Origin of the sequence: Micromonospora sp. LOL_024 (assembly GCF_048060415.1) — a bacterium.
Lineage (GTDB): Bacteria > Actinomycetota > Actinomycetes > Mycobacteriales > Micromonosporaceae > Micromonospora.
In genome coordinates this window covers 56281-113951 of the sequence record NZ_JBHMIS010000017.1, presented here as the reverse complement: position 1 = coordinate 113951, position 57671 = coordinate 56281, and the positions used below count along the sequence as shown (strand labels likewise).

Below are 57671 nucleotides of genomic sequence, written 5' to 3'. Positions count from 1 at the left end.
GGCGGTCGTTCCCACTCACCGCTGCGGGGCAGTTCCGGTGTCGCACCGGATTCCCTCTTGCCTCGGCCGCCCTGGATGGACGCCCGAACCAGCTACTAGTGACACCATATATGGGCCACCCGATAGCGCAAGACACCAGATGTCGTGTCGGCGTGTCCCTGCAACGGAGATCACATGCCCCACCTGGACACAGCTGACCCCGCCGCGTCGATCTAGGGCAGTTCGTCGTTGCCGGCGATCGACCAGTAACGATCAGCCCTAGATCGACGCGGCGGGTGTGGCCACGGTGATCCTGACGGTTGTTCGCAAGCAGAGGTCGCCGTTGGGGGTGCGGGCATCGTCGAGCGCCCGCGCGGCGTCGGCCGTCGCGGCGTCCAACCGGGTGGCCGGCACGCGCCCCAGCAGCGCCCGACCGGCGTGCGACCACAACCATTCCATCCAGTGGTCGACGTCGCGGAACCGGCTCTCGATCCGATGCTCCCCGACCTCGGTCACGGTGAGCCCCGCCGCGGCCATCGTCGCGCCGGTCCTCGTCTCGTCGGCGAAGAGGTGGTCCGGGGAAGTCGGTCGCGGTTGGTCGGCCGGCAGATGCGCCGCCAGTGCGGCCATGGCGGCGACGAACGCCGGATCCTGGGCCGCGAAGGTGCTGACCGCCAGGCGGCCGGAGGGCCGCAGTAGCCGCGCGTAGGATCGCAGCGCCTGTTGCGGGTCGGGCAACAGGAAGACGACCAGGCCCGCCAGGACGGCGTCGAGGCTACGGGGCGGGAAGTCGGGCCGCTGGGCGTCGTCCACCAGCACGGCGACCTGACTCAGGCCCGCCCGGGCGGCGTCCCCGGCAGTGAGGGTGACCATGGCGGGGGCGAGGTCGATGCCCGTCACGTGCCCGGTCGGTCCGGTCGCCTCGGCCGCCGGAAAGAGGACCGCACCCCGGCCGCAGCCGACGTCGAGGACCTGGTCACCCGGCCGGATGCCGGCACGCCGGACAAGTTCGGCACCGAGCGGGCCGAAGAACGAAACCCCGGTGCGGTCGTAGGTCGGGGCCGCCCACTCGAACACCTCGGCGACCGAGCCCTGCGCAGCAGCGTTCGTCATCGAAGACCTCCTCGTCGTGGTGCCGGCCGGAGCGGGGTCACGGTTCGGGTGGTGGTGCGGCCGGCCGCACCACCAATGAATATGAAAATCCTAACCGATAGTTTGGCTCACCGCTCCCGAACGTGGACGGACCACCGATGGCGACCCGTCCACGCCGCAGGTACCAGCCGGAGGACCGGCGGAAGGTCGCCTCAGCAGGTGTTGAGCATGGTGCTCAACGCCGACTTCTCGGCGCTCTGCACGGAGAGACCGTAGTACCACTTGACCTGGATCCAGGCCCGCGCGTAGGTGCAGTGGAAGGCGGCAACTGGAGGCTTCCAGGCAGCCGGGTCCTTGTCACCCTTGGAGGAGTTGACACTGCCGGTGACCGCCCACAACTCCGGGCCACCGAGGTCGTTGGCGTAGGTCTGCCGCCGCGAGGTGGTCCAGGACCACGCCCCGGACCGCCACGCCTCGGCCAACGGCACCACGTGATCGATGGAGATCTCCGCCGGGTTCGTGCGGGTGACCCCGTCGTACGGGCTGTACCAGGATCCAGCGGTCGGATAGCAGCTGGAGTCGACCGTGACGTTGCTGCCGTCACGCTTGAGCACCTGCTCCCGGGTGTTGCAGGTGCCGGTGATGGTGATCCAGTGCGGGAACAGGTCGCGGTTGTAGCTGGACTGCTGGGACTCGGCCGCGACGGTGAGCGAGTTCAGCCGGCTCACCGCCGTGCTGTGCGAGGGAATGTTCGGCGGGGTGGCCTGGGCCGGCGGCGGGGCCAGCATGACGGACAGGACGACGGCGGCCACCGATGCGAAGGCGGCCTTGCGTACGCGAGCCACTGGTCGACTCCTGACTGTCTCCTGCCACGGCGGGTGGGGATCCCGACGAGGGGCATGGCAGGGACGGTCTGAAGTGTCACAGACATCGCGATCGATAGATCCCCGTCCGGCGAACTTCGCCGTGAACGCCGTGTGAAGACACTCGACTCAGACGGTGATGGCGACCTTGGCACGGGCGTGCTCGCCCTCCACGTACCGGATCGCCTGGGCTACGTCGTCGAGCGGGTAGGTGCGATCGATGACCGGGGTCACCCTGCCGGACTCCGCCAGCTCACGCAGCCCCGCCAGCAGCTCTCGGCTCGGCGGCGTGCCGAGCACGACGATCCGCTCACGGACGAGGCGGGCCACCGCCTGCCCGGTGATGATCAGGGCCATCGGCCCGACGATCCCGGGGCGGCCCCGGAAGCTCCCCCCGCCGGAGAGCACCAACGTCCCGCCGGGCGCCAGCGCCCGCCGCAGCTCGCCGAGCCGCCGATTGCCCACCAGGTCGAACACCACGTCGTGCCGCCGGCCGAGGCGGGTAAAATCCTCCACTGTGTAATCCACAACGACGTCGGCGCCGAGGGACCGCACCAGACCCACGTTTCTGCTGCTACACACCGCCGTCACCTCGACCCCCAACGCCTTGGCGATCTGGACGGCGAACGTACCCACCCCACCCGAGGCACCGTTGATCAGGACGTGCTGGCCGGCCCGCAGGCGTCCCAGGTCCCGCAGACCCATCAGGGCGGTGCTGCCGGCCAACGGCATCGTGGCCGCCTGCGCGAAGCTGAGGTTGGCGGGCTTGAACTCGATCCCGTCGGCGGGAGCGCAGACGTACTCGGCGAACGCCCCATGTGCGTCGCCCAGGTCGCCGTACACCTCGTCGCCGGGGCGGAACCGGTCCACGTCGGAGCCGACCGCCGCGACCCGCCCGGCGAAGTCGGTACCACGTATCCGCTGCCTGGGTCCGCGCGGGCCGAACACCGTCGGCAGGGCCAGTCGCGCCAGGTACGGGTCACCCCGCAACACGTGCCAGTCCCGCGCGTTGACCGAGGCCGCGTGCACCCGCACCAGCACCTCGTGCCGGGCCGGCACCGGCTGGTCGACCTCTTCCAGTCGCAACACGTCCGGTGGGCCGTACCGTTGCTGCACCATCGCCTTCATGCCGGTCATGGTGGCACTCGCGGTCGACGCCTGTCGTCGGCGTGCGGGCCGTGTCCACACCGGTCGACAGCACGAGCCGCGCCGACCGAAAGTACGGCGTCCGGCTGCTACATCTGCCGGCCCAGGCCCTTGCGGACGCGATCGGTCTCGTACGCCCACATGGCGATCTCGACCCGGTTCCGGACGCCGATCTTGCCCATCAGGCTGGCGATGTGGGTCTTCACGGTGCTGAGGCTGATGTACAGCTCGTGGGCGATCTCAGTGTTGGTACGCCCACGCGCGACGGCGACGAGCACCTCCTCCTCCCGGGCGGTGAGCGTGTCCACCGGCTGCCTCGGCGGCGCGGCCGGGCCCGCGTCGGCGAACGCCCTGAGCAGCCGGGTGGTGACGCTCGGCGCGATCAGCGCGTCACCCGCGGCGGCGGCCCGCACGGCCTGGGCGAGCAGGGCGGTGCCGGCGTCCTTGAGCAAGAACCCGCGCGCTCCCGCGCGGAGCGCGGCGTAGACGTACTCGTCGAGGTCGAACGTGGTGATGACGACGACGGCGAGGGGTTCGGCGACCGCCGGGCCGGCGAGCCGGCGGGTCGCCTCGATGCCGTCCACACCGGGCATCCGGATGTCGAGCAGACACACGTCCGGGCGCAGGCGCTGTGCCACCTCGACGGCCCGGCGACCGTCGGCCGCCTCGCCCACGACCTCGATGTCGGGCTGGGCGTCGAGGATCATCGTCAAACCGGTACGCACGATTTCCTGGTCGTCGGCGACGACCACGCGGATGGCCATACCCGCGATTATGCGGCCGTCAACGCGCGGGGCAACGCCACGGACACCGTCCAACCCCGATCGGCGTCGGGTCCGGCCTCGCAGGTGCCACCGAGCAGTCCGGCACGTTCCGCCATGCCGACGATGCCGAACCCGCCGGGCCAGATCGAACTGGCGTCGCCGTCGTCGCTGACCCGCAGGCGTACCGACCGGGCGTCAGCGGCGACCCGGACCTCGATCAGGGTCGCGTGCCGGGCATGCCGCCGCGCGTTGGTGATCGACTCCTGCGCGAGGCGGTAGATCGCGGTCCCGATGGTCGACGGGATGCCGTCGAGATCGCCGTGCAGTTGCACGTCGACCACGGGGCCGGGCGACGACCGGCTCGCCAGCCGGGCGAGATCCGGGATGCCTGGGCTCGGCGCCAGCTCCGCCGGCTCGGCACGGCGCAGCACCCGCACCATCGTGCGCATCTCGGCCAGCGCCCGGCTCGCCTCGGCCTCGATCACGCGCAGCGCGTCGACCGCGGCGTCCGGCCGGGCCTGCGCCACCGCGATGCCGGCCTGCGCGCGGATCGCCATCGCCGAGACGTGATGGGCCACCGTGTCGTGCAGGTCGCGGGCGAGTCGCTCCCGTTCCAGCAGCTTGGCCCGGTCGAGCCCGCGAGCCCAGAGCCGCGCCCGGTACCGGTACGCGATCGCCAGGGCGAACGCCGCGAACATCACCACGCAGCCGGCGAGCGCGTCCGCCGGGCTGACATGACCAAAGGGCACCGACAGGCCGATCTTGGCCAGGATGAGCGCCGCGCCGACCACCACCTGCCGGCCGGACCCCCAGCGGAACAGCGCATACGGCAGGAACAGCACGTACACCATGGTGGCCAGCTCCGGCTCGTGGCCGATGAACAGCGGCACGACCCCGGTGGCGATGAAGACGATCGCCACCATCAGCAGCGGCCTGGTCCGGCGCCACAACAGGGTGGGTGCCAGCGCCAACGCGGTGACCATGGAAGCGGTCGGGGTGAGCAGGTCGGTGCGCAGCAGACCTTCCAGGGTCGCGAGCGCCATGACCACAGCCACGAGCACCCGGTCCCGCCAACGCGGCGCCGGCGGGTCCGGGGCACCGGGCTCGGCCCAGACGGAGCGGAGAAGCTCGCGCACGCCCCGATGGTACGCAGCGCGGGCGGCGAGCGGACCGGCCCAAAGTACGGCCGGTGCCACCGACCATCGGCTGAGGAGGTTCTGGCCCGCGCTGCGATGAGTCCCGGCGCAGCCGGCGCGAGGATCGGTGCCGCACGAACAACACGAAGGGACGTGACCGCCATGAGGTCCTCCGCCAGGTCGAACTACCTCATCCCCACCGGCCTGCTGGTGCTCAGCGCCGTCCCGGTGATCGCCGGCAGCCTCCGGCTCGCCGAGCTGGCCGGTGGCGCCCCGGTGCTGCCCGACGGCGACCGGATCGCGTCGGCACCCGTACCCGTGGTGGTGCACATCGTCAGCGTCACCGTGTTCAGCTTCCTCGGCGCCTTCCAGTTCGCGCCCGGCTTCCGCCGCCGACGTCCGGGCTGGCACCGGGCCGCGGGACGACTGCTGATCCCCTTCGGACTGCTGACCGCGCTGACCGGCCTGTGGCTGACTCTGTTCATGCCGCGCGCCGAACTCGACGGTGATGCGTTGGCCGCCATCCGGGTGGTGGTCAGCGTGGTCATGGCCATGTCGATCGTGGTGGGCTTCGTGGCGGTCCGGCAACGCGACTTCGCCCGGCACCGCGCCTGGATGATCCGCGGTTACGCGATCGGCGTGGGCGCGGGCACCCAGTTCCTCACGCAGGTGGCCTGGATGGGTGCGGTCGGTCCGTTGACGATGTCGAGCAAGACCGGCACGATGGCCGCCGCCTGGTTGATCAACATCACCCTCGCGGAATGGATCATCCGGCGCCTGCCGGTCCGCACCGGACAACCGGTGCGGGTGACGGTCGCCCCGGTCGGCTGAGAGGTCGGCCTCGGTCGAGCAGGCGAGCGTCCGGTCGCCACCGCCGATGAGCAGTCAGCCACGCTGCCGCGAGTCGATCCGGATCCTGTCCAGGACCACCCCGGGAGCCTGCTCGATGACCACGGGCGAACGCGGACGTAGCGGATCGGCGGACCCGGACCCGGCGAGCGGCAGCGGCACCAGGGTGCACTCCTCCACCAGCACGTCCCGGTACTCCAGCACCCGGATCGCGTGGTCGATCTCGCTGCGCCCCCAGCCCGCGATGCGAACCGCGTACAGCGGACCGTTCCAGGACACCCAGGCGTCTGACACCCGGATCCGCTGGCCGACCTGGTTGCCAGCCGAGGAGTGGAAGCGGTCGGTGTTGTCCCCGGGCAGCAGCCGGAAGCCGATCTCGACGTCCGACAGCCGGACCCGGTCCACCTCGACGTCATGCACGGAGCTGAGGTAGAACCCCTCGAAGGCGTCAGAGACGCGCAGGTCGGAGATGGTGAGGTGGTGCGGGTGGTAGGAGGGGCCGACAATCGAGTCGACGCCCGCACCGACCGCACCCCAGTGCACGGCGACGCCGGTGCAACCACCCGCGATCGACACGTCGGAGATGGCCACGTCGCGTACCGCCCCGACCACCGCGATGCAGTTCGCGGCCCGGGTGTCACGGCGCTCGACCTGGACCTGCCGAACCTGGATGCCCTCGATCCACTGTGCCTCGGCCGGGTAGAGGTAGCTGCCGATGGTGATGGCGGTGCCCCGGTCACCGCCGTGCTCGCCGGGTGAGCACGGCGGCGGGCGGAAGCCGAGCCTCTCGACCACCACCTGTGAGCCGAGCACCTGGACGATGGGCTGGCCGTCCGGCGTGGCCGAGGTCAGCCAGGTCGTCACGGACCCGTCGCCGGGCTCCGCACCGGCCAGCGTCCAACCGGAGCCGAGAACGATTCCCCGGGCGAGCGGGTAGGTGCCCGCCGGCAGCCGGACGGTCCCGCCGGGCTCGGCGGCCAGCAGCCGCTCGATCTTCTCCTGGTTAACCGCCGCGTCCTGGGTGAGCACCAGGTCGTGCGATCCATGGTCGGTACCGGTCACCACTGCACCTCGACGACTTGGCAGACGATTTCGGACACCCGTCGCCGCAACGCGGTGGCCTCGGCGTCGACCAGCCCGATCAGCACAGGTCCGGGGGCCGTCCGCTCGACCACCACGTCCAGCGCGTCCGACGCCCGCGCCGCCACGCTCACCGGAACCTCGGTACCGCCGAGCAGGTTGACCGCCCGCACCGCCAGGTGGTCCGGGTGGGGCGCCCGGGTGAACGGCGACGCCTCGTACAGGGCCTGGCCCGCTCCGCGCCGCGCCACCCGGAATGCCTTCAGCACGGTCTGTCCCTGTCGACGACGCAGCCAGCCCTGGCTGGGCTGACGAAACGCCGCCGGCGGCGCCGACGCGCTCGCGGTCCACAGGCCGCAGCGGACGGACCTGGCGTCGGCGTTGACCACGACGAACCGGGTCCGGGCATGGCCCTGGCCACGGCCCCGTGCCCCCACCAGTCCACCGGCGCTGACGAGGCCGGCCCACTGCGCGGGCGCGCCGGCCAGGCGCACCGAGCCCGCCTCGTCGCCGTCGGAGATCGCGGTGACCTCGACCTGGTTGAGGCGTACGCCGACCGCCGCCAATGGGCTGAGCGACGCCACCGCCCAGTCCGGGAGCGAGGCGTCCGCCAGCTCGATGATCAGCAGCCCGTCCTCGCCCACCTCGTCGGCGCGCAGGTCAAACTCCACCCAGGCGTGGGCCTCCACGATCCGCAGCCGCCCTCGCTGGCGGCTGATCAGGGCCGCGGCCCGGGCCGTGCCCTGTGCCCTCACCATGACCAGGCGCGGCAGCTCACGGTCGCCCCGGGTCGGTGCCGCGACCCGGGACCAGGCCGACTGCGAGGCCCCGTCGACATGGAGATCGACCCGCACGCGGACCGGCCGGCCACCGGTGCGCAGCTTCAGCACGACCGCCCCGGACGCGCCCTGGACGCGCCCCACGATCGAGATCCCCCGGGCCATCTGGTCGGCGACCAGCACCTCGGGATCACCGCCCGAGGCGAACACCGCGGGAAGCTCACGTGTCGGAACTGGATCGTCGAACTCCGTGGCGAACCAGGCACCGATCGCCACTACCGGACACCTCCGGGTCCGGGCGTGGCATCCAGCGCTTCGAAGCCGGGCACCCGCAGGTCGGTCCGGGTCAGCACCGGCTCCTGACGGTTCCACATCCGTTCGACGGCCTCGAAGAGCGGATCCGCGTCGCTCTCGATGTGCCGGAACGCCGTCCGCACCGATCTGAGCAGGTAGTCGGCGGGCCAGACCTCCCAGTGCGGCACCTGCGGCGTGAACAGGTCCGTGGCGCTGCGGTAGAACCACAGCCAGAGCCGCGCCCGCTCGACCTGCTCAGCCGAGATGATGTCCTCGCCGTTGAGCATCGCGGATATCGCGCCGTCCAGCGCCTTCCAGTAGGTCTCCGGATCGTTCACCACCGTGGACAGCCCGCACTCGCTCCACTCGGACCACCCGGCCTGGAGCACCGGGATGCCGTACGCGGGAAGCTCGTTGCTCACGCTGCCGCGGACCGTCACGCCGAAGTCGACGAGGCTCCACAGGCCGTTCTTGCTGAGATCCTTGCTGGGCTGGAACACCATGTGCCGATGTCGGGCGTACCGCTGGGCGACGGAGGCGAAGAAGTCGGTGCTGTCGTACCGGAACTGGCTCGGATGGTCCTGGAAGAGCCACTGCACCTCGGTTGAGGTACTGGCGAACTGCGCCGTCTCCTCGAACCAGTCGGCCAGGGTGGGGAAGGACTGGTGGTTCGTGCCGGGGGCGTCGGACACGGCGTGGTTGAAAACGGCCACGACCGGCCGCGACGGGTCGAACCCCAGGCGCGCCGCGAAGTGGGTACGCAAACGGGCCCGCTCGTCGCTGTTGTTGATGTCGACGGAGGCGCTGGCACCACCCCGCCACCAGCTCGGCCGGCCCAGGTTGACCTTCGACCGCCAGGCGACCAACTCCGCGTTGCGCCGCACCTCGTCACGACGCGACCAGACCCGCTGCTCGAAGAAGTCGCCGATCTGGTGGGTCAGTTCACCGCGGAAGGTGTGCGCACCGGTGTCGGTCTCGGGAAACAGCGCGTACGCCTTGAGACATCCCGTCTGCTGGGTGTGCACGACAGGTACGCCGGCACGCCGGGCGGAGTCGACCGCCAGCCCCCAGTGGTCGTAGTCGACGTGGCTGGTCACCAGCGCCACCGCCGACCCGCCAGCCAGCAGCGCGTCGTAGACCGACGAGATCGACCGGGCCAGTGCCTGTCGCCGTCGGTACCGGGGGTCGACGGTGGGATCCTCGGGCGCGCGGGGCCGCTTCGTCACCCGGCAGTAGGTGGCGCTGACGAACTCCTCCAGTGTCTCCTCGCTGATCGCCGCGCCCGGGGGCATCGGCCGCCCGAACAGCTCCACCGGCACGACGCCGGCCGTAGCGGAGCGGGCCGGCCCCTCGACGAGGCGGTAAAGGTCGATGACCTCGCTGGCGCCGTACGCCTGCGCGACCCGCTCCACCAGCCTCACGTCGAACTCGGTCCACAGCGCCTCGTGCCACATCTGCTCCACGCCGGTGACGACCACGAGTTGGGCAGGCACGATCCGCCGAATCGCGTTGGCGACCGCCAGGTTACGCATCGCCACCCTGATGTCCTGGTGGAACACCTCGACGAGGAGGTAGTTCTGGGACTGCGTGGCCCCCAGGTTCTTACGCCAGTAAACAGAAGCAGAGTCGAGGAACGCCTCGAACTCCTTCTTGTCAGCCCCGAGCCACACCCGCAGAACCGTCCCTCTCCCGTTGGACCGCGCCGTCTGACGACACACGGAGGACCGCACGCTATCGGCGCCGAGCGGAATCCTGGTTGACGGCGGGTGGACGGCAGGTTGCCGGATGCCCGACAGGGGGGATCGATCGAAGCCGCGGCGCGGCCGGGCGTTCGACCGGATCAGTGGCCCGCGCGGCGGCGCATCCCCTCGGCCAGCGGCGCCCGGTCGAGGTCTCCGGCGGCGATGCGCCCGGCGATGGTGCGGCGTACGAGCGCGTCCGCGACCGACGGCAGGTGCCGGGCCAGGAAGAGTTCGATGCGGCCACGGCCGGTGGTGGCCACGTCGCGCGGGGCCCGGCGGGCGGTCGTCGCCCGCAGGATCGTGTCGACCACACCCTCGGCGGGCTCGTAGCGGGCGACGCCCTCCAGGGAGAGGCCGGCCGCCGCCGAGGCGTCGTGGATCGGCGACGCGACCATGCTCGGGTAGACCACACTGACCCCGACGTGGGAGCCGACCTCCAGGCGCAGCGCGTCGGCGTATGCGACCAGCGCGCGCTTGCTGACCCCGTACCCGGCGGCCAGTGGGAGCGGGAGCAGGGCCATCCGGCTGGCGACGAAGACGATCCGGCCTCGGCTGCGTTCCAGGGCCGGGACGGCTGCGGCGGTGGTGTGCCACGCCGCCATCAGGTTCACCTCCACCTGCCGGCGGGCCGGCCCGCCGGGTGGCAGTTCGGCCGGGGCGGGCCCGCCGACACCGGCGTTGTTGACCAGCAGGTCGAGGCCGCCGAGGCTCTCGATCGCCTGCCCGACCGCGGTGGGTACGGCGGCGGCGTCGGTGAGGTCGCAGGCGATCACCGGGGTCTGGCCGGCGTCACCGGCGCGCAGGTCGAGACCGACGACCCTCGCGCCGGCCAGCGCCAGCCGCGCGCACAGCAGCCGGCCCAGGGTGCCGTTGGCGCCGGTGACGATGACCCGCCTGCCGTCGAGGGTGGTCATCGTCAGCTCTCCCGGACGTCTTCGCTGCGGTGCCAGCGAACGCCCCGGCCGCGGCGGGCCCGGGCCGCCCCGTCGGACAACTCCTTCGCCGCGCGGGCGAGGTAGGCGTCGAAGTCGATGCGCATGGCGGGGCGGCGGTCGCCCCAGCGGGCGCGGGCGGCCCGCAGCTCCGCGACGATGTCGGCAACCTGCTCGGCGGGGGTGGGCAGCGCGTACTCCCCGGCCAGGTACGCGGCCACGAGCCGGGCCTGCGCCTCGACCACCGGCAGCGCCGAGCCGGTGGACTGCATCAGTCCGACGAACATCAGGCCCGGCGCCTGCTGGTGGAACACGTGCCGGTACAGGGGCAGCCGGTCGGCGCCGTCGCCGAGCAGCGCCGGTTCGAGGAACGGCAGGTCGATGTCGTACCCGGTGCACCAGACGACCAGGTCGACCGCGTCGGTGGCGCCGTCGGCGAAGTGGACGCGGTCGCCGTCGAAGCGTGCGATGGCGGGGCGTACGCCGATCTCGCCATGGCTGATCCGGGACAGCAGCGAGTCTGACAGGGTGGGATGGTCCTGGAGGAGGCCGTGTCGCGGCGCGGGCAGGCCGTACCTCTCCGGACGGCCGACGGACAGCCGCAGCATGCGCTGGCTGAGGCGCTGGCGCAGCCGCCACGGCAGACGCGTGGCCAGCGCGCCGTTGAGGGTGTCCGACGGCCGGCCGAGCAGGTGTTTGGGCACGATCCACACCCCGCGACGCAGCGACAGCAGGGTGCCCGACGCGACGTGGGAGGCGTCGACGGCGATGTCCATGGCCGAGTTGCCGCCACCGACGACCAGTACCCGCCGCCCGGTGAGCTGCTCGGGGTCACGGTAGTCGTGGCTGTGCAGTTGGTCGGCGGTGAGCCGACCCGGGTAGGCGGGCGCGGGGTGTCTGGGTCGGCTGTTGTGGCCGTTGGCGACGACGACCGCCTCGACGTGTGCGGTGGTCACGCCGTCCGGGCCGGCCGCGTCGACGCGCCAGCGCGTGCCGTCGCGGGCGACCCGGGTGACGGTGTGCCCCAGCCGGATCGCGTCCAGCAGGCCGAAGTGCTGGGCGTAGTCGTGCAGGTAGCCGGCGACGCGGGTGTGGTCGGGATAGTCCGGCCAGTCGGTCGGCATGGGCAGGTCCGCGAATTCGGTGCGGGTCCGCGAGGTGTTCAGGTGCAGGGTGCGGTACGCCGGGGAGTGCGGCGCGTCGTACACCCACAGACCGCCGACCTGTGGCGCGGCGTCGAAGCCGACGGCGGGCACCCCCCGGTCGGCCAGGGCCTTGAGCGTGGCCAGCCCGGCCGGGCCGGCGCCGATCACCGCGACGCGTGGCTGCATGCACCCCTCCAGAAAATCCAACGTCTGGTGGATATTGCGCCCGACCCGGGCCCACGTCAAGGGCGGGCGTACATGCGGTCGAGCCATCGGTGGGCGAAGTCACGGAACTCCCGGCGGCGTCGCGCGCCGTCGGAGCCGGCGAGCAGGTCGACCACGTGCGCGTGGACGGACCAGACCAGGCTGCGGACGGCCAGGTGTGGCTGGGGCTCGGTGAGCACGCCGGCCGCGTCGGCCTCGGTCAGCACCTGCTCGACGGCCCGGTAGAGCGGAGTTGAGTAGCGCTCGTCGAGATCGGCATGCCGGTCCGGTTCGAGCCAGCGGCGCAGCCACAGGCCGGTGGTCTCCGGGTGATCCTCCAGAAAGTCGACGAACACGTCGACCAGGCCGTGCAGCGCGGTCAGAGCCGCCTCGGGCCCGGCGCCGAGGCCCTGCCGGGCGGCGGCCACGGCCCGGGCCAACGCCTCGCTCTCCGCGGCGAACACCCGCGCGAAACAGGACTCGTACAGCGCCGCCTTGGTACCCACGTGGTGGTGCACGGTGGCGACATCCACGCCGCAGGCCGCAGCGATCCCACGCATGCCGACCGCGTCGAAGCCGCGCCGCGCGAACAGGCCCGCCGCGGTCTCGACGATCAGGTCGGCGGTGTGGCGCTGCTCGGCACGCCGGGGGCGACCCGGGCCCCGTCGGGGTGTGGTCATGCGCCCCATCGTGCCCTACTATCCAGCGCACGTTGGATAACGGTCCGGGCGGCGTGGCGAGGAGACGGCATGGACGAGACGGCGCGGCTCCCCCGCGGCGGCATGCTGGCCTTCGCCGGCGGCTCCCTGGGCATGGGCACCTGGGTCACCGTGCCGGGCCTGCTGCTGCTCTTCTTCCTCACCGACGTGCTGGCCGTGACGCCGCTGGTGGCCGGCCTCGTCCTGTTGGTACCGAAGATCGCCGACGTGCTGCTGCACCCCTGGATCGGGCACCTGTCCGACACCGACCTGTCCCGGCACGGCCACCGCCGGACGCTCATGACGGCCGGCTGCGCGCTGCCGCTCGCGTTCGCCGCGCTGTTCCTGGTGCCGGGCCGGCTCACCGGCGGCCCGGCGGCGGCCTGGGTGGCCGTCGCGTTCGTCGCGGGCAACCTGCTGTTCGCGGCGTACCAGGTGCCATACCTGGCCACCCCCGCCGACCTCGCCATCGGCTACCACGAGCGCACCCGGCTGATGGGCTTCCGGATGGTGCTGCTCACCGTCGGCATCCTGCTCAGCGGCGTACTCGCGCCCATCCTGACCGGCCGGGAGGAACCAACCCGCGGCGGCTACGCCCTGATGGGGCTCCTGCTCGGCGTCTCGATGCTGGCCGCCATGCTGGTCGGCGTCGGCGGCACCCGGCGCCTGACCATCGCCGCACCGACCCCGGTCACCTCCGCCGGCCGAGGCCCGGCCGGCCTGCGTACCCTGCTCGTCGCACTGCGCGACCCGCAGTTCCGCTGGCTGGTCGGCTCCTACCTGACCATGTCGACCACCACCCACCTGGTGCTGGCGGCGGTGCCCTACTTCACCACGTACGAACTCGGGCGGCCCGGCCTGACCACCGTGCTGGTCGCCGCGTTCGTCGCACCGGCGCTGGTCGCCACCCCGATCTGGGTCGTCGTCGCCCGCCGCATCGGCAAGCAGCCCGGGCTGCTGGTCGCGCAGGGTGCCTTCATACTCGGTTCGCTCGTGCTGGCCCTCGGCGACGCCGCCGGCCTGCCCGTGCTGATCGGCGCGGTCGCGGTGCTCGGGATCGCGTTCGCCGCCATGCAGCTGCTGCCGTTCTCGATGGTCCCGGACGTCATCCGCGTCGGCGGCGTCGGCGGCACCACCAGGGCCGGCACGTACACCGGCGTGTGGACCGCGGCCGAGGCGACCGGGGGTGCGCTCGGCCCCTACGTGTACTCCGCCTGCCTGGCCATCGGCGGATTCCTGGCCAGCACCGCGGACACCCAGGTCGTGCAGCCCGAGTCCGCGCACACGATGATCCGGCTCGGGTTCGGGCTGGTGCCGGCGGCCCTGATGGTCGTGGCGATGCTGCTGCAACGCAAATACACACTGGACCGCACACTGCGGTGAGCCGATCCGGCCACCGGAGCGGGGCACCGGAATCTCGGCCGAGCACGACCGGGCAGGTGAAGCGGGGAAAGCTGCTTGGTATGAGGCAAACAGTATAGATTTTCTTCTATCACGTCGGGTTAGGTTGGCAGTGGTCCACCTGGTTTGGCCGGCGCCCGAACCCGAGACGACGAGCGGTTGCGGCACCAGCCAGGCCAGTGGGCACCGGCACCCGCAGCGCCGCCGCCAAACCCCGAGCCACGAGGCACGGCGCAGCGGGACGCCACCGCTCCGCCTGCGGCGCAACCCCGTTTCCGCGCCGCCGCCAACGCTCAGGAGGCAGTAAATGAGACGAAGTCTCACCCTCGCGGCAGCAGCTATCCTGCTGCCGGTCGGTGCCATCGCCGTCGCGGCAACCCCCGCCGCCGCGGCCCCGCCAGCCACCCCGGCCGCCGCCACCGCGGCAGCCGCGTCGCCGGAGATGCTCACCGCGATGCGGCGCGACCTCGGCCTGGACCCCACCCAGGCCCGAAACCGGATCGCCCGGGACGACAAGGGCACCCGGACGGACGCCAGCCTGCGCCGTTCGCTGGGCTCGTCGTACGCCGGCGGCTGGATGACCGCCGACGGCCTGGTCGTCGCCGTCACCGCGAAGGCCGCGGCCAACCGGGTCAAGGCCGCCGGCGCGCGAGCGACCATCGTCGCTCGTAGCGGCGCCGAACTCGACCGGGTCAAGGCCACCCTGGACCGCCACGCCGCCAAGGCACCGGCCGGCAAGGTCCCCGGCTGGTACGTGGACGTCACCACCAACACCGTCGTGGTGCTCGCCACCGGCGACACGGCCGCCGCCTCGGCGTTCGTCCGCGCGAGCCGAGTCGACACCGCCGCCGTCCGGGTGGTCACCACCACCGAGTCCCCGCAGCCGCTCTACGACGTCCGCGGCGGCGACGCCTACTACATGGGCGGGCGCTGCTCGGTCGGCTTCTCCGTGACCGGCGGCTTCGTCACCGCCGGGCACTGCGGCCGCACCGGCACCGCCACCCAGGGCTACAACCAGGTGGCCCAGGGCACCTTCCGCGGCTCGTCGTTCCCCGGCAACGACTACGCCTGGGTGCAGACCAACTCCAACTGGACCCCGCAGCCGTGGGTGAACAACTACTCCGGCGGCAACGTCACCGTGGCCGGCTCCACCGAGGCCGCCATCGGCGCGGCCGTCTGCCGCTCCGGCTCGACCACCGGCTGGCGGTGCGGCACCATCCAGGCCAAAAACCAGACCGTCAACTACGCCGAAGGTTCGGTCAGCGGACTGACCCGTACCAACGCCTGCGCCGAGCCGGGCGACTCGGGCGGATCGTGGCTGGCCGGCCAGCAGGCGCAGGGCGTGACCTCCGGCGGCTCCGGCAACTGCTCGTCCGGCGGGACCACCTACTTCCAGCCGGTCAACGAGATCCTCTCGGCGTACGGCCTGACGCTGCGCACCAGTGGTGGTGGCGAGCCGCCGCCGCCCACCGGGTGCAGCGGCTACGAGTCGACCTACACCGGCAGCATCTCCTCCGGCCAGAGCCGGTACCAGCCGAACGGCAGCTACTACTACTCGTCCTCCTCGGGTACCCACCGCGGCTGCCTCGACGGGCCGACGGGGGTCGACTTCGACCTGTACCTGCAGAAGTGGAGCGGGTCCACGTGGGTCGACGTGGCCGGCTCGTACAGCGCCGGACCCGACGAGTCGCTGACCTACAACGGCACCGCGGGCTACTACCGCTTCGAGGTGCACGCGTACAGCGGCTCCGGCAGCTACACGCTGGGCATCACCAACCCCTGAGCCGACCGTGACGACGGCGGCGGGGTGCGGATCACCAGACCCGCACCCCGCCGCCGTGTCGGCGTGGCGACGGCTCCGGTAGCCCAGCGGGGCGCTCGCCCCGCCCGGTGACAGCATCCCGCCACCGATCGGGGGATCATACGCGGGTGAGTTCGTCGCAGCTTCTCGTCGTACTCGACCGCGCCAGTCCGGTGTCGCTGCAACAGCAGCTCTGCGAGCAGATCAGCGGGTCCGTGCGGTCCGGCCGGCTGCGACCCGGCGACCCGGTGCCACCCAGCCGGGAACTGGCATACCAGCTCGGGGTCTCCCGCACCGTGGTGACCCGGGCATACGAGCTGCTGCGCGCGAAGGGGGTACTGGCCTCCCGACGCGGGTCCGGCACCCGGGTCAGTGGCCATCTGCCCGAGGCGCGGCGCGAGGCGGGACCGGCCGTCCGGGCGCCGCTGCGACCGGAGCCACCGCTACCCACCGACGCAGGCAGCCCGCTGTGGAAGCCGTGGGAGCCGGCACCGATGCAGCGACCCCAACCGGCGTACGACTTCCGGCACGGCACCCCGGCGTTGGCCAGCTTCCCGGTCACCCGCTGGCGGCAGGCGCTGGCGGAGGCGGTCAGCCGCGCCGACACCGCCGCACTGGGCTACGGCCCGGCCGAGGGCGCGCCGGAACTGCGCGCCCAGATCGCCGCGCTGCTACGGCGCAGCCGGGCGTTCGGCGCGGCACCGGAACAGACCGTGGTGACCAGCGGCGCCACTCAGGCGATGGACATCCTGGTCCGGCTGCTCGTCGGCCCGGACGAGGTGGTGGTCATCGAGGATCCCAGCCACACCGTGCTGCGGCAGATCTTCGGCTACTCCCGGGCGGCGGTGGTGCCGGTGCCGGTGGACGAGGAGGGCCTGCTGGTCGACGAGATCAGCGACCGGGTACGCGCGCAGGGCCACCATCCGGCGCGGGTCCGTCTGGTCTACGTCACGCCGTCGCACCAGTTCCCCACCGGGTTCGTCATGTCGCAGCGGCGGCGGCGGGCGCTGCTGCGCTGGGCCCACGCGCACGGCGCCACGGTGCTGGAGGACGACTACCACAACGAGTTCAGCTTCGGCCCGGAGCGGCTGTCGGCGGTGGCCGCCGACCCGCAGGACGCGGATGTGGTCTACGTGGGCAGCTTCAGCAAGACACTCTTCCCGTCGCTGCGCATCGGATACGCGGTGCTGCCGCCGCACCTGGTACGGCCGTTCCTCGGCGTGAAGTGGATCACCGATCGGCTGACGCCGACGGTGACCCAGTTGGCACTGGCCGAGTTCGTCGACTCCGGCGCCTACGCCCGGCACATCGGCCGGATGGACCGCCTGTACCGGCAGCGTCGGGCCCGACTGCTGGAGGCGCTCTACCGGCACTTCGGCGCGGGCGTGCGGATCTCCGGCGCGGCGGCCGGGCTGCACGTACTGGTGTCCCTGAGCGACCTGCCCGTCCCGGACGAGGCACAGATCGTGCGTGCCGCGGCAGCGCGCGGCCTGCAGATCTACCCCGCCTCGGGATACTTCGCCATCCGGCCGCCGGTGGAGCCGACCTTCCTGATCGGGTACGCGGCGCTGTCCACCACCCGGATCACCGAGGGAGTGGCGCTGCTGGCCGCCGCGGTGCGGGAGGTGACAGCTCGGTGAACCGGGGCCGCCGGAACCGGGCACGCTGCGCGTACGGGACGGTGCAGTCGAAGACCGCCTTGGCGGTCCGCCCGTCGGCGGAGACGGCTCGGGAGTAGCCGGTGTGCTGGCTCGGGTCGAGGGCGAAGCCCTCCCGGTCGGGCAGTACGACCATGTCCAGGTCGGCCTGGAACCGGGTGACCATCGCCCACCACAGGTCCTGGTCGGACTCGACGTCGACGTCCTCGTCGACGCAGAGCACCAGCTTGGCCATCCGGAACTGCGTCAGCACCGCCTCGGCGGCGGCACGTACCGTGCCGTCGTCCTCTGGGCCACACTTCGCCGGCCACTGGAGCACCACCATCAGCTGACCGCCGCCGGCCGTGTGGCAGTGCGCCGCCCGCACCGGCGTACCCCGGCGCGCCAGCAGATCCAGCACGGCCGCCTCCATGCCGAAGCCCAGCAGCACCGACTGCTCGTGCCCGGGGCCGGAGACGGCCTGCAGGATGGGCCGATCCCGGGCGGTGATCGCGGTGACCCGCACCAGCGGCAACGACGGATGTGCCCGCCCCTGGTAGCCGAGAAACTCCGGGGTGGCCACGACGCCGTGCGGGCTTTCCGGCGCCGTCTCGGCCAGCAGCTCACCCTCGATGACGTACTCGGCGTTGGCGATGAACTCGGCGTCCACCGTCCGGCACCGCAGCAGCTCCACCGGCTGTCCGGCCAGGGCACCCGCCACCGCCAGCTCGTCGATGCCGGGCGGCACCAGCGCGGTCGGGCAGCAGGAGGAGAGCAGCACCGCCGGGCCCAGCCCGAGATGGATCGCCACCGGCAGCGGAGCGCCCCGGCGCAGGGCGGCCCGGTAGGCGAGTTCGAGGTCCCGCCCGGGCACCATCCAGATGGTGAGGGTGTCCGGTCCCTGCACGCACATCCGGTGCACGGAGAGGTTCCGTACCCCCGTCTCCGGATCGGTGGCGAGCACCGCGCCGAGGGTCAGGTACGGTCCCGCGTCCTCGTCGGTGAGCACCGGCACCGGCAGGGCGGTGAGATCGAGTGGCAGCTCCTCGCGCGGCCAGCCGGCCGGGTCGACGGCGGGCACCGGCGGGTGCGGCGACCGGACCGCCGCAAGCAGCCGGTGCGGCAGCTCGGCCGGGGTGCAGCCGAGCAGACCGGCGGCCCGGCGGCGGGTGCCGTAGAGGCCCATCAGCACGGCCCGGGTCGGGCCGTGCTCCGGGCGTACCCGGTCGAAGAGCACCGCCGGGCCGGGGCCGGTCGGTGGGGCGGCGGGCGCCCCGGCCCAGCGGGCGTAGCGGGCGGAGACACCGAACCGGGCCGGCAGCTCCTCGGTGACCCGGACCAACTCGCCGGGGAGCGGGTCGAGGCAGGCCAGGGCGTGTCGCAGGTCGGTGGGCGCGCGGCCGGCCATCACTGCCCCTGCGGCCCGGCTGCGGCACCGCGGTCGGCCAGCATGTGCAGCTGCATCCGGGTCAGCTCGTCGATCAGCGCACGGTAGGCGGCGACCGCCACCTCGGGCGGCATGTCGTGCCCCACGGCGAGGTCGTGCACCCGACCCAGGACCTGCCGCACCCGGTCCGGGGACCGGACGGTCGGCTCGTCGGTCTTGTGCACGGTCAACTCGCGGACCACCCGGGTACGCTCCGCCAGCAAACCGACGATCCGCCGGTCGAGATCGTCGATGGTGGTGCGCAGTTCGGCGATCCGGGCCGGACCGTCGGCGCTGGCCGGGGTGACGCCGGCCGGAGTCGCGCCCCCCTTCTGCTGGCTCATGGCTGGGCTACCTCGTCGATCACGAACACGACGGTGGGCTCGGCGTTGCTGCCCTGGGAACGGTGCTCCTCGTCGTCGGGGATGACGAACCCCATGCCGGGCCGGCAGGGCACCGAGCGGTCCCGGAAGTGGATGGTGAACTCGCCCCGGAGCACGTAGCCGGTGTGTCCCCGCAGGCACCAGTGGTGCTCGTCGAAGCCGGCGGGCAGTTCCAGCAGGCGCAGCCGCTGACCGCCGACGTACGCGATTTTCACTCGCCCCTCGGCGCCCGGCTTCTCCCACTTCTCCCACTTCGCCGCCGGAAAGTCGATGCCGACCGGTGCGGTGGCCTGTTCAGTGGACATTCTCGATATCTCCTCTGGTCGAGGCGAATCCGCCCGGGCGTTGGCGCGGAACGCGTTCGTTGCGGTCCAACCGCGGCAGTACGCTGCCGCCGGTGGCCCGCTGGTGCCGCCTGAGCAGGTGCACCATGTCGAGCATCCGGTTGACCATCCGTTCCAGCGCGTCCACACCCTCGGCGTCGGCGAGGCCGGGCTTGCCGGTGGTGTTGCGCAGCAGCACGGGAAAGCCGCTGCCGACCAGGATCATCCGGTTGAGCAACAAGTTGTTGACGATCTGGTTGTGCACCGAGGAGTCGCTGTACCGGCGGCCGGTGACGATGACGCCGCCGACCTTGTCGGCCAGCGGCCGGTTGAAGCGCAGGTACCCCACCCCCACCCGCTCGATGAAGACCTGCATGAGATGCGCCAGGCCGAAGGCGTGCACGGGCGCGGCGTAGATCAGCCCGTCGGCGTGGATCATCTGCTCCACCAGGGCGGGCACGTCGTCGTCGAGCTGGCAGAGCGTGGTACGGCTGTTGCAGTCGCCGCACGGGCTGCACGGCGAGATCCGGTGGTCGCGCAGCCGGACGGCGCGCAGGACGGCACCGCGTGCGGAGATCAGGCGTCCTGCGTACTCGATCGCGAGGTCGGTGTTGCCGCCGGGCCGTTCGGAGCCGTTGATGGCCAGTATGGTTGCTTCTTCGCTGTGCACTCGTACCCCCGAACACTCATCGGGCGGCCGGGCCGCCACACCGCGGCCCGGCCGCCCGGGTTCAGTCCGTCAGCTTCCCGGCGAAGTAGTCGATGTACGCCTGCATATCGAAGTGGCCGTGCCCGGAGAGCGAGAAGACGATCGCCTTCGACTCGCCGGTCTCCCGGCAACGCAACGCCTCGTCCACCGCCACCCGGACGGCGTGCGTGGACTCCGGCGCGGGCACGATCCCCTCGCTGCGGGCGAAGAGCACGCCGGCCTCGAAGCAGGCCGTCTGGGTCACCGCCCGCGCCTCGACCAGGTCGAGCTCCCGCAGCGCGCTGACGATCGGCGCCATACCGTGATAGCGCAGCCCGCCCGCGTGGATCGCGGGCGGCCGGAAGGTGTGCCCCAGGGTGTGCATTTTGGCCAGCGGGGTCAGGCCGGCGGTGTCCCCGAAGTCGTAGTCGTAGGCGCCCCCGGTCAGCGACGGGCAGGACGCCGGTTCCACCGCGACGAACCGCACGGTCGGCCCGCCCTCGAACTGCCGGCGCAGCAGCGGCAGAGCCAGACCGGCGAAGTTGGAGCCGCCACCGGCCGCGCCGATCACCACATCCGGGTAGTCGTCGGCCATCCCCATCTGGAGCAGCGCCTCCTGGCCGATGATCGTCTGGTGCATCAGCACCAGGTTGAGCACCGACCCGAGCGAGTACCGGGCCTCGCCGCCGCTGTGCAGCGCCGCCTCCACCGCCTCGGAGATGGCCAGCCCGAGACTGCCGGTGGAGTGCGGGTCGGCGGCGAGGGCCTCCCGGCCGGCCGCCGTACGCTCGCTGGGGCTGGCGGTCACCGACGCGCCGAACGTCTCCATCAGCCCCCGCCGGTACGGCTTCTGGTCGTAGCTGACCCGCACCATGAAGACCTCGCAGTCGAGGTCGAAGTACGCACACGCCATCGACAGCGAACTGCCCCACTGACCGGCGCCGGTCTCGGTGGTCAGCCGGCGGACGCCGTCCTGCTTGCTGTAGTACGCCTGCGGGACGGCGGTGTTCGGCTTGTGGCTACCGGCCGGGCTCACCCCCTCGTACTTGAAGTAGATGCGGGCCGGGGTGTCCAGGCTGCGTTCGAGGCGGTGGGCCCGGACGAGCGGGCTGGGTCGCCACTGCCGGTAGATGTCCAGCACCGGGCCGGGGATCTCCACGTCCCGCTCGGTGGAGAACTCCTGCTCGATCAGGCCGGCGGCAAAGAGCGGTGCGAGATCAGCCGGGGTGATCGGCTCGCGGGTGCCCGGATGGAGCATCGGGGGCAGCCCTTTGGGCAGGTCTGGCACCACGTTGTACCAGGTCGTCGGGATGTCACTCTCCGGCAGGACGAACTTTGTGACGGTCATGGACGCTCCGGTTCGAAGGGTGGTCAGGGACGGGTGGTGGCCAGCTCGGTAGGGGTGGGCCGGGTCGGGCTGGGTGGCCGCACCCGCAGCACCGCGAACGCGGCGACGCCGAGGGCCGGGGTCAGCAACAGCAGGTAGAGCACGGGCTGGTGGCCCTGGGTCTGCCACACCAGGCCCAGGCCCAGCGGCACGACCAGGCGGGCCGCGCTGAGCACGAAGCCGTTGAGGGCCATGAAGGCGCTGACCCGGTCCGGCTCGACGTGGTCGGCGATGTAGGTGGGCACCACCACCGAGGCGATGATCTCCCCCAACGTCCAGACCACGGTGGAGAGCAGCACGGCCGGCAACGAGAAGGCGAAGACCAGGATGGCCGTTCCGGCGGACCAGAGCAGGCCGGCGACGATCAACAGCGTCCTGGTCTGGTACGCCTTGATCCGCCGCTCGATGAGGATGCCGGCGGCCACCACGACCAGACTGTTGATCGTGTAGACCGCGCCGACCACCGCGACCGACGACGCCAACACGCCGGTGACCGCCAGGGGCAACGTGTACTCCAGGCCGATCAGCGGCGCGACGTAGCAGAACGACACCACCACGACCACGGCCACGTCGAGGTCCCGTCGCAGGCCCATCCGCCCACCGGTGGTGGTGCGGGTGGCCGCCGTCGGGCGACGGGTGTCCGCCGGTACGCAGAGCCGGATGGTGATCGCCGCGATCACACCGAGCAGGATGTTCCCGGCGAACATCAGGTGGTACGAGTAGGCCGCCGCCAGGCCGCCGAGCAGCGGGCCGACACCCATACCCAGGTTGTTGGCGATGTAGCTGACCGTGTACGCGAAGGGCCGCTGCTCCGGCTCGGTCAGGTCGGCGATCAGCGTGTTGGCCGCAGGCGCGAACATCCCCATCCCGACGAGCGCGACGAACAGCAGTACCGCGTACGTCCACGGAGGCCCGTCGAACACGGCCAGGCCGAGGTAGCCGAGAGCGTTGAGCAGCAGGCTGGACACCAGCGCGGCGCGGCGACCCGCCCGGGCGCAGACGGCGGCGCTGAGCAGACTGCCGGCCAGCAGACCGGTGCTGCCCACGGAGATCAGCGCCCCGGCCTCCCCGACGCTCAACTGTCGACTCTGCACCAGATAGACCGCCAGCAGCGGGAAGACGAACATCCCGGCCCGGTTGATGAAGGAGGCGAGGACGAGCATCCGCAGCGGTCGCGGCAGGGCTCGGAAGCGGCTCACCCACATGGCGTGCCCGCCGCCGGCTCGGTGCGCACCTCGAAGGTGTCCCGGATGGCCTTGAACCGGGCGCGTACCTCGTCGAAGTCGCGGCCCTCGCAGACATACCAGCCGAGGACGTCGTTGGAGGCTGTCGGCGGGGCCAGCACGTCACCGACGCTCTTCCACACGTCCGCGTCGAGCACCGGGTCGAGCGCCCGCAGCTCGTCCGCCGTGGTGATCGCGGTGATCCGGCCGAACCGGTCGGAGCTGAGGTACTCGGTGCCGATCTCGGGCCCGAGGGTGGCCGCGGGCAGGTGACCCGGGTCGAGTTCCAGGCGGCACCACTCACCCGCCAGGTTGATTCCCCGACCGGCCGCGATGGCCGGGACGATCGAGCCGCCACCGGCACGGGCGGCGGCCTCGCCGAACAGCACCTCGCCGTCGTCGCGGAGGAAGAACTCCACATGCGCGACGCCGGTGCGCATCCCGAAGCCCCGCAGCAGCGCGGCGTTCGCGGCCAGGACGCGCCGCTCGGCCGAGGTCAGATCATGTTTGCGGGAGATGGTGCCGCCCGGCTCGTCGCGGAACTCCAGGATCGAGTACGTGTAGCGGGAGAGCTGCTCGAAGACCGGCTCGCCGGCTCGCAGCAGCGAGTCGACGTGGTACTCGACGCCTCGGACGTACTCCTCGACCCGGTAGTCGTGCCGGTTGTCGGCGAACAGCGGCCAGATCCGGGCCAGTTCCTCGGCCGAGTCGACCCGGTAGGTGTCGCCGCAGGCCCAGCCGGCGTACGGCTTGACCACCACCGGCCAGCCCGTCTCGGCGGCGAACTCCTCGACCGCGCCCAGGGTGTCGGGGCGGCCGGAGCGGGCGACCGCCATGCCCAGCTCGATGGCGCGTCGGTGCATGACGTTCTTGTCCCGGAAGGTGAGCGCCTGCTCCGGGTCGAGCCCGGGGATGTCGTGGTCCCGCCGACAGAACGCGGCGGTCAGCACGTCGCCCTCGAAGAGCGGGAAGATCCTTTCTACCGGGTGCGCGGCGACGATCTCCCTGACCGTCGATCGGACGGCCTCCCGGTCGTCGAGGTCCGCCTGGTAGCAGGGCAGGTCGGCAGCCTCGGCGGCCGGCTGCCCGGTCGGCACCAGCACCACGGCACGCACTCCGAGTTCGGTGGCCGCCGCCACCACGCTGTGGAACTGGGCGGCGTACCGACCGGCCGCGGGCCGGTAGACCACGAGGATCGCGCGGGTCACCGGCGACCACCTCCGTGGCTGGTGGCGTGGCTGGTCGCGGCGTCGTCGCCGGGAGTGGCCGCGGTGGACAGGACCACACTCGTCGTGCCGGCGTCAAGTACCGCCGAGGCCCCGGAGTACGGCCCGCCGATCAGGTCTTCCAGCGCGGCAATGAGCAGGGCCGTCGCGACCTGGACGTCCCCCCGGCCGCCCGGGTGGGCCGCCTCGATGGTGAGCAGCAGCCGGTGTCGGCCGAGGTCGGTGCGGATCAGGTGGCTCTGGCGCCAGTTCCAGCGTCGCGAGTGTGCCCGGCCGGCGGAGTCGGCGTAGATCACCTCACCGGGCTCCGGCCGCTCCGGCGCTTCCGGTCTGCCGAGCGGCAGGTAGGTCTCGGTCCCGTCGGCGGGCCGGACGGCGAGGTCGGGGAGGCCACCGACGGCGCACGAGGCCACCGGCATCGCGACGCCGAGCGAGATCGCGTTGCAGAGGTCGACCAGCGAGTTGATCCGCGGCAGTCGGTCCCCCCGGGCGACCCGACGGGCGATCGACTCCGCCGCACAGGGGAACCGGTTCGGGTTCACCCCGACCGCCTGGTATGCCGCCCGCCAGCCGGCAATCTGCGGCACCTCCGCCACGCCCGCCCTGTCCAGACCGGCGCCGTGCATCGCGTTCTCGGCCGCGGTCAGCAGCGCCGACACGCCCGGATCCGCTGGCGCGACCGCCACCACCGGCACGGCTACCAGGCCGAGTACGTAGTCCGGCACGGCCGTCAGCACCCGGTCGTCAACGCGGACCTCAAGGGCGTGCGCATCGTCTCTAAGCTGGCTCATCGTGGTCCTCGTGGAGTCGGGTCAGGAGATCGGGTCGACTGTAGGCAGCGGGCCGGGCACCGGTTGTGACCAATTCCCGCCGAATACGGTAGGTCCAATTCGTCGGTGCGGCCCGCTCCGCCGTCAGGCCGGCAGCGCGGTGGTTGCGCCACGCAGGAAGTTGTCGAACAGCCGAAAGCCCTCCTCGGTCAGCACGCTCTCCGGATGGAACTGGACCCCCTCGACCGGCAGGCGACGGTGGCGTATCCCCATCACGTAGCCGTCGTCGTCGGACCGGGCGGTGACCTCCAGCTCCGGCGGCACGGGATCGGCGACGATGAGCGAGTGGTAGCGGGTGACCGTCAGCGGGGTCGGCGCCCCCACGAAAACGCCGCGCCCGTCGTGGGAGAGCCCGCTGGTCTTGCCGTGCATGAGGTGCCGGGCGACCGTGACGGTGCCGCCGTAGGCCAGACCGACGGCCTGGTGGCCCAGGCAGACGCCGAGCAGCGGGATCCGGCCGGCGAAGGCGTGCACCAGCTGGACGTGCCCGGACTCGGCGGGATGCCCCGGTCCGGGGCCCAGGACCACCGCGTCCGGTCGCAGGGCGGCGAGCTGGTCGCCGGTCCGGCTCCGGGAACGGACCACCACGGTCTGCGCGCCGAGAGTCCGCAGGTACTGGTCGATGATGTGGGTGAAGCTGTCGTACGCGTCGACGAGCAGAACCCTCACGGCAGCAGCTCCTCGCCGGTCAGCGCCCAGTAGCTCGCGCTCATCTTGGCCAGGGTCTCCCGCCATTCGGCCCGGGGCGTGGAGTCGGCGACCACCCCGGCGGATGCCTGCGTGTGGTAGCGGGGGCCCTCCCGCACGACGGTGCGGATGCAGAGCGCGAGGACCGCGAAGCCCCGCACGTCGACCAGGCCGGTGGATCCGGCGTAGACACCCCGGGGCGCGTCCTCCAGTCCATCGATGATCTCCATAGCGCGCAGCTTGGGCGCGCCGGTCATGGTGCCGGCCGGAAAGGCCGCGCAGATCGCCGCCCACACGTCGGTGCCGGTGGCGAGCCGACCGGAGACCGTGGAGACCAGGTGGTGCACGTACGCGAAGGGCTCGGGGTCGAGCATCGTGTCGACGCTGAGGGTGCCCGGCTCACAGACCCGGCCGATGTCGTTGCGGCACAGGTCGACGAGCATCACGTGCTCCGCCCGCTCCTTCTCGCTGGCCAGCAGCTCCGCCACCCGCTGCCGGTCGGTCTCCGGGTCGGCGCAGCGGGGGGCGGTGCCGGCGATCGGACGCATCGAGATCCGGCCGTCGTCGATCCGCAGGAAGAGCTCCGGACTCGCCCCGATGATGAGGCGCCCGGCCCAGGGCGCCAGGTACATGTACGGCGACGGGCTGCGATGCCGCAGCCGCCGGTAGACCTGCAACGGCGTGAGGTCGCTCTCGACCTCGATCCGGTGGCCGATCTGGATCTGGTAGCTGTTCCCGACCTCGATGTGCCGCAGGCACTGTTTCACCCGGGCGGCGAAGGTCTCCTCGTCCAGGTTGTCGCGAATCAGGGCGGGCGGCGGCGCCTCTGGCACGTCGCGGTGGCCGGCGGGGAGCCCGGCGACCAACTCGGCCACCGGCGGCACCGGCTCGTCCGGCAGGTGCGGACCGGTGCTGGTGAGCTGGTGCACGGTGCCGGCGCGCAGGTCCCACCAGACGGTGTGCCGGTACAGCGACAGCGTGCAGCGGGGGACGTCGTCGGCCATCCGCTCGACGGTGAGCTCATCCATGTCGCGCGCGGCCTCGTAGGCGAGCGTGGTGAGGAAGCCGAAGGCGAAGCTGTCCGGGTCGGCGGTGGTCTGCACCGCGAAGGCGCGCTGCGTCGCACGCACGGCGGCCCACATCTCGGGCGGGCCGGCGACCGGCCAGACAATTTGGTCGGCGCGGCGCTGGATCGGCTCACCCAACACGGTCGCGAGGACTGCGGCGAGGGCCTCGCCGAGTATGCCCTCGGCGGTCAGTTCCAGCCGATCGGCGATGATCCGCAGCTCGGCCAGGCGTCCCCAACCCACCGCCGCGGCACGCCGGTCCCGATCCGGCCCGTCCAAACTTTCAAACAGATAAATGTCATCCTGAAAGTGATTACCGGACAAAGCCGTGTAGAGCGACAATGGATCGATGGACGACAGGGTGACAGCTGTCACACCAACCGGAATCACGCCTACCGGAGGCGTGAGCTGCCGCGTCGGCGAATTAGAACAGATAGGACGTTCACCCAGCCCGGAAGACGACGCACGCATCACGAAACCTCCTCTGGAGCAGCTCGGTGCAGGCACCCGACGGCGCTGATCCGACCGCCCGAAACAGCAGGTCGAGCCCCTCCCGCTACGCAGATGCCCACACCAACCGCACCGGCACTCGACATCGAACGGCGCGCACCAGCGTCCCCTTTGGAAGCGGACGGCAGATTGCCCCGATTCGCCGGCGGTTGAGCGGTTGCACCGCCGGGAAACACTTTCGTCAAACGCATACCGCCCTGTCCATACCACTTGGACGATCACGGAGAAGACCACTTGGCGCGGCATCTAGATCTGTCAATTGACCGCGATTCACGCGAGACCCTGGCGGCGCAGCTCCGCAGCGCCGTCCGGCGACAGATCGAACAGGGCACGCTGCGCCCGGGTACCCGACTACCGTCGAGCCGTCAACTCGCCGCGGACCTCGGAGTGTCCCGCAGTGTGGCGGTCGAGACCTACGAACAGCTCTGCGCCGAGGGCTACCTCATCTCCCGGCGCGGCTCCGGCACGCTGGTGGCCGCCGCCGCCCGCGCCGAGGTCGGTTCCGCGCTGACCCCCAACGACCGGACCACCTCGGCCGAGGTCGTGGACCTGCGGACCGGCCGCTCGGACGTCTCCGCCTTCCCCCGCCAGGACTGGATCCGCTGCGTCAGCTCGGTGGTCAGCTCCGCCAGCCGACGGGAACTGGGCTACGGACCACCGTCGGGACTGCCCGCCGCCCGACACACCCTCGTCGGCTACCTGGGCAGGGTACGCGCCGTCCGCACCCGGCCCGAACATCTGATGATGACCTCCGGGTTCGCTCAGGGACTGGCGATCCTCTGTCGCGTGCTACGCGACGCCGGCCACGACATGCTGGGCGTGGAGGACCCGGGACACCCCGGCGAGTGGGAGTTCATCGCCGACGCCGGCCTGCGCCCGGTCGGGATTCCGGTCGACCGCGACGGCATCCGCGTCGACGACCTGGCTGCCAGCGACGTCCGAGCCGTACTCACCACACCGGCCAGCCAGTTCCCGACCGGAGCCGTGCTCAGCGCCAGGCGTCGGGAACAGCTGGTCGCCTGGGCCGCGGCGGTGGACGGCTACATCATCGAGGACGACTTCAACGCCGGATTCGTCGCGCCGGCCCAGCGGATGCCGGCCCTGCAGAGCCTCTCCCCCGCACGGGTGATCTACGCCGGCAGCGCCAGCAAGGTGCTCGCCCCCGCACTCCGGCTCGGCTGGATGGCCACCCCGCCCGCGCTGACCGGACCTGCCGAACGGATCCGCGCCAGCTGGGACATCGGCTGCTCCGGGCTCGAACAGCTCACCTTCGCGCGACTGATCGACATCGGCGCCTTCGATCGGCACCTGCGCCGGCTGCGCGCCGAAATCCAGGAGCGGCGGCTGGCCGTACACCACTTCGTGACCCGGCGCCTGCCCGGCGCCACCATGTCGGACGGGCAGAGCGGACCCCAGACCCACCTGCTGCTCCCGCGAGAATGCGCCGAGCAGGCCCTGGTCCAGGCCGCCCGACGCCACTCGGTGCTGGTACGCGGCGGACGCTACTACGCGGTGCGCGACGACGATCGGCCGCCGGCGCTGGTGATCGGCCACGCCGGGCTGCCCGGCACGACCCTGAACCGAGGGCTGGCCGCGATCGCAGCCGCGTACCGGGACGTGACCGTCCGTCCCCCTACCAGGGGCGCGGATCGGCTATAAGAGACGGATGGAGCTGCCCCTTACCTGGCCACCATGCCGATGCACACGATCACCGAGATGCATGGCTAGGCCGGGCTGCGGGAGCGGTTCCGCCTGGAGACCGAGGGGTTCGACGCCGACAGTCGACGACGCCTCGACGACGCCCTGGAGCTGGCCGCCCGGCTGCACCGCGACGACCGACGATCCCGGGAGCCGTACCTCAACCACCTGCTCCGGGTGGCGATCCGGATGCTGCACCACTACCAGGTACGCGACATCTACGTGATCGTCGCCGGCCTGCTGCACGACGCCGTCAAGGACCACCCCGCCGAACTGGCCGAACTGACCACCGCCCCCTCCGGCACCGACCTCTCCGGCACCGACCCGACGGCGGCGGCGCTCACCGAGCTCGCCGACCGTCTCGGTACCCGGGTGGCGCGGCTGGTCGCCGCCGTCACCAACCCACCGTGGGATCCGGGCCGGGACCGCCACGAGCAGTACCACGAGCACGTCGCGGCCAGCCTCGACCGGGGACCGTGGGCCCGGGCCATCAAGATCTCCGACTTCACCGACAACGGCGTCGGCGTGATCCACTCCGTCGGCCCGGAGGTCGAGTCGTCGGCCCGCAAGTACCGCCCCCTGGTACCCGTCTACCGCGACCTCGTCACCCGCGCCGACACCCCGCTCTCCGAGCAGGTGAAGCAGCACATCCTGGATCAGCTCGACCTGGCTGAGGAACGCTTCAGCGCCATCCTCGATCAGCCCGCCCACCCAGCCTGACCCGACTTCCCGGCCTGAGCCGACTTCCCGGCCTGAGCCGACCAGCCGGCCTGAGCCGGCCGAAGGTCACCGTTCGGACGGGACCCCGTGCGGCTTCCGTCCCTTGTCGAGCCGGCTCACCAGCAGCGCGACAAGCGCCTCATCCCGGTCGAGATAGCCGCCGATCATCCGGCTGGCGATGGTGTGCACCTCCTTGAGCACCCGCGCGAACTCGGCGTACGCGTCGAGCCGCCGCTCGTCCCAGCGCACCGTCTGGCTCCGCCGCCACCGCGACCGGTCGGTCAGCGACGTGGCGAGGATCGTGCCGACGGCACCGACCAGCACTCCCAGCAGCGCGGGCAACTGCCCGACGAGGTTCCCCATGCCCCAAGCCTTCCTAGCCACCGGCAACAGGCGCAGAGTCGGACTCACAGGTAGGTGAACCTGACCGGCTCCCCGAGCACGGCCGCAGCGGAGTCGGTGTCCGCCAGCCTTGCCGCGAGCGTCGCGGTCGCCAACCGGGCGGGAAGGGCGGCGCTGAACTTGAGTCCGGCGATGGCCTTGACGCTGACGTCCGGCAGACAAATTCGTTCCACGGCGTCCGCCGTGACCGTCCGCCACATGCCCCGATCCAGGTCGGGACGCAGCCGGATGGCCGAGTCGTCGAAACGCTGGGTCGGATTGGCCAGCTCACCAAGGGTGGCGACCAGGGTGGCGTTGGCGCGGAACCCGGCCCAGGTCCACCAGCGCACTTCGCCCTCGCCGTCACGGGCAACTACCGTGCCCGCCGGATGCACGCGAAAACTAGCTTCCGCACGTAGCTTGCCCAACCGATCGAGGGCCCGTTGGGTAAGCCTGACCGGTGGATCGGCACCCAGTAGCACGTCCCGCATGGATCGAACCAGCGCGTAGGACAATCCCTGCGGCGGGTTACCGGTCATCCAGAGCGCCTTCCCGCCGCCGTCGGCCGGTTCGACGAAACAGCGGCGTCGCTTCCAGTCGACGTAGGTGACCCGCCAACTGCGTCCGCCGAGCAGCAACAGCCGAGGACCATCGACCCGGGCCGTCAACAGAGCCGGATCGGTCCGACCGATTTCGGTACGACCGGAGAGCACGGTGAACTGCGGTGGTGCCGTGAAGACAGCGAGCATGTCCATGAAATGCCGATGACCGAACCTGAGTTCGGCCTCCGGTCCGATGAAGAGCATCCCCGAATCGGCGTCGAGATACCCGTGCTCGAGGAGGTGCCGCATGATGACGTCGGCACTCTTGTTGAACGGCGCAAGTCCGTTCCATTCCTCCGGCCAGAGCTGGTCGCCCAGTCGGTGTCGTTGCAACACCAGCGCGAGGATCTGTTGGGCCACGATGTGTCGTGGTTCCACTGGCGGTACGACGGCCTCCACCCAGCCTCGCTGCCATAGCCGCAACAGCCCGCTGGCGTGCAGCAGACCCCCACCGTCCAGAGCGAGGAAGAGACAGTTTCGGGTGCTGCCGCTCCGCCGGCCGGTCCGACCGATCCGCTGTAGAAAGGCGGCGACGCTACGGGGTGCGTCGATCTGAATGACCCGGTCCAGGTCGCCGACATCAATGCCCAGTTCGAGGGTGCTGGTCGCGACGATGACGCAGTCCCGCTCCTGCGCGAACGCCTCCTCCGCTCGTCGGCGCTCGTCGGCGGCGAGCGACGCGTGGGACAGGAAGGTCCTCACACCGAGTTCGCGCAGGCGCTGACCGAGATCCTCGACGAGCGCCCGCGAGTCACAGAACACCAGCCGCTTTTCCCCACGATGCAGGGCAGCGATCACCCGGGCTGCATTGTGAACGGAACCCACATAGTCCAGCTCGATGTCGCTGGATGGACCGGAAGGTGCAGCCACGCCGCCCACCACGCCTGGGGCGACGACCCGCGCGTGTCGGTGGTCGCGGCCCGACCCCTGCAGCCAGGACAACAGGTCATCGGGGTTACCGACAGTCGCGGACAGCCCGATCCGCTGAACCGGCCGCCCGGCCACTCGACTCAGGCGTTCGAGCACGGCCAGCAGGTGCCAACCGCGGTCGTCACCTGCGAAGGCATGCACCTCGTCGACCACGACCGCACGCAGGTGCCGAAAGAACTCCTCATGGTCGACGGCCATGCTGACCAGCATCGACTCAAGCGACTCCGGGGTGGTCAGGAGCACGTCTGGTCGATCGCGGAGGATCTTGCGTCGCTGTCCCATGGTCACATCGCCATGCCACAGCGCTGCCCGCCGCCCCAACCAACCGGTGTAGTGCTCGACTCGTGGCAGCAGATTGTTGAGCAGCGCCTTCAGCGGGCAGACGTACAACACACTGGTCCCCGACCAGTTCTCTTTCGCCATGCGGGACAGCACCGGAAACATCGCGGCCTCGGTCTTGCCGCCGGCTGTCGGCGCGAGCAGCAGCGCGTCGTAACCGTCGAGCAGCGGCTGCACGGCCGCCTCCTGCAGCGGCCGCAGCGCCGACCACTGCAACGAGTTCACCACATGGTGCAGCACGACCGGATGCAACTGTTCGGAGGACATCTAGACGTCCAGGATAAGGTCGCTGGCGCTGGTGGCATTGCGCTCGACGTCTGTCATCTCGGTGGCGGTGAGGGTGAGCGCATAGTGCTGTCGCGGGTCGAAGTCGACGAACTGGTCGACCCGGTCGAGCACCTCCCCCACGAGCTTCTTGAGGAATAGACGCGGTGCGATGCCCACCTTGCCACCCAACCCGCCCGCGACGGCTTGCGCCAGGTCACGAAGGTAGCCGTCGTCAACCAGGGCCTGCACCCGAGCCTGCTCTGCGGATCCGTCGGCGTACAGGTCCCGCACCCGCCCGCCCAGTTCGACGAGGGAGTCGACGGTGAACCCGGGCAGGCGAATCTGCACGGCGCGCGGGTTGTCGAACCGCGCGTCGGTCGTGAAGTCGACCGCGAGTCGCTGGGCCAGCGGGGCGAGCCGCTGCACCCCTTGCGGCCCGTCGTAGAAGGCCGGCGTACCGGTGACGACCAGGTACAGCCCGGGGAACCGACCGGAATGCACCTCGTCGAGCAGTTGGCGAAGCGCGTTGAGTGCCTTGTCCCGAGCGTCGGAGCGGACCCGCTGCAGTGTCTCCACCTCGTCGAGGACCAGCAACAGACCCGGGTGACCACTGTCGCGCAGCACCGCCAGCAGACCCTGCAGGAAGCTGAGCGCCGCGAAGTGGTCAAGATCACCGCGCACGCCAGCGACCCGCCGGGCGGAGGCGGCGACGTGGGGCTGACCGCCCAACCAGGCGAGCACGGCGTCAGCGGTGGCCGGATCACCGCCGAGCGCGGCGGCCCGATAGCCACGCAGCGCGGCGGCGAACGCCGGTGCGCTGCGGCTGACCCCCGCCAGCCGCTGGTTTAGCAGCATGCCGACCGCCTTGTCGAGGGCCTCGGCATCGTCCGCCGCCAGCTCCCCGGCCGCGAGGACGTCTTCTTCCAGGGCGTAGAACCAGCCGTCGACGACCGGCCGCAGCGCGCTCGGCGGAAACGTCGCGGTGGTCAGCCTCTCGGTCAGCCGCCGGTAGACCGTCTCCAGCTTGTGCAGCGGCGTCTCGTTCTCCGAGATCTGCACCTCGGCGGTGGCGAAGTTGGCTCGCTTCGCCTGCTCCGCGATCCACCGGGTGAAGAAGGTCTTTCCCGAGCCGTATTCGCCCCGAACGGCCTTAAACACCGAGCCGCTCGCGGCGACAGTGACCAGGTCCTCTCCCACTGCGGTCACGAACCGGTCCAGCCCGACGGCGAAGAGATCCAGGCCGGCCGCGGGGACGACACCCCGACGTAGTGCGTCGATTACCTCCCGTCGCCGTGCCGGACTGACGCCGCTCACGGGGCACCTGCCGGCAGCCCGAACTGGGTACGTAGCAGTGCGATGTCCAGTCGCACGGTGCGCCCGTCGTCGATCTGCGACAGGACCTGATAGTTGTCCACATTGAAGATCCGCTGCAGGGTGTTCACGAAGCCGCCTGCTCGTGCCGGCAGCTCGCCGGCTCGCTGTGCCAGCACCACGGTCGACAGCACGCCCTTCGCGTCGACCAACGCCCGGGTGGCCGCCTCGATCTTGCCGATGTCGACTCTGCGTGGAGTCAGTGCGTGCTGCGCCTGGAAAAGCTCGGTGGCGAGCAATGCCGTCACCAGATCGCTGCCACCGGCCGCTGGCGCCACGGGGGAAGCCGGCATCGACTCCGGTACGTCGAAGAGCGCCTCCCCGACGACGGGCGGTGCCTTCCGACGCGGCTTTGGCGCAGGCACCGGGGCGGCCGGGGCGACGACGGGCAATGCCGGTGACGCCGGTTCCCACCACTCGGGCCGCCGGTCCTGCACCGGCGCCCACCCTTTCGGGACGTCGGTGACATTGGGTACGAGGTACGCCAGTAGCGGAATGGTGACCTCCGCCAGGGCCGCGCCGCCGTGATACCCCGCCCTGCTGGGTCGGTAGCGCCGCAACGGATCCCAGAGCGCGATGATCCGCTGGTTTTCGGCGACTACCCGCGCACCGGCCAGTTCCACCTCACCGGGCCCTACCGGGCCCGCTCCGGTCCGGTGGCGCGCCGACGCGGCATCGGCGGCCTTGACGAGTTCGCCGCCACGATCGAGCACGTGCCCGTGATCGCTGGTGATGATGACCGCCCGGCCGGATGCCCGGGCGAGGTCGAGCAGGCTGCGCAGAAAGCCGAGGTCGCTGAGCTGCCAGCCGGCCTCGTCGCCCTCACGGCCATGGGCCAGCGACTCGTCCACCGTGTTGATGACCACGGCAACCAGGCGACCCGGGTCGGCCATCGTCTCGGCGAGTTCGCCGGCCAGGACCTCACCTGCCCCGCCTCGGGCCGGCCCCTTGTGGAAGATTCGGGCCCCGGCACCCCAACGACCCTGGTCGAACATCTGCTTCTCGGTTCTCTGTGTGCCGACGCGCAGGGCTCCGGCAAAGAGAGAGGTCCGGGAGACGGCGGTCAGGGTGGGCAGCGCCGCCACCATGGCACGGCGTCGGCCGACACCCGCACCGGCTAGCGGGTCGTACTCGACCCAGTGCTGTGACAGCTCCTCAGCCAACTCGACGGCGACCGCCGCGCTCATTCCGTCGAGGACGACGACCAGGACCGGCCGCTCAGCACGGACCAGCGGGTCGATGACGCGCGGCAGCAGGTTCTCAACCGTCAGCAGCTCGCCGTCGTTGCCCGGCCCGGCGGGCGCCCAGGCGGCGAGCCGGTTGGCGAAGGCGCCGTCGAGTTCTCGACGCCGCTGCTGCGCCCGCACGAAGACCGCACGAAATGCACGCTGCAACTCCGGGTGGGCGTCGTCGCCCGCCCAGACATGGTTCAACGCACGGTCGACCCAGCCCCAATCGGCGATCTGCCACCGCATTCCCTCGGCGACGCTGGCGGGGGCCTCAACCTCGGTGCTGAGCCACCGCACGAGCCGCTGCGCCATCCGTACCCGCAGTACCCGCTCCGACTCCACCTCGGCCAACCGGTGTGCGGCAAGGTCGTCGACCACCGCGTCCAGGCCGGGACTTGCGAGGCCGTCCATCAGCGCTTGCGCCGCCGCGCCCAGTCGCCGGGTGAGACCGGTCCGGAGGATCTGGCTGTGACCCACGCTGCCGGCCGCACTGAACTGGGTGACCAGTTGCTCGGCCCGGTCCAGCAGCGCATGCCCTTGCCGGCGGATCTGCTTGTCCCGGTCGGCCAACATCACGCCGACCAACTGCACCGCCGCGTCGGCGAGCCCGCGTACGACGGTGTCGTCGTCGAGACCGCCGAAGTACTGGTCGATACGCCCCTGCCCGCGTACCGCCTCGGGGCTGTCGGTGCTCCAGAGCGCGTCGCAGACCAAGCCGAGCGGCAGCGCGTCGGCACCACGACCCACATCGACGAGTGCGAAGATCGCACGGGCTGGCCGGCCGAACCGTTCGACCAACCAACGGGCCAGTCCGTCGCGCTCCTCCGTCCGGAGCAGACCGAACGCCTCGACCGCTCCGGGCTCGACGCTCCACCGCAGCAGGGTCGTCACGTCGAGGTCGTCGGGTCCGTCGCCCCGCCGGTCCAGGCCGAGTCGCACGGCGGAGAGGTGGCGCAGGGCGACGTCCCGGGTGAGCACCATGGTGGCCAGACGCGGCCAGCCGGCCGGGGGCATCGCGTCCAGGAGCGCCGGGCCGGCCCAACGGTCGCGCTCCAGTGCGACGTCGGGCACCTGCGCGCCGAACGCGTCGACGACCAGATCCCAGGGCTCGACGGTGATCACCCCTTGCCGGAAGATCCGGCTACGTATCCCGTGTCCGAGGCTCGTTTCGGGGATGTCGGCGAGTAGCACCAGCACCTCCTCGTCGCGGTCGGCGACGAGGAGCTCCCAGATGGCAAGCGGCGAGACGCACGGCACGACGCGGGCCTGCCGCCCGCCGGGCAACACCAGCACCGGGTCGTGCGACCAGACCGGCTCCGCGGCGACAACCATGACCGGGTATGCATCGCCGTTGCGGTGCCGTTCGAGCTGCTGGGTCACCTTCTGGGTGAGCGCCACCGGATTGATTCGCAACACCTGGGTGGGAGCGGGCGCCTGAGTCACGACACGATTCTCCAGCTCACCTCTACGGTGGCGTCACCGTGTGCTTCCGCGAACTTGCGTAGGTCGGCTACCACCTCGTCCAGACCGCTCAGCCGCACCTGACGGGTACCTCCGGGTGCCGCGCCGCCAGCAGCGCCGGCACCGGAACCACCTCCGCTGCTTGTCCCCTGACCGCCAGCACCACCGCCCTTGCCCGACTCGCCTCCCGAACCGCCACCTGTGACCGCGCGGATCAGGTCCGTCGCGTCGGTCTGCGCCCGCTTGATAGCCGGAGCCAGCGGAACCGTCAGCTCGTCTGCCTGCGCGACCCGCCGGAGTTCGGCCACGATCGCGGTGCCCCGGGCCAGGTGAGGCTCGGCAAGGCCGGCGACGATCTCGAAGGTGTCCCACGGCGCGGCGGCCAGCGCCGAGGTCACCTGCGCAGCGCTGCTGATACTCCTGCCGGTCCGGTCGGCCGGTCCCGCCAGCTCGGCCCGCGCCAGCCGCTCAATCGTCTCCATCGGCGACCCCCCGGTCGCCAGCGCCTCGAGCAGGTCGGCTGCCGCACGAGCCGTAGCGAGGCGGCCCGTCTCGCGGTCGAACCGTAGCCAGTCGGCGTGCTCGTCGAGCTGGCGGACAAGCTGGTGCGCGGCATCGCGATGCCGGGACGCCGCAGTGGCGAGGTCCCGGGCGAAGAGCGCGACCAACCGGCCACGGCGCAGGGCCAGCGGCTGAAATCCGAAGATCGCGACGGCGCGTGTCCGGGCCAGCTCCCAGTCGTTTGCTCCGGGCAGACTATCCTCGCGCAGGGTGTGCCCGGCGGTGATCCGGCCCGGCTCCGGTGCCGGCGTCAGAGCGCTGCCATGCAGGTGGAAGGCCCGGTCGGTCTGCTCGGCGAAGGTTGCCACGACCAGTTGGGCGACGATCTCCTCCAGGCCGCGGGGCTTCGGCACGTCGATCCAGCGCAGCAGGTCGGCGACCCGCAGCTCACCGGTGATGCCCTCGCTCGCCGCCTGCTGCTGGAAGTGCTGAACCCACTCCCCCTCGATGACGAACGCCGCCTCGTGCATCGTGCCGAGCCGCAGTGGGTTGGCGATCCGCCGCATGGTCTGCCGGTGAACACGATCCACCTCGACCCGCCCTTCGGGCGCCTCTACCGCCCGTTGGACGTATCCGAACACCGTTCTGACGTCCGACAACCGGACCGGGTCGCCCTTGCGGTCCGGATCGAAGTCTGGGTGGGCGGGGTAATGCTGGGTGAGCATCTGGTCGCCGAGGCCGCGCAGCGCGTCGTTGAAGGTGGCGCCCATCGGCAACTTCGGCTCCAGCGCCCGGGTCAGTGAATGCAGGTGGTCGTCGAAGCCGAGCTGCACGTCGATCGGCTGCTTCGCGGCCAGCCCGTACGCCTGACGCAGCACCCCCTGCATCTTGGCCAGCAGCGCGCTGCGCTGGTTGGTGAGCGCAGCGTGGGCCCGCCGCCGGTCGTCAGGGTTGAGATGCTCGGCGTGGCTGTCGAACCGCTGCCCCTCGAGTAGCTTGTCGATGATCACGAGCTTGCCCAGCTCGTTGCGGCGCTCCACAGTCAGCGCGGCCGGAATCCAGCAGACGGTGCGCGCATGCATCCGGCCGGTCAGCTCCTGCACCCTCTGCCGGTCGTCGGCCGGCCCGTGGCTACCGTCGTCGAACGGGTAGTCGACGATCATGCGCCAGCCGGCCGGATCGCTCGGATGGAACGCCTCGTCGCGGATGTCGTTGGAGTCGCGGACATTGCCGTAGACCAGCTCGACGACCCGCCGGCTGCCTCGCCAGGTCAGTCCGGCCTCGGCGAAGAACGAGTCGCTCCACGGCACACCGAGCTGCTGCCACAACAACCGATGGACGATGTGCTTGCGGGCACCCTCGTTGTCGTAGTGCTTGGCGGTGGCCAGCACACTGTCGACGTCCACGCCGACCAGTTCCAACGACACCACCGGGTCGTCGCCCTCCCCGATGCGGATTTCGGCGAACTGGCCGGCCCAGTCGGCGAGCTTGCGCGCCACCTGTGCCACCTCACCGCCGGGGATCGGGCTGGTGATGCTGCCATGGTTGAGCGCGGACAGCCGGCGTGCGGTGAGGTTGCGCAACGCCGGCACGCTGGGGGCCAGGGCGGCGAGCAGCAGTGTCTTCATCAGCCGGTCGTCGCCGGTGAAGGCACGAAGCCGCCCGGCCGACTCCGCAGCCACCGGCAGGCCCCGCCGGGCCGCGTCCAGGTCGTCCTCGGTGAGGGCGTACTGGCCGAGCAGATGCGGCCTCAGCTTCACGCCGTACAGCTTCTGGGCCATCTCGAATTCGACCTTGAGCTTCTCGGTGAAGGGCTGGTCGCCGCCGCCGCTGATCACGTCGTAGAGATCACCGAGCGGGACGAGCTGACCCAGGCGTAGCGAGTCACGCCGGTCGACCATGAGCTGACGCATCAGCTTCAGCGCGGTACGGGAGCGTTGCAGCGCGCTGGAGACGTGCACCAGGGTCGAGATGAAGGCCGGGCTGAACGGATAGGTCGATCGGAATGCATCGATGTCGGCACCACTGCCGGTGTCGGTGCCGAGTAGCGTGTCGAAGACCTCCCGGCGTACCTTGGTGGTGCTCTCGAAGGCGCGTGAGATCGCCTCGCCGGCCTCGGTGGTGAGGGGTTTGAGCAGCCGACGGCGGGCGATCTCGGGGAGGTTGCGGTCCTCCAGATTGATCACGTCGAATCGGCCACTGGCCAGGTTGAGGGTGTCCTGGTAGCCCAGCTCGTTCGCGCCGACTACCTCCTCGCCGACAAGTTCGCGCAGGTCCCGCTGGCGGGCGATGAAGCTGACCACCGGGATGGCCCGGCGGGTGTCGCCGCCCTCGACGAAATTGGTGATCTTCTGAATTTCCCGGGACACGAACTGCTGGTCGCCGATGGAGTTGGCCAGCCAGAGGATCAGCTCGTCGAGGAAGAGGATCAGCCCGTGGTAGCCGAGTTCCTTGGCGTGCCGGCTGATCTCGGTCAAGCCCCGGTCGAGCGAGACAAACGCCTCGGCGTCCTCCCGGGCGTTGCTGAAGAAGCCCTTGTTCCAACTGGTCAGCAGGTCGTTGACCAGCTTGCGGCGCAGCTCGTCAGAGTACGACCCGGCGAAAGCCGAATCCAGCCGCTCGGACGTCCAGAAGGTGTCGCTGTCGCCCCACTCGTCCTCGACATCGCCGCCGGGCAGCCCGGCGAGGAACTGCACATCGCCGATCTTCTCCCGCAGCGACGCGGCCTGCTCCAGCAGCGCGTCGGTGCGGTGCACCGCCGGGATGGACGCTTCCGGGTGCAGCAGCCGAACCCGGTCGACGTAGCCGCCGAGCACCCGCTGCTCCAGCGAGCGGGCGTCGAGCAGGTGGTACGGGATGAGCAGGAACTTCCGGCCATCCAGCCAGACGCTGTGCTTCGCGACCAGCGGGGCCAGCTCGTCCCTGCCGCGGGCCGCCGACTCGCCGCGTAGCAGCGCATGCAGCACCGCCATGAAGTGCGACTTGCCGGAGCCGAAGGAGCCGTGCAGGTAGGCGGCCTTGGACGCCTGACCCTCGACCGCGGAGCGGATCAGCCCGAGCGCCTCGTCGAAGTTACCCAGCAGCCGATCAGTAATGACATAGTCACGCAAGGTCGCACCGGCGTCGGCTACGCCGTCTGCGAGCTTGAGCACGAAGTCGCTGGTGCTCGTCCGCTCCGGAATGTCGATGAACTCCCGGAGCAGCGGCGCGGGGCTGGGCGAAGACATGCCGAACACCGTACCGACCAGTGCCAGGCGGGTCCGGGTAGGCGCGAAAGCCGGACCGCAGATCGAACTTCTCGGCCGATGCGACACGACTAGACATGGCGCTGAGACGGTATTCGGCAGTCACAGAACGCCCGATCATGGGGTGGACAGGCTGATACACGGCACGGTAGGACATCAGTCGGGCTTGCCTTTGGGACGCCTGCCGCTTTGCCCTGCGGCCGGACAGCGTGTCCGTGAACCACCTGAGCCGGGCTTCGCATTCACCCAGTACCAGTGGCAACGAAGAGGTTGGCTGATGCACGTCGACAGGATCGAACGATCCATCGGAAAACTGATCGACGAGATCTCGAACGCCGAAATCCTGCTTCCTGAGATCCAGCGGGAGTATGTCTGGAAGCCGACACAAGTCGCCAAGCTGATGGACTCCATCTATCGGGGCTACCCGTTCGGCTCGCTGCTGTTCTGGGAGACCGACGATGCGCCCGAGACCCGGGACATGTCCGTGAGCGGGCCCGAACCGGTACCGTCCAAGCCTCCTCTGTTCCTCCTCGACGGCCAACAGCGGCTGACGTCCCTACACCGGGTGTTCACCGACCACCCCGACGCGCAGGTCGTCTTCCACGTGGAGAACCAGAAGTTCCAGAACCAGAGTGCAGCGACCCGACGCGACCCGAAGTGGGTCAAGGTGGCGGACGTGCTCGATCCAAAGGCCAGCATGTTGCGCCTGACGCAACGGCTGCTCGACGCGGGCTCCATTCTCGAAGATCATGAAATCGAGGATCGGCTCGGCCGAATCAAGCAGTTGCGCAACCGGCACTTCGTCATGGAGGTCCTCAAGGGCTCCCCGTACGAGGAGGTTGCAGAGATCTTCGTCCGGGTCAACAGCGGTGGCCGCCGACTCGGCACCCTCGACCTGGCAATGGCGACCTTGTCAACCCGCTGGAAGGGTGTGCTGACCAAGCTCCAGGATGAATCGCAACATTGGCTGGGCCATGGCTACGGGCACATCGACGTCAACTTCCTGTCGCGAGCCCTAGCGGGTGTAGTGCTCGGTCGTGGTCTTTCGGTGTGGTCCCACAGCAAGCTGCGGCAGACCGGAGACGCCGAACTCGAACGCGGCTGGGAGGTAGTCAAGCGCGGCCTGCGACGTCTGATCCCGCTGTTGGAGCACGAGCTGAAGCTGACCCGGTCGGATCCGTTGCCCTCGATGATCGTGCTGATCCCGCTGGTCGTGCTCCTCGGTGAGCGCACCGAGGACAGGGTCGACCAGAAGACCTCGAACGGCATTATCTACTGGCTCCTGCTCGCCACCATCCGGACCCGCTACAGCGGCTCCACCGACACCAGGCTGAGCCAGGACATTCGATCAGCCCGTCAGCCCGACCCGGTCCGGGCGCTTCTCGAGGGTCTCAGCGTAGAAAACTCCCGTGCCGAGGTTACCGAACGAGCACTTCGAGGGCGGACGAAGGAAAGTCCCTACTTCTTCCTCAGCCTGCTCGTGGCCAGAGCACGCGGCGCCCGCGACTGGTGGTACGGCACCGACATCCTTCCGGACACGGAGGACGCTCCGAAGCTGGAACACCACCACGTCCACCCGCCATCGACGCTCGACGGCCTCCGCTTTGACAAGGCCATGGTCAACGACTTGGCCAACCTGGTCTTTATCTCCGCACAAGCCAGCAAGAGGATCAACGGCCGAAGTCCGATCGAGTACTTCCCCGCTCTGCGGGAAGACGAGCTGACGGAACACCTCGTGCCACTGGGCGAGGCGCTGCGCAGCCCGGACGGGTACCCCCGCTTCCTGGATGCTCGACGTCATCTCCTCGCCGAGGCGATGAACGCTCTGCTGGACCGATTCCGCCCCGCCTACTTGAACGAGGTGCCGGTCGAGAACGCCGATCCAAGTGCTGGGCTCTCGCTGGATCTCGCGCTGTACGGCAGCCTCCGCGATGGCGGCCGGATCGTGTTCACCGCGTCCGGCGACGGCATCTCCTGGGTGGGCTGGGCCGGCATGGCCGAGTTGGACAGTTCGATCGAGTCCGCCCGGATCGCTGGCATCGACAGCGACGTCACGATCGCTGGCGAGTCCGTCCCAGTCGAGATGATCGAAGACTCCCTGCAGGTCACGGGGCCGGCAGCGACTCACCGACGTCACAGTGCTGCGGCGGCTGGCAGCGCTCTTCGACATCCCGCCCGAACTCTTCGGCCTCGCGGACATGAACGGCCCCGCAACCCACCAATCCGCTGCGACGATCGATAGGGTGCGCGGTATAACAGCGCGGCGCGAGGTGGGAGAGGATTCGGTGCGACGGCGTGAGGTGCTCGGCGGACTGGCCGGCCTGGTCGGCTCTACGCTCACCGTGGGCACGCCGGCATCGGCCCCGCCACCCGACCGGGTAGTAACCAGCCTCGAGGACGTCCTCCTCGGTCACTGCACGCCACCGACCAGCCTGATCGACTCTGACTGGCTGCGGACCATGCTCGCCCACGCCTGGTCCGACTTTCGTGCGTGCCGCTACGCCAGGCTGTCAGCCCGGCTGCCGCAATTGGTTTCGGCAGCAACCGCCAGCCATTCGATGGCGACCGCTGGACAGCGTCCGAGTGCCGCCGCCACACTTGCCCGGACGTATCACCTGACCACTCAGGTACTGGTCAAGCTGCACGAGGACGGAATGGCCTGGTCGACGATGGACCGCGCCAGACATGCGACCCGGGAGGCGGACGATCCGCTGCTGTACGCCGAGACGGCGCGCATGACCGCGATCGTGCTACGGCGCACCCGTCACGGGCAACGCGCCCAGCAGGCCCTGATCGGCGCGGCACAGGTCCTCGACGAATCGACCCGGCTCAGATCAGCTCAACAGGCTGCCGCCTATGGACGGCTGTTGGCGACGGCCGCGTACACGGCCGCGCTCGCGGATCGCCGAGACACCGCAAGGGAGTTGCTGCACGAGGCCGACGAGGCAGGGCGTCGCAGTGGCACCCGCAACGGGTTCGCCGATGTCGACGTGATGCTCTACCGGATCGGTGTCGCCCGGGCGCTCAATGACTTCGGATCAGCAGTGCAGTACGCCCGCGAACTGCGGCCCGTTCAGCTGGGCACCGTCGAGCGACGCGCCCGCTACTGGGAGGACTATGCGCTCGCGTTGCATGGGCGCGGGGCGTACGCGGAGTCGTTCCGAGCGCTACTGGCCGCCGAGCGGATCGCGCCGCAGGAGGTTCGCTACCGCCCATGGGCGCAGCACCTCACCGTCGCTCTGCTCAACGCCGACCGCCGGCGAGCGCTGCCCGAGCTGCAGGGCTTCGCTGCCCGTATCGGCACGCCGCTGTAGAGCTCCCCGCAACGGCTCGACGTCCAAGGCGAGCACGCACCCGAATTTTCCACGCTGCCGATGTGGGCCACGCGGTCAGAGGCGAGGACGCGCGTCCTCAAGCACGGAGCCGACGCAGCCCGAGATCCTTCGACGGCAGCCCCTCGGAGACCAGGAAGCGTTCGACAGCCATCGGATCGCCGATGACCGCCAACCCGTCGCCGTCACTGATGAGCTGAATGTCGTGGTCCATCGTCATCTCCTGATGGTGCGGGCAGCGGCCATCGAGGACGTACTCATACCTTCGCCTTGCGGCCCCGGGTGGCCTTGGGCGGACGCCACGACGTCAGCGCCTCGTCGGTGAGGTGGAGGCGGTTGGTGGTCTCGGCGAGGAAGCCCGCGTAGATGTCGGCCGGCGACGCACCCCACTCCGCGTCGAACTCGCCGTGCCACTGGCGTACCCAGGGGAGGATCTCGCGCAGCCCCGCGACCAGCGGCAGCAGCCGGTCGGTGGCCCAGCCGTCCTCCTGCTCGCGGGCGACGATCAGGGTGGCGAGGGCCTGGGCCTGCTCGCGGTGGTCCCAGCCGGCCCAGCCGACCAGCAGCGACGGGTCACCGTCGCGGCCGGCACCCGGGTACGACACGAAGCGTTCCTTGGGTACGTCGAGCTTGCCCCGGTGCTTCCAGTAGCTGGCCTTGGCGAAGTCCGCCGAGGTGTACTTCGGTGGCACCGGGATCTGCTTGCGGAACTCCCGCTTCGCCGCCTCGTCGGGCAGCGCGTCCTCGGCCCGTTGCAGGTCCCACACCTGCTCCCAGTCGGCGCGCTTGCTCAGGCCGGAGTCCTTGTACCGCAGCGCCGCCAGGTGCGGCACGTGCTCGTCGGCGACCAGGCCGGCGATCACCGTGCCGAGATCCTGACCGGGCGTGTACCGCTCGGCGACGGTGAGCACGTCGGCGTCGCGGCGCAGTTCGTCGGCGAGCTGGGCGGTGGTCAGCGGGCGCGGCTGCTCCAGCCCGTCGACGTGGTGGTACCACAGCTCCCGCGCCTCGCACCGGTCCAGCAGCCAGTCCCGCAGCGCCCTGGCCTGCATCTTGTCCCAGCCGTCGGTGGCCCACCGCCGCTTGCACTCCGGCCGCTCGATCAGCCCGATGTTGCGGTTACCCTCGATCAGCTCGATCCGCCGCCGCACGATCGCCTTGTACTCGTCCGACCAGCCCGCTGGCAGCTCCGTGAACGGCGTCGAACGGTGCCGCTCAAACCACTGCGTTTCCAGCCCCTCGTCGCGCATCTTCCGAGCCAGGACGATCTCGAACGCCCGCTGCCCCAGCGACAGCATCGGCGGCCGGACGCTCTCCGGCGCGGTCAGATCCTCGTCCAGCAGCCCGTAGAGCGAGTAGACCTGCCAGTCCAACTCCTCCTGCAAGCAGATCATCTGCCCTCGGGTGGCATGCCAGTCGTAGGCGGCGGCATCCAGCCGCTCCCGCGTCGGCACCAAAGACCCCGCCACCGCCGCCGGACTCACCGTCGCGAGCCGCTGCGCCAGCCCATCAATCTCCCGAGCAACTTCCAACGGGTACGCCGAAGGCAGCGGAAGATTTTCTACTTTAGAGCCATTGAAGGCAAATCGGTGCTCCCAAAACTCGTCGGATATCCCGCCTCCGATTCCCCCATTCCCCTTGTCAAAGCACATCTGCTTAAGCCAGAAGCATCCGGTCGAGCTGTTCAAGACCCCTAGAAAGCTGTGATATTCATCCTCCGACGCACCCTCCTGCAACTTGATAACTGGGGCCGTGCGCCCGAATACCTTTCCGCCACGATCCAGCACGAAATGGTTGTGAGTTGCGACCTCAGCGAACGCGATCGACAACGGCGAGCGGTACCGGTCGGTGACCCAGCGGTACCATGTCCACCACGGCTCATCCGATGCGGCGCGCGTCTGACCTACGAACCCAATAGTCGCCCTGAGGACGCGACGCAGTGACCACAGATGCCTCCCCCACACTGCCCCAATATCAAACAGCACCGGTCTGAGATCGGCCCTATAGGGGACAAGTGCGTGATCTTCGGGCGGGTTGTCCCAATCCCGAACAACTTCACCGACGACAAGCGGACGCCGTAACGAGTCGATACCGGCGCGGCGGAACCAGGCCGGGGGCGCAAAGAACGCCTCATCCTGGCCAGGGAAGCTCGCGAACCCGATAGCGCCGCTGATCTTTCGCTGAAGTAGCGTCCGATCGTCCGCTTCCAGGAGTTCCATGAGCCCGGATGCTCCGCCTCCACTCAGACTCCAGGGAAAGTTGGTTAGACCCGTTCGCGCAATGTCGTCGACGCTCACCCATTCACTTTCAGTCCCGGGGTGGTTGATCTGACGAATGATGGCCTGCCAGACAAGACCACTGCTCGGGTCAGCGGGTGCGATGGGCTCGCCTCGGATGCCCATGACGGTGCGGATGGTGCCGGCTCGGCCTCGGTTGGTGTTGCGGCCCACCAGGATGACGGTCGGGGTGCCGTGGCCGGGGATGTAGGCACCGGAGGTGTCGATGACGTGGGTCAGGTTGACCTCGACGGCAAACAGCTTCTCGATCATCTTCTTGCCAAACTCGCGCTTCATGAACGAGTTGGCGGTGATCTGACCGACCTGTCCAGCGCCCTTACCCTCCCCGTCGCCGGGCTTGGCGAGTTGGAAGAAGCGCTGCGCGAACGGCACCGACAGGGCGTACTTGCCGGAGCAGGCGTCGTACATCTCGCGGTAGGCGTCGTTGAGGCCCTTGTCCTTGACCGTGATGTAGGGCGGGTTACCGACGACGACGTGATAAATGCCGGCGCTAAGGATGCCGGGATGTTCCTGCACGTCCTCCGCAGCGTATGCGAACTCGGTCATCGGGTCGTCGCCGAATAGGGTGCCGGCCCGGTGCTTGATGAGCGAGTCGCCCACCGCTAGGTGCATGGGGAAGGTGTAGCCGGCCGAGTCGGCGAGGGTTTTCACTTCGCTGGCGCGGAGGGCGGCTACCAGGAGGCGGAAGCGGGCGATGGCTACCGCGAAGGGGTTGATGTCGACGCCGTGGACGGCGTCGAGGGCGAGACGTACCCGCTCGTGGGGGTCGCGGTTGGGGGCGTGGCGCTCCCACTCCTTCAGCAGTCGGTCGAAGGCACCGAGGACGAAGTGGCCGGAGCCGCAGGTGGGGTCGATCATCCTGACCACGTCGTGGCCGAACTCCTCGATCGCCGGGGTCAGCGTCAGGTCGAGGATGAACTCTTCGACGAACTCGGGGGTCTGGAGCAACGCGTAGGTCTTGCGGGCCGCTTCGGAGAGATCCTGGTAGAGGTCGCCGAGGAAGCGGGTGTCCCACTCGGGGTCGGTGAAGTCGTGCACCAGGCCGCCAGCTTCGCCGCGTCGACGCCAGAAGGCGATCAGGTTCTTCGCCTCGTCGTGGGAGAGCGGGATCTGGTAGAGCGGGTTGTGCCGCTTGTCGAAGAGTGACTTGCCGGCCTGGGTGCTGGCGATGGCGTCGAAGCCCTGCTCCATCCAGCCGCGCAGGGTCTCTTCCGGCCGGTCGCGGAAGAACTGCGCCTCGGCTTCCTCGGCCAGCACCAGCCTGTCCCCCGGCCCGGCCAGGTAGGGGTCGGGCAGCAGGTCGTTGTCCTCGCAGAAGCGGACGAAGACGGTGCCGAGCACCCAGGCGACCGCGACCTGGGTCACCCGCTCGTCGCGCCAGGCTGTCCAGGTGGCGGCGGTACGCCCGACCTTGAAGGCGTGGTCGTATTCGCCACGCAGCCGGGAGCGCACCTCCCCGACCGTCTCGGCCTGCTCCCGCAGGTCCTTCTCCAGGTTCTTGACCTGCTTCTGCAGGTCCGACAAGAGCAGCTTCCGGTCGACCACGCGACGACTCTAGTCGTCCCGCTCACGGGACGGGGTATCCGTAAGGCCCGTTTCCGTCGTCGAGCCGCTACCTACGGCTCCCGCATCCAGGTCTTCGGATCGGTCACGAAGACGCCCTTGCCCTGGTGTCGCCGGATTACCCGCAGGGCTTCGAGTCGGACGTAGGCCAACTGCACGGTGCCGTAGCTGACGCCATAGTCGGCACGGGTCTGCGCGAGCGACGGCAGCCGGTCGCCCGGTTTGAGCTTGCCGGACCTGACGTCGGCGATCACATCTGCGGCAATGCGGAGGTACTCGGCTGATTCGGGCATGGCACTCCTCGCGTGGCAACCCGAATTCGATCACAACTCAAACACCTACACAATGTCCTTTGACTTCCCTATGTTCCCTGGTTATGTTGGTGCCGAGCCGGTCCTCGCGTGGCAACGAGTTCGGCTCATCCCCCTGGTCGGGGCGGGTGCGCGTGCCCGTCCCGGCCCACAAAGCTGCTCTGTCGTCGTACCGCCGAATGTGGCTGCGGCGACCGAGCGGGCGGGCCGTGCGGACGCCGGCCACGCACGGCCCGCCGTTCCACGCACCACCGCACCGACCCTCCGCGCTCCCGGCTGCTCCCGAAAGGACCGTCGTGGCCCAGGTGTATCGAAGTGGCCAGCCCTACGGGACCGGTAACCCGGCCCGGTTGACCCCGCACGAGGTACGCACCCGCACGTTCGACCCGCGTCGCCGTGGGGTCGACCCCGATCAGGTACGCGAGTTCCAGGCCACGGTCGCCGACGAGCTGGCCGACCTGCACCGGCAGTTCCGTACGCTCGCCCAGGAGAACGACCGGCTCAAGCGGACACTGCGCGACTGGCAGTCGATGCACGCCCGGCACTGCCGACCACCGAACCAGGGCCACTGGTGACCGCCCGCCCGGCCCCCGGCGACCTGCTCCGGATCGACGGTCGCGCCTCGGTGCAGTTCGCCGGAGGTCGGGCGCTGACCCTGCGGGTCGTCTCGGTCAGCGACCGGCACGCATACGACGGCTGGATCTGGCTGACCGGGTACGTCATCGACCGGCGCGGCGACGCCACCACCAAACGCGAGATCTACGTCCAACTCGCCGGCCTCCGTCCCGCCTCGGACCCCGCTCCCACTCGCCAGGTCAGCCGACGCGGTGAAGCTGGTGGGCCGCGCGGAGGGTCGGCACAACCGTCCCGTGCAGGTACGGCGCGGAGGTGAGTCGCCCCCAGTGGTCTGTGAGGCGCATCGCCGACGGGTGTTCGAGAATCCGAACGGTCGCTGACAGGTGCGGCAGACAGTTGCGGCTCATGGTCGGGTTGCCCAGCGAATTCGCGCTGCCTGCCATTGTGGCCGAGCAGAGGCGCAGGTTCGCCATGGCGTAGGCGTCGACCAGATGCACGGACCGGAGCCGGCCGGGAAGGTGAAGCAGTTCCCCGCTTCGGTCCGGACCCGGATCTCGACCCACCGCGAGCCGCAGCGCACTGGCGACGCCCCTCACGTTCGCCGTCAGGTAGCGGCGGAGCCCTTCGATCCGGCGAGTGGTCGCAGCCGGGTCACTGGCGAGGCGGGACGCCTTCTCCGCGAACATCGGACTCAGCAGAGTAGGGCCAAGTGTTCGGCCGCGTCCTGCCGTACCTCCAACCGAACTGATATGGCTGCGTCGCTCACGCCTGGATCGTCCTGGCGATCATGTGGGTCGACGGCTGGCCAGAATGGCAAGGGTTTCCCGGCGTACCGCCTCCGGCTCGCGCACGAGCCGACGATGGGCGAAGCGGACGACCAGGATGCCGAGGGCGGCCAGTTGCGCATCGCGACGCAGGTCGATCTCGCGCTGCCGGCGGTCGCCGTGGCTGGCAGCCCCGTCGAGTTCGATGTTGACGCGTTCCGGCTCGGCGTACAGGTCCAGGTAGACGTTGCGCAGGCCGAGCCGGACCTGCACCTGCCGCTGGAACGTCGGCATTCCCGGGCCGGTGAAGACGCGCTCGTGTCCCCAGATCTCCAGCGGACTACGGCAGCCCTCCGCGAGCCGGGTCAGCAAGGAGCGCAGCGCCACCCGACCAGCCACCCTTGCCGTGTCGTCGAGCGCAGCTCGCAGACGCCCGGGCGTGGTCATCCGGTTGTTGACCGCCCTGATCATTGGCGCCCGTTGCTCGCCCGGCGGAAGCATCGGCCAGGAGTCGACGAGGGCTCGCTCGATGGTGGTCACCGGCAGCCCTTGTCGTACCAACGCCGATGGTGGGGCGAGAACGAAATGCCGGCGCCGGTGGATCCGCACTCCGGGCCAGCTACGCAGGCCGCTGCCAGCCGGTGCACTCACGTGCAGCAGGTCCCCGGGCAGTTGTTGGCGTAGCCCCCACACACCAAGGGCGCTGAGATGGCTGAACACGCCGCGCCCGCGTACCCAGGCCGCGACCGCACGACGGCCGAGGGCCGGGCCGATCCGGCTGAGCGGCGGAGCGCTCTGGTCGTTCAACAGGTGGGCTGCCGCGAACACCTCGGGCAGGATCCTCACGAGTTCGCCACTGGTGCACGCGCGCTGCAGGGTCCACTCCGGCACGACCTGCTCGACGATGGTCCGGGTCACCAGCCCGTGCCCGCGCTCCACCAGTTCCGCCAACACCGCATCCACGCCGCTGACCGTGCCACCCTGCACCAACGACCCGCAGCCCACAGATCGCACCCCTGTGGACAGCGACCCGGCTGTGGACAACCCCCACAATCCGTCAACTTACTGCTACGACGAGCTCGCCGTACCCCTGGTCGTGGCAGTCTGGCTGTTTACGCATCGGCGTGTGGAGCAGTTGCACTGCCACGATCAGGGGGAATTGTCGGGGCGGGGTCAGGTGAGGGCTGCGCTGCGGTGGGCGTTGACGGCCCAGGCGTCCGGGAGGGCGATCCACTCGTTGTCACCCACCCGCACCACCGCACCGTCAAGTTTGGGCAGCACCCCCGGGTCGTCCATCGGGCAGAGCAACCAGACGTCGCCCTCACCGCCACGTGCGGCCTCGGCCAGCTCGTGCAGCCGCTCCATCGCCCGGTAGCGGGCCAGCACCGCCGTGTCGTGCAGCAGCACCGGCCCGGCGTCGACGCGCAACTGCGCGCGCAACGAGGGCATCGCCTGCTGCCACGCCTGCTCGACGTACTCACCGAATTTGATCGCGCCCCGGGAGCCGGGCTCGGCGACGTCCGCACCGAGCACCGTCTCCCAGGTGGGCTTCGGGCGGGCGTCCACCAGGCCACGCAGCTCGCTTAGGAACACCGCCGCCACGTTCACCGGGCGGGCGTCGAAACGCCGGGCCAGTTCCTCGCGGGCCATGCCGTAACGGTTCAGGCGTACCGTCAGCGCCCGGAAGCCACCTGCGGACCGCGCGCCGGTCAGCCGTTCCTCGGCGCGCATCGCCGCCGCCAGCTCCGGAGAATCGGCGGTCCACCGGTTCGGGGCGACACTCCCGGACGGGCGACGTTGCAGGATCGACGCCGACGACGAGCCGGCCCGAGGCGGTGGCGGGACATACCGGTCGCGGCTCCAGCGCAGTTCGAAGCCGGCCTCGGCGAGCAGCCGATCCAGCCGCCGATCGGTCGGCAGCGGCGCCAGCTCCGGGAAGCGTGCCGCCACCCGCGCGATGACGTGCTCCGGAGTCAGGCCCCGCTGGCCCTCGGGGGTGGTCGCCGGCGGCACCACGCCGGCCTGCGCGAGCCGCAGCGCGCGTACCGGATCGAGGTCACGTGGGTAGAGTTCCAGCCGGGCGGTCGCGGCAGCCCGATCCGAGGCAACCGCGGCGAGCGGCACCCGCCGTCGGTCGTCGATCGCGTCGGCCGCGCCGCCGGGCGCGCTCACCGCCGCGAGGGTACGCAGCACCGTCGCTGCGCTGGGCAGCACCTCACTGGCGGCGAGCTTGTCGGCGGCCTTGCCGAGCGCCTCCGCGTAGTCGAGCAGCGCCGGCGCTGCCGGCGTGTCCGGCGCGTCGTCCTCCCCCGCCTCCAGGGCCACCAGCAAACGGTCGCCGCGCGGGTTGGGTCGACCGTCGATGTCCCCGCGACTGTGCCGGCGCAGCAGCAGGCGGGGCTCGTCGGCGAGGGCGTCGATCTCGACGGCGGCCCGCACGGCGGCAACCGCCACGGCCAGCCGCAGATCGTCGCCGGTGCGCACCGAGCCCCGGCTGATCAACAGCGCCGCTGCCAGCTCAGCCACCCCCATCACCCGGCCGCCGTCGCGCAGCAGCTCGATGATCTGGGTACGCAGACTGCTCACCACCGGCAGCCCGTGCCAGCGCTTGCGCTGCTTGCCCAGGATCTGCGCGATCCGGGCCGGGGTGACACCGAGGCTGCTGGCGACCAGCGGATGCTGTGGCCAGAGTGGCAGGTCGGGCAGCGCACCCGACTCGTCGGGTAGGTGCAGCAGCAGGCGGGTCGCCTCGGCGTCGTTCGGGCTACGGGTCGACGGAACGAGCAGCGTGGCGATCGCGTCGAGGCCGACTCGTACCAGATCGGTCTCGCCGGCCTCGGCGGTGCTCTCGGTGGCGACCTCGGCGGTGGCAGCCCTACGGGCGGCCACCGAGGTGGGCAGGATCTCCCGCTCACCGAGGCGGCTGCGCCACTCCTTGACCCGGCGCTGCAACTCCTGCCGGGTCTTGGCACCGAGCCCCGGCAGGTGAGCGAGCCTGTTGGCGACAAGAAGCAGCTCACCGACGGTGGTGACGTCCAGCCGGTGCGCGGCGGAGACCGCCCTCGGGGTCAGGCCGGCGGCTTCCAGGGTGGTCGCCCGGGTGGCCCGGCCGGCAGCCTCCTCCCGGGCCGCCTCGGCAACCTCGACGTCGAGGTCGTCGGCGTCGGTCTCCGGATGGTCGGTGCCGACCGGGGTGCTCGCGTCGGAGCGCCGGAACACCTGCTGCCAGGCGTCACGCATGTCCTTCAACGAGGCGAACCGCTCCCGGTGGTCGCGGTGCAGCGCCCGCTGGAAGAACTCCACCAGGCCGTCGCGGACAGCCGAGTCGAACGCCTCCGCGGCCAGCACCGGCGGCCCCTCGGTGAGCTGCGGCTCGGTGCCGCCGTCACCCCACAGTGGCAGCTCACCGGAGGCCATCTCGTGCAGGGTGACGCCCAGGGCGTACCACTCGGCGTGCTTGTCGTAGACCTGCCGGGCGGCGACGCCCAGGAACGGATCGAGGTAACGCGGGGTGCCGGCGGCGAGTTCCTTGACCGACACGCCAGCCAGCGAGAAGTCGAAGAGCACCAGTTGGCGGGTGCGGTTCGGGCGGATCCGGATGGCGATGTTGTCCGGCTTGATGTCGCGGTGGTAGACGCCCTCGCCCTCCAGGTAGTCCAAGGCGCCGAACAGGTAGTCGCTGTAGGTCTCCAGCTCGTCGACGGTCAGCCGGCCGTCGTCGCGCAGCTTGCGGGCCAGGGTGCGGTCGCCGGCGTGCTCCAGCACCACGACGGTACGGCTGCCGAGCTGCAGCGGCTCCGGCCGGGCCAGCCGGATCACCCGGGAGTCGGTGAGCGGGCCGAGCACCCGGGCCTCATGGGTCAGCCGGGCCGCCTTCTCGTCGGAGAGGGCCACCTTGAGCACCTCGTTGCGGCGGGTGCGTTCGTTGAAGGCAAGGAATGCCCGGCAGGTCGAGCCGGTGCCGAGGCTACGGACCATCTTCCACTCGCCCACCCGGTCGCCGCCGCGCGCCTCCAGCGGGTCGACCTGCTCCGTTTCCTCTTCCGCCAGGTGCGTCGAGGCGGGCGCCGGCGTGGTCAGCTCGTCCTCCACCACCTGGAGCATCTCGACGAACTCGGCGACGGTGGTGAGTCGCTGGGTGGGCACCGGCGCGGTCGCTGCCTGGATCATCTCGTCGGCGAAGGTACTGATCGCGTCGGCGATCGCCGATGCGCGCAGCCCGTTGTCCCGAGCGAGCCGGGTGAGTAGTTCGGGGCGCTTCGCCGCCGGGGGCTGACCGGTCAGCATCAGGTAGGCCAACGCACCGAGACCGAATACGTCCATCGCGACCGCATCGGGCTTCGGCGCGGTCAACTCCGGCGCGAGGTACGCCTCGGCCGAACGCTCGATGTGGTCCGGGGCGTGCGAGGAGGGCGTGATCGGATCGCCGCTGCCGCCGGTGTCGGTGCCGCGAGTGGCCGCCTGCCAGTCGCTGACCTGCAGTCGGGGGGTCAACCACGCCTCGTCCTCGCTACCACCGCGCCGGCGCGGCCCGGGGGCGATCAGCACGCTGCGGGCGGAGAGCGCGCGGTGATGCAGCTTGCGGCGGTGGGCGTACGCCACCGTCTCGGCCAGTTGACGGATCATGGCCAGCCGGGTCAGCGCGTCGAGACGCTCGCCGTACTGGGCCATGTAGTGATCGAGGCGGATCGTCCGCGGATCGTGCCGGAAGATCAGGGCAGGGCCGGCCTCGTGCTGCTCCATCGAGTCCGCCTGGACGATGCCGGGATGGTTGATGCCATGCAGCACCTCCACCTCGCGCCGGGCGGCCCGTTCGATGCTGGCGCGCTCGGCCTGCGCCGCATTGCGCTCCACCAGATAGATCCGCACCCGGCGATGTTCACGCTCCAGGTCCCGGTGCCGGGCGCGGTGATCCTGCCAGGTCGGCCCGACGTCGTACGGCCGAGTCTCCAATTCCCACGCGCCGACCTGGTAGTGCCGCCGGCTACGGGCGATTCCGACGTCGGCCAGCAGGTCGGGTAGGGCGACCGACACCTCCCGGGTGACCCGCCGCCGCTCGTCGTCCGGCTGACGCAGCAGCAACGACGTGATCGGATCGAGTTCGCCCTGGCGTCCGTCGACCGGCACGGGACCGTGGACGCCGTGCCGGTGGTGCTCTGACAGCTCGATCGTCAGCCCCGGCTTGGACAGGAACACCGCCGCCTGGACGAACGGGATCCGCACCGACTGGCCCCGGCGGCGACTCGCGGCGACCTGCAGCAGGGACTTGAGCTTCTTGGCCTTCGCGTCCGCCAGGTGCAGCGGGTTGTCGAAGGTGCGGGTGCCGCTCGATCCGTGCAGGAGCCAGTTCGAGCCGCTGGAGGTCAGCCGCCCGGACCAGCTCTTGATCTCGACAAGGTAGAGGCCGCCTGGTGCGGCAACCAGCAGGTCGACTTCGTACGGGTGCCCCGTCTGGGCGGTGAAGGTGAAATTCGACCAGGCGCGGTACGGCTCGGTGTCGGGCAGCAACGCCTGGACGTAGGCCAGCGCCTCCCGCTCGTGCGCGAACTGCGACGGAGTGATCGTCGTCCACCTGCCCTCTTGCATACGCAGATCCTATGCACGGCGACCGGACCGCAAGAACGGCTCGCCTGGGACTCGGCACGTGACAGTGCTCCGCACGCGATCAACGAGATGCACCGCGAGTAGCGGTGGCGACTGCACAGCGACAACCTTTCAGTTCGACAGGCCACCTCGCCGGCCTCGTGCGTCGACAGTGGAGGTGCTTTGAGTACGATGTGTCGATCACGTCGTAGCGCTCCCAACCCGAGCGACACTCATCTGATAGGAGCCAGGCATGGCCGGCCCGGATGCGGAACTCACCGCGAAGCTTGAGCCCGAGGTGCCGCACGCCGCGCGGATCTGGAACTACTGGATGGGCGGCAAGGACAACTTCCAGTCCGACCGGGCGGCCGGTGACGCCGTGGCCGAGGTCTATCCCGAGATCGTGGTGATGGCCCGGGAGTCCCGCAAGTTCCTCATCCAGGCCGTGCGTCACCTGGCCGCCGAGGCGGGCATCCGGCAGTTCCTGGACATCGGCACCGGCCTACCCACCATGCAGAACACCCACGAGGTCGCCCAGGGAATCAACCCCGACGCGCGGATCGTCTACGTGGACAACGACCCGATGGTGCTGGTGCACGCCCGAGCCCTGCTGTCCAGTACGACCTCCGAGGGGGTCACCACCTACGTGCCCGCCGACTACCACGACCCGGAGAAGATCCTGGCCGAGGCGGCGCAGACGCTGGACTTCGACCAGCCGATCGCCGTTATGTTCATGGGCGTGATGGGCTACGAGCCCGATCTGGACGTGGTGCGCTCCATCGTGACCACGGTCATGGACGCGACGGCGTCCGGCAGCCACCTGGTGCTCTGGGACGGCACCGACACCAGCCCGGAGGTGGTGGCCGGCGCCAACCGGCTGGCCGAGAGCGGCGGCGTCCCGTACATCCTCCGCAGCCCGGAGCAGCTCGCCGGCTGCTTCGACGGGCTGACTCCGGTGGAGCCCGGCCTGGTGCCGATCCCGCTGTGGCGTCCGGCGGATCCCGACGCTGTGGCGATCGACGCGTACGGCGCGGTCGCCCGCAAGCCCTGAGCCGCCGACGACTGTCACCGATGAATCCGCTGACCCAGTTCACGCTCGCCGAGCTGCGGCAGCGCACCAGCGTCAAGTGGCGGATGTACGCCGACGACGTACTGCCCCTCTGGGTGGCCGAGATGGATGTGCCGCTGGCCACACCGGTCGCCGAGGCGCTGCACGCCGCCGTCGACCGGGGGGACACCGGATACCAGTACGGGACGGCGTACGCCGAGGCGCTCGCCGACTTCGCCGCCCGCCGCTGGGCCTGGCCCGACCTGCGGGTCGATCGCACCGCGGTCGTCCCGGACGTGATGCTCGGCATCGTCGAGGTTATCCGGCTGCTGACCGGCCCTGGCGACGCGGTCGTGGTCTGCTCCCCGGTCTACCCACCGTTCTACGCCTTCGTCGGCCACGACGGCCGGCGGGTGGTCGAGGCGCCGCTCGGGCCGGACCTGCGAATGGACCCCGCCGCCCTGGACGAGGCGTTTCGTCGGGTGGGCGGCGCCGGCCGCCGGGCGGTGTTCCTGTTGTGCAACCCGCACAACCCGACCGGTGTCGTCCACCGCCGCGACGAACTCGAAGCGGTGGCCGAGCTGGCCCGTCGGCACCGGGTCCGGGTGGTCTCCGACGAGATCCACGCGCCCCTCGTGCTGCCCGGAGCGCACTTCACCCCGTACCTCACGGTGGCCGGTGCCGAGGACGGGTTCGCGGTGCTCTCCGCCTCGAAGGCGTGGCACCTGGCCGGCCTCAAGTCGGCGCTCGTGGTCGCCGGCCCACAGGCGGTGGCCGACCTGAGCCGGTTGCCGGAGGAGGTCGGCCACGGGCCGAGCCATCTCGGGGTCATCGCGCACACCGCCGCCTTCCGCGACGGCGGGCCCTGGCTCGACCAGCTGCTCGACGGCCTGCACGCGAACCGGGAGCTGCTGGCGGGGCTGCTGGCGCAGCACCTGCCGAGCATCGGGTACCGGCCGCCGGAGGGCACCTACCTCGCCTGGCTGGACTGCGCCACGCTGGGCCCGGCCACCGGCCCGACCACCGGCGAGCCCGGCGTGGTGACCGATCTGGCCGGGCCGGCGAGGATGTTCCTCGACCGCGCCCGGGTGGCCCTCAGCTCCGGGCACGTCTTCGGCACCGGCGGCGTTGGCTTCGTCCGGGTCAACTTCGCCACCTCCCCCGCGATCCTGACCGAGGCGGTCAGCCGGATGGGGCGCGCCGTCAACGAGTCCTAGCTCGCTGTCCAGGCCATCGCACCAGCGCTCAGCCACGCAGCAGCGGCAGCACCCGCCGGCCGAGCAGGTCGATCCCGCCCTGCGGGGTCAACCCGTGCGGAGTGCCGAACTCCACCCGGCTGGCTCCGGCGTCGAAGACCGCCGCGGCCTGCGCGGCGACCTGTTCGGGTGTGCCGGAGAAGGCGAACAGGTCGAGCAGGTCGTCGCCGATCAGCGCGCCGGCCAGGTCGTCCTCCCGGCGGGTGACGTGCTGTTGGATGCGAGCCAGCAGCTCCGGGTCCAGCTCGACGGTGGGATCGAGGGCGGCGACCACCGCGAGGTACATGGCCACCTCGGTGCGGGCCACCCGACGCGCCAGCGCGCCGTCGGAGTCGACGACGGTGACCGCGCCCAGCACCACCCCGGTGCCCGGTCCGGCCGCCGCCTCGTCCAGCCAGGCCCGCATCGTCTTGGCCATCGCCGGGTTCGCCGACCCACCGACCTTGACCTCGCTGGCGTACCCGGCGGCGGACCGGGCGGTCTGCTGGCCCCACGTGCCGACCAGCACCGGCACGTCGGCGCGGGCCGGGGCGTACCGCAGGGCGGTGCCGGGTGCCACCGTGAACTCCCGGCCCTGGAAGCCGCTGTCGTCACCGGCGAGCAGCCGGCGGACGATCTGGACGGTCTCGGCGATCCGGCGCAACGGTCGGGCCTGCGGGACCCCGACCTGCTGCAACCAGGTGCCCCGGGCCAGTCCGAGGTACGCGCGGCCACACGAGGCCAGGTCGAGGGCGGCGACCTGGCCGGCCACCTCCACCGGGTGCAGGGTGAACGGGTTGAGGCAGGCGGCGCCGAGCCGGATCCGGCGGGTGTGTCGGGCCGCCACCAGGAGCGGGAAGATCGGCGGCTGGTACATCAGGTCACCGAAGACCGACAGCACGTCGAAGCCGTGCCGTTCGGCCAGC

44 protein-coding genes and 1 riboswitch (2 of these 45 only partly in view) are annotated in these 57671 nt (G+C 70.6%); of the genes, 12 read left to right on the top strand and 32 right to left on the bottom strand.

What is annotated here, in order from left to right:
* Positions 1-108: riboswitch (cobalamin riboswitch) on the bottom strand; it reaches 101 nt to the left of the window's first position.
* A gap of 150 nt (positions 109-258) precedes the next feature.
* The 5 genes from ACFHWY_RS18430 to ACFHWY_RS18410 form a co-directional block, all read right to left on the bottom strand.
* On the bottom strand, positions 259-1092 hold the full coding sequence (locus tag ACFHWY_RS18430; RefSeq protein ID WP_416581442.1) for a class I SAM-dependent methyltransferase: 834 nt from the start codon (positions 1090-1092) through the stop codon (positions 259-261).
* 191 nt (positions 1093-1283) lie between these two features.
* Positions 1284-1916, bottom strand: coding sequence for an HNH endonuclease family protein (locus tag ACFHWY_RS18425; protein WP_416581441.1), 633 nt, complete (start codon positions 1914-1916; stop codon positions 1284-1286).
* A 147-nt stretch (positions 1917-2063) separates the two neighbouring features.
* The gene (locus tag ACFHWY_RS18420) at positions 2064-3062 is read right to left on the bottom strand and encodes an NAD(P)-dependent alcohol dehydrogenase (RefSeq protein ID WP_416581440.1); all 999 of its coding nucleotides are present in this window, start codon (positions 3060-3062) and stop codon (positions 2064-2066) included.
* A 107-nt stretch (positions 3063-3169) separates the two neighbouring features.
* On the bottom strand, positions 3170-3844 hold the full coding sequence (locus tag ACFHWY_RS18415; RefSeq protein WP_416581439.1) for a response regulator: 675 nt from the start codon (positions 3842-3844) through the stop codon (positions 3170-3172).
* An 8-nt stretch (positions 3845-3852) separates the two neighbouring features.
* Entirely contained in the window at positions 3853-4980 is a 1128-nt protein-coding gene (locus ACFHWY_RS18410; RefSeq protein WP_416581438.1) for a sensor histidine kinase, read from the bottom strand.
* A 162-nt stretch (positions 4981-5142) separates the two neighbouring features.
* Between ACFHWY_RS18410 and ACFHWY_RS18405 the strand changes: the two genes are divergently transcribed.
* Entirely contained in the window at positions 5143-5811 is a 669-nt protein-coding gene (locus tag ACFHWY_RS18405) for a DUF2306 domain-containing protein (protein WP_416581437.1), read from the top strand.
* Between the two features lie 54 nt (positions 5812-5865).
* On the opposite strand, the gene ACFHWY_RS18400 is transcribed toward ACFHWY_RS18405, so the two are convergent.
* The 6 genes from ACFHWY_RS18400 to ACFHWY_RS18375 form a co-directional block, all read right to left on the bottom strand.
* Positions 5866-6891, bottom strand: coding sequence for a hypothetical protein (locus ACFHWY_RS18400; protein ID WP_416581436.1), 1026 nt, complete (start codon positions 6889-6891; stop codon positions 5866-5868).
* Positions 6888-7964, bottom strand: a complete 1077-nt coding sequence (locus ACFHWY_RS18395; RefSeq protein ID WP_416581435.1) for a hypothetical protein — start codon at positions 7962-7964, stop codon at positions 6888-6890. Before ACFHWY_RS18395 ends, ACFHWY_RS18400 begins: the two co-directional genes overlap by 4 nt.
* Positions 7964-9652 (bottom strand): hypothetical protein, encoded by a 1689-nt coding sequence (locus ACFHWY_RS18390; RefSeq protein ID WP_416581434.1) that lies wholly within the window; start codon positions 9650-9652, stop codon positions 7964-7966. Before ACFHWY_RS18390 ends, ACFHWY_RS18395 begins: the two co-directional genes overlap by 1 nt.
* A 170-nt stretch (positions 9653-9822) precedes the next feature.
* A complete protein-coding gene (locus ACFHWY_RS18385) occupies positions 9823-10638 on the bottom strand; it encodes an SDR family NAD(P)-dependent oxidoreductase (protein ID WP_416581433.1) in 816 nt (271 codons plus the stop codon).
* Between the two features lie 2 nt (positions 10639-10640).
* Positions 10641-11987 (bottom strand): flavin-containing monooxygenase, encoded by a 1347-nt coding sequence (locus ACFHWY_RS18380; RefSeq protein WP_416581432.1) that lies wholly within the window; start codon positions 11985-11987, stop codon positions 10641-10643.
* Between the two features lie 56 nt (positions 11988-12043).
* Positions 12044-12685, bottom strand: a complete 642-nt coding sequence (locus tag ACFHWY_RS18375; protein ID WP_416581431.1) for a TetR/AcrR family transcriptional regulator — start codon at positions 12683-12685, stop codon at positions 12044-12046.
* A gap of 69 nt (positions 12686-12754) precedes the next feature.
* Between ACFHWY_RS18375 and ACFHWY_RS18370 the strand changes: the two genes are divergently transcribed.
* From ACFHWY_RS18370 to ACFHWY_RS18360, 3 genes are all read left to right on the top strand, one after another.
* On the top strand, positions 12755-14086 hold the full coding sequence (locus ACFHWY_RS18370) for an MFS transporter (RefSeq protein WP_416581430.1): 1332 nt from the start codon (positions 12755-12757) through the stop codon (positions 14084-14086).
* 325 nt (positions 14087-14411) lie between these two features.
* Positions 14412-15887 (top strand): S1 family peptidase, encoded by a 1476-nt coding sequence (locus ACFHWY_RS18365; RefSeq protein ID WP_416581429.1) that lies wholly within the window; start codon positions 14412-14414, stop codon positions 15885-15887.
* A 146-nt stretch (positions 15888-16033) separates the two neighbouring features.
* Complete coding sequence (locus ACFHWY_RS18360) at positions 16034-17545, top strand: PLP-dependent aminotransferase family protein (protein WP_416581428.1); 1512 nt, start codon at positions 16034-16036, stop codon at positions 17543-17545.
* Here the strand turns inward: ACFHWY_RS18360 and ACFHWY_RS18355 are convergent.
* The 10 genes from ACFHWY_RS18355 to ACFHWY_RS18310 all read right to left on the bottom strand — a co-directional run bounded on the left by ACFHWY_RS18355 (position 17490) and on the right by ACFHWY_RS18310 (position 27025).
* Positions 17490-18950 (bottom strand): UbiD family decarboxylase, encoded by a 1461-nt coding sequence (locus ACFHWY_RS18355; RefSeq protein WP_416581427.1) that lies wholly within the window; start codon positions 18948-18950, stop codon positions 17490-17492. The two genes, ACFHWY_RS18360 and ACFHWY_RS18355, sit on opposite strands and share 56 nt — an antisense overlap.
* Positions 18950-19312: a chorismate mutase gene (locus ACFHWY_RS18350; RefSeq protein ID WP_416581426.1), complete on the bottom strand. Its 363-nt coding sequence runs from the start codon at positions 19310-19312 to the stop codon at positions 18950-18952. Before ACFHWY_RS18350 ends, ACFHWY_RS18355 begins: the two co-directional genes overlap by 1 nt.
* Positions 19309-19656 carry an AraC family ligand binding domain-containing protein gene (locus ACFHWY_RS18345; protein WP_416581425.1) on the bottom strand — a complete coding sequence of 116 codons (348 nt, stop codon included), beginning with the start codon at positions 19654-19656 and terminating at the stop codon, positions 19309-19311. Before ACFHWY_RS18345 ends, ACFHWY_RS18350 begins: the two co-directional genes overlap by 4 nt.
* Entirely contained in the window at positions 19646-20344 is a 699-nt protein-coding gene (locus ACFHWY_RS18340) for a flavodoxin family protein (protein WP_416581424.1), read from the bottom strand. The genes ACFHWY_RS18345 and ACFHWY_RS18340 overlap by 11 nt, the downstream gene beginning before the upstream one ends.
* Before the next feature lie 61 nt (positions 20345-20405).
* Positions 20406-21710 carry a TrpB-like pyridoxal phosphate-dependent enzyme gene (locus tag ACFHWY_RS18335; protein WP_416581423.1) on the bottom strand — a complete coding sequence of 435 codons (1305 nt, stop codon included), beginning with the start codon at positions 21708-21710 and terminating at the stop codon, positions 20406-20408.
* A 23-nt stretch (positions 21711-21733) separates the two neighbouring features.
* The gene (locus ACFHWY_RS18330; RefSeq protein ID WP_416581422.1) at positions 21734-22954 is read right to left on the bottom strand and encodes an MFS transporter; all 1221 of its coding nucleotides are present in this window, start codon (positions 22952-22954) and stop codon (positions 21734-21736) included.
* Entirely contained in the window at positions 22945-24180 is a 1236-nt protein-coding gene (locus ACFHWY_RS18325; protein WP_416581421.1) for an ATP-grasp domain-containing protein, read from the bottom strand. The genes ACFHWY_RS18330 and ACFHWY_RS18325 overlap by 10 nt, the downstream gene beginning before the upstream one ends.
* Positions 24177-24989, bottom strand: coding sequence for a B3/4 domain-containing protein (locus ACFHWY_RS18320; RefSeq protein WP_416581420.1), 813 nt, complete (start codon positions 24987-24989; stop codon positions 24177-24179). The genes ACFHWY_RS18325 and ACFHWY_RS18320 overlap by 4 nt, the downstream gene beginning before the upstream one ends.
* Positions 24990-25112: 123 nt before the next feature.
* Positions 25113-25697: an anthranilate synthase component II gene (locus ACFHWY_RS18315; RefSeq protein WP_416581419.1), complete on the bottom strand. Its 585-nt coding sequence runs from the start codon at positions 25695-25697 to the stop codon at positions 25113-25115.
* Positions 25694-27025 carry an anthranilate synthase component I family protein gene (locus tag ACFHWY_RS18310; RefSeq protein WP_416581418.1) on the bottom strand — a complete coding sequence of 444 codons (1332 nt, stop codon included), beginning with the start codon at positions 27023-27025 and terminating at the stop codon, positions 25694-25696. The genes ACFHWY_RS18315 and ACFHWY_RS18310 overlap by 4 nt, the downstream gene beginning before the upstream one ends.
* Before the next feature lie 501 nt (positions 27026-27526).
* Here ACFHWY_RS18310 and ACFHWY_RS18305 point away from each other — a divergent pair.
* Both ACFHWY_RS18305 and ACFHWY_RS18300 read left to right on the top strand, forming a co-directional pair.
* Positions 27527-28951, top strand: coding sequence for a PLP-dependent aminotransferase family protein (locus tag ACFHWY_RS18305; RefSeq protein ID WP_416581417.1), 1425 nt, complete (start codon positions 27527-27529; stop codon positions 28949-28951).
* Between the two features lie 75 nt (positions 28952-29026).
* Positions 29027-29710, top strand: a complete 684-nt coding sequence (locus tag ACFHWY_RS18300; RefSeq protein ID WP_416581446.1) for an HD domain-containing protein — start codon at positions 29027-29029, stop codon at positions 29708-29710.
* A gap of 66 nt (positions 29711-29776) precedes the next feature.
* Here the strand turns inward: ACFHWY_RS18300 and ACFHWY_RS18295 are convergent, their stop codons facing one another.
* From ACFHWY_RS18295 to pglY, 5 genes are read right to left on the bottom strand one after another with little or no spacing between them, the layout of a single operon-like run.
* Entirely contained in the window at positions 29777-30073 is a 297-nt protein-coding gene (locus ACFHWY_RS18295; protein ID WP_416581416.1) for a hypothetical protein, read from the bottom strand.
* Between the two features lie 44 nt (positions 30074-30117).
* Entirely contained in the window at positions 30118-32229 is a 2112-nt protein-coding gene (locus tag ACFHWY_RS18290) for a DEAD/DEAH box helicase (protein ID WP_416581415.1), read from the bottom strand.
* Positions 32230-33543 carry a BREX system ATP-binding protein BrxD gene (gene brxD / locus ACFHWY_RS18285; RefSeq protein ID WP_416581414.1) on the bottom strand — a complete coding sequence of 438 codons (1314 nt, stop codon included), beginning with the start codon at positions 33541-33543 and terminating at the stop codon, positions 32230-32232.
* Positions 33540-36272 (bottom strand): BREX-2 system phosphatase PglZ, encoded by a 2733-nt coding sequence (pglZ, locus tag ACFHWY_RS18280; RefSeq protein ID WP_416581413.1) that lies wholly within the window; start codon positions 36270-36272, stop codon positions 33540-33542. Before pglZ ends, brxD begins: the two co-directional genes overlap by 4 nt.
* Positions 36269-40018, bottom strand: coding sequence for a BREX-2 system ATPase PglY (pglY, locus tag ACFHWY_RS18275; protein ID WP_416581412.1), 3750 nt, complete (start codon positions 40016-40018; stop codon positions 36269-36271). The genes pglZ and pglY overlap by 4 nt, the downstream gene beginning before the upstream one ends.
* 295 nt (positions 40019-40313) lie before the next feature.
* On the opposite strand from pglY, the gene ACFHWY_RS18270 reads away from it, so the two are divergent.
* The gene (locus ACFHWY_RS18270; protein WP_416581411.1) at positions 40314-42278 is read left to right on the top strand and encodes a GmrSD restriction endonuclease domain-containing protein; all 1965 of its coding nucleotides are present in this window, start codon (positions 40314-40316) and stop codon (positions 42276-42278) included.
* A gap of 43 nt (positions 42279-42321) precedes the next feature.
* Positions 42322-43350 carry a hypothetical protein gene (locus ACFHWY_RS18265; RefSeq protein ID WP_416581410.1) on the top strand — a complete coding sequence of 343 codons (1029 nt, stop codon included), beginning with the start codon at positions 42322-42324 and terminating at the stop codon, positions 43348-43350.
* Positions 43351-43447: 97 nt separating this feature from the next.
* Here the strand turns inward: ACFHWY_RS18265 and ACFHWY_RS18260 are convergent, their stop codons facing one another.
* From ACFHWY_RS18260 to ACFHWY_RS18250, 3 genes are all read right to left on the bottom strand, one after another.
* Positions 43448-43582 (bottom strand): hypothetical protein, encoded by a 135-nt coding sequence (locus tag ACFHWY_RS18260; protein ID WP_416581409.1) that lies wholly within the window; start codon positions 43580-43582, stop codon positions 43448-43450.
* Between the two features lie 43 nt (positions 43583-43625).
* Entirely contained in the window at positions 43626-47210 is a 3585-nt protein-coding gene (gene pglX, locus ACFHWY_RS18255; protein ID WP_416581408.1) for a BREX-2 system adenine-specific DNA-methyltransferase PglX, read from the bottom strand.
* Positions 47211-47281: 71 nt separating this feature from the next.
* Positions 47282-47521: a winged helix-turn-helix domain-containing protein gene (locus tag ACFHWY_RS18250; protein WP_387263273.1), complete on the bottom strand. Its 240-nt coding sequence runs from the start codon at positions 47519-47521 to the stop codon at positions 47282-47284.
* Between the two features lie 314 nt (positions 47522-47835).
* Here ACFHWY_RS18250 and ACFHWY_RS18245 point away from each other — a divergent pair, with 314 nt between their 5' ends.
* Both ACFHWY_RS18245 and ACFHWY_RS18240 read left to right on the top strand, forming a co-directional pair.
* A complete protein-coding gene (locus ACFHWY_RS18245; RefSeq protein ID WP_416581407.1) occupies positions 47836-48114 on the top strand; it encodes a DivIVA domain-containing protein in 279 nt (92 codons plus the stop codon).
* Positions 48111-48431: a hypothetical protein gene (locus tag ACFHWY_RS18240; RefSeq protein ID WP_416581406.1), complete on the top strand. Its 321-nt coding sequence runs from the start codon at positions 48111-48113 to the stop codon at positions 48429-48431. Before ACFHWY_RS18245 ends, ACFHWY_RS18240 begins: the two co-directional genes overlap by 4 nt.
* A gap of 469 nt (positions 48432-48900) precedes the next feature.
* Here ACFHWY_RS18240 and ACFHWY_RS18235 read toward each other — a convergent pair whose 3' ends face one another.
* The gene (locus ACFHWY_RS18235) at positions 48901-49842 is read right to left on the bottom strand and encodes a DUF559 domain-containing protein (protein ID WP_416581405.1); all 942 of its coding nucleotides are present in this window, start codon (positions 49840-49842) and stop codon (positions 48901-48903) included.
* Between the two features lie 210 nt (positions 49843-50052).
* Complete coding sequence (pglW, locus tag ACFHWY_RS18230; RefSeq protein WP_416581404.1) at positions 50053-54465, bottom strand: BREX system serine/threonine kinase PglW; 4413 nt, start codon at positions 54463-54465, stop codon at positions 50053-50055.
* Between the two features lie 250 nt (positions 54466-54715).
* On the opposite strand from pglW, the gene ACFHWY_RS18225 reads away from it, so the two are divergent.
* On the top strand, positions 54716-55513 hold the full coding sequence (locus ACFHWY_RS18225; RefSeq protein ID WP_416581403.1) for an SAM-dependent methyltransferase: 798 nt from the start codon (positions 54716-54718) through the stop codon (positions 55511-55513).
* Between the two features lie 20 nt (positions 55514-55533).
* Entirely contained in the window at positions 55534-56727 is a 1194-nt protein-coding gene (locus ACFHWY_RS18220) for a MalY/PatB family protein (protein WP_416581402.1), read from the top strand.
* Between the two features lie 28 nt (positions 56728-56755).
* Here the strand turns inward: ACFHWY_RS18220 and ACFHWY_RS18215 are convergent, their stop codons facing one another.
* On the bottom strand, positions 56756-57671 hold the 3' portion of the coding sequence (locus ACFHWY_RS18215) for an LLM class flavin-dependent oxidoreductase (RefSeq protein WP_416581401.1). Its footprint extends 68 nt past the window's final position; the window shows 916 of its 984 coding nt (coding positions 69-984); its start codon lies beyond the right edge, outside the window; it ends in the stop codon at positions 56756-56758.

What these genes read in the sequence shown, in the direction of transcription:
- ACFHWY_RS18355 (WP_416581427.1), bottom strand. Translation starts at nt 18,950, where the DNA reads ATGGCCGGCCGCGCGCCCACCGACCTGCGACACGCCCTGGCCTGCCTC.
- ACFHWY_RS18225 (WP_416581403.1), top strand. Translation starts at nt 54,716, where the DNA reads ATGGCCGGCCCGGATGCGGAACTCACCGCGAAGCTTGAGCCCGAGGTG.
- ACFHWY_RS18375 (WP_416581431.1), bottom strand. Translation starts at nt 12,685, where the DNA reads ATGACCACACCCCGACGGGGCCCGGGTCGCCCCCGGCGTGCCGAGCAG.
- ACFHWY_RS18350 (WP_416581426.1), bottom strand. Translation starts at nt 19,312, where the DNA reads ATGAGCCAGCAGAAGGGGGGCGCGACTCCGGCCGGCGTCACCCCGGCC.
- ACFHWY_RS18345 (WP_416581425.1), bottom strand. Translation starts at nt 19,656, where the DNA reads ATGTCCACTGAACAGGCCACCGCACCGGTCGGCATCGACTTTCCGGCG.
- ACFHWY_RS18270 (WP_416581411.1), top strand. Translation starts at nt 40,314, where the DNA reads ATGCACGTCGACAGGATCGAACGATCCATCGGAAAACTGATCGACGAG.
- ACFHWY_RS18335 (WP_416581423.1), bottom strand. Translation starts at nt 21,710, where the DNA reads ATGACCGTCACAAAGTTCGTCCTGCCGGAGAGTGACATCCCGACGACC.
- ACFHWY_RS18220 (WP_416581402.1), top strand. Translation starts at nt 55,534, where the DNA reads ATGAATCCGCTGACCCAGTTCACGCTCGCCGAGCTGCGGCAGCGCACC.
- ACFHWY_RS18430 (WP_416581442.1), bottom strand. Translation starts at nt 1,092, where the DNA reads ATGACGAACGCTGCTGCGCAGGGCTCGGTCGCCGAGGTGTTCGAGTGG.
- ACFHWY_RS18290 (WP_416581415.1), bottom strand. Translation starts at nt 32,229, where the DNA reads ATGTCCTCCGAACAGTTGCATCCGGTCGTGCTGCACCATGTGGTGAAC.
- ACFHWY_RS18330 (WP_416581422.1), bottom strand. Translation starts at nt 22,954, where the DNA reads ATGTGGGTGAGCCGCTTCCGAGCCCTGCCGCGACCGCTGCGGATGCTC.
- ACFHWY_RS18250 (WP_387263273.1), bottom strand. Translation starts at nt 47,521, where the DNA reads ATGCCCGAATCAGCCGAGTACCTCCGCATTGCCGCAGATGTGATCGCC.
- ACFHWY_RS18370 (WP_416581430.1), top strand. Translation starts at nt 12,755, where the DNA reads ATGGACGAGACGGCGCGGCTCCCCCGCGGCGGCATGCTGGCCTTCGCC.
- ACFHWY_RS18420 (WP_416581440.1), bottom strand. Translation starts at nt 3,062, where the DNA reads ATGAAGGCGATGGTGCAGCAACGGTACGGCCCACCGGACGTGTTGCGA.
- ACFHWY_RS18415 (WP_416581439.1), bottom strand. Translation starts at nt 3,844, where the DNA reads ATGGCCATCCGCGTGGTCGTCGCCGACGACCAGGAAATCGTGCGTACC.
- ACFHWY_RS18295 (WP_416581416.1), bottom strand. Translation starts at nt 30,073, where the DNA reads ATGGGGAACCTCGTCGGGCAGTTGCCCGCGCTGCTGGGAGTGCTGGTC.
- ACFHWY_RS18260 (WP_416581409.1), bottom strand. Translation starts at nt 43,582, where the DNA reads ATGGACCACGACATTCAGCTCATCAGTGACGGCGACGGGTTGGCGGTC.
- ACFHWY_RS18405 (WP_416581437.1), top strand. Translation starts at nt 5,143, where the DNA reads ATGAGGTCCTCCGCCAGGTCGAACTACCTCATCCCCACCGGCCTGCTG.
- pglW (WP_416581404.1), bottom strand. Translation starts at nt 54,465, where the DNA reads ATGCAAGAGGGCAGGTGGACGACGATCACTCCGTCGCAGTTCGCGCAC.
- ACFHWY_RS18365 (WP_416581429.1), top strand. Translation starts at nt 14,412, where the DNA reads ATGAGACGAAGTCTCACCCTCGCGGCAGCAGCTATCCTGCTGCCGGTC.
- pglY (WP_416581412.1), bottom strand. Translation starts at nt 40,018, where the DNA reads ATGTCTTCGCCCAGCCCCGCGCCGCTGCTCCGGGAGTTCATCGACATT.
- ACFHWY_RS18380 (WP_416581432.1), bottom strand. Translation starts at nt 11,987, where the DNA reads ATGCAGCCACGCGTCGCGGTGATCGGCGCCGGCCCGGCCGGGCTGGCC.
- ACFHWY_RS18385 (WP_416581433.1), bottom strand. Translation starts at nt 10,638, where the DNA reads ATGACCACCCTCGACGGCAGGCGGGTCATCGTCACCGGCGCCAACGGC.
- ACFHWY_RS18320 (WP_416581420.1), bottom strand. Translation starts at nt 24,989, where the DNA reads ATGAGCCAGCTTAGAGACGATGCGCACGCCCTTGAGGTCCGCGTTGAC.